This window comes from Caulobacter sp. GW821-FHT12D05 (genome assembly GCF_058807295.1).
On the sequence record NZ_JBXAQO010000003.1, the window covers coordinates 1005794 to 1059319 of the forward strand.

Here is a 53526-nt window from a genome sequence, read left to right on the forward strand (position 1 = left end):
CTGGCCGAGGGGCCGGGCGAGTACAACGGCATGGGACCGGGGCTGCGTGTGGCGCTGGTGCTGCCACGGGTGGAGTAGAAGCCTGGCGTTTTTGCCAGCGATCAAGGCCTGGATCTGGCCATAGGCGCCGCCGATACCGGCTTCCGACCTATTGCGGACGTTACACCGGGCGGCAAGTATGCCGGTCATGAAGCCAGCCAAAACGTCTATAGAGCTCATCGTGGCAGCGGACGAGCCGGCGCTGCTTTTCTCCTCCGTGGCTGCGGCTGAACAGTATCTCGAAGCGATTGATGTCCGGGACGGCGTTTATACGGCGGCCTATGGACCAGCGGGTGAGCCCTTCAGCATCAACGCTGTGGGTGACAGCGTCGTGATCCGACGGAGCGCCGACGAACTGCTCCCCAACCACCTCGTGCAACTGCTTCAGAAGCTTCTGCCATCTGAAGAACTGTCGGACGACCTTGCCGTCTTACTGGAACGGCTTTCCTCGCAGGTGTCGGCTTAGGCTCTACTCCGCATGGCGGACGGCCGCTCCGGTCTCTAGTCAGGCCTGCGCAGAAGTACTCGAAAGGCCGACTACTGCCCCTGCACCCAGGTGATCGCGCCCGTATAGGGGTCCATCTGGGCGGCCATGCCGGGACGCAGGTCGCCGGCGTCGGGGCCGCGCGGCGAGACGCTCCAGACGATGACCATGGCCATCACCGCCAGGAAGGTCATGGTCAGGAACCCGGCGATGTCGCGGTGCAGGCTGGGCTCGCGCCGGTTCAGCAGCGACACGCGCAGGATCAGCGGATGGGTGGCCCAGCCGCAGGCCAGGGGCGAGGTGGCGACGCTCATCTGCGCCTTCATCAGGGTCTTGGCGTAGTCGGCGCGGATGTCGCTGCGCAGGGCGACGACGGTGGCGTCGCAGGCCAGCTCCTGGTCGATGCGCACCAGCCGCGTGGCCAGGGCGATCATCGGGTTGCACCAGCCCAGCACGCCGGCGCCGGCGATCACCAGGTTGGCGATCGGGTCGCCGCGATGGATGTGCGTGCGCTCGTGCAGGGTGATCATCTCGCGCTCGCGGGCGTCGAAGCGCTGGTTGAAGTCGGACGGCAGCACCACGCGCGGCCACAGGGCGCCCATGACGGCCGGACCGGCCAGGCCCTGGTCGACCTTGCGGCGGAACAGGCGCTCGCGCAGGACCAGGACGCCGGTGGCGACGGCGCAGCCGGCCAGCCACAGCAGGATCAACTTGGAGGCCCATTCGCCCAGCGGTCGGGCGGGCGAGCCGAAGTCCATGGTCTCGGCCAGGCTGGGTAGGAAGGCGGCGGCCGCAGCGGCCGGCACGATGGCCCACAGGCCATAGGCCCGGCGCGGTCCGAACAGCTGGCGCGCGGACGGCCGCAGGATGATGACCAGCAGCACCGCGGCGGCGGCGGCGATCTGGGCCCGGATTAGGGCGAGGGCGAAGAGCTCGGTCATTCTTGAGCAGTTCCTGGCCGTTTCCTCAAACGCGATGGTTACAACTGTAAATTCCCACGTCAACCGGAGTCTTGTCCGTGAACGCGACGCGGGTCACGTTGCCCGCATGACAAAGCTCGCTACTCGCCTCGTCCCCTGCGGCCCGATCCTCGACGCCAAGGCCGCCGAACGGGCGCATGAGGCGATCGCCAAGCGAGCGGGCGAGGCCATGGCCGGCGTCGACGCCGCCTGGGCCGCCCTGGCCCCGGTCTTCGCCGCCTCGCCGTACCTGGCCAGCCTCGCCCGCAAGGACGGCCAGCGCTTGCCCAGGATCCTGGGCGGCGATCCCGGCGAAAACTTGACCATGATCCTGGCCGCCGCCGAGGCCGTCGCCGCCGAGCCGGACTTCGAGACCGCCCGACGGGTGTTGCGCGAGCTGAAGGCCGACCTGCATCTGCTCACCGCCCTGTGCGACCTGGGCGGCGTCTGGGACCTGGACCAGGTGACCGGCGCCCTGACCCGCTTCGCCGACGCCACCCTGCGCGCCGCTCTGGTTCAGGCCGTGCGGCAGGAGGTCGATCGCGGCGCGCTCACGCACGTGGGGGCGGGCGAGGACGGTCCCGCGCCGGGCCTGTTCTGCATCGCCATGGGCAAGCACGGCGCGTTCGAGCTGAACTATTCCAGCGACATCGATTTCTCGATCTTCTACGCGCCCGAGAAGTTGCAGGTCGCCGAGGGCGTCGAGCCCCAGGCCGTGGCGGTGCGCATCGCCAACCATCTGGGCCGGGTGCTGCAGGAGCGCACCGCCGACGGCTATGTCTTCCGCATCGACCTGCGCCTGCGTCCTGACCCGTCCTCGACGCCACCGGCCATGCCGGTCGATGCGGCCATGGACTACTATGAGAGCGTTGGCCAGAACTGGGAGCGCGCGGCGCACATCAAGGCCCGGATCGCGGCCGGCGACCTTGCCCAGGGCCAGGCGTTCCTGGCCGAGCTGCAGCCCTTCATCTGGCGCAAGAACCTGGATTTCGCGGCCATCGCCGACATCCACTCGATCAAGCGCCAGATCCACACCTACAAGGTCGACGACCGCCTGACCGCCAAGGGCGCGGACCTGAAACTGGGCCGGGGCGGGATCCGCGAGATCGAGTTCTTCGTCCAGACCCAACAGCTGATCCTGGGCGGCCGCCAGCCCGACCTGCGCAGCCCGCGCACCCTGGACGCCATGAAGGCCCTGGCCGCCGCCGGCCACGTGACCGAGGAAGACGCCGCCTGGCTGACCGACGCCTATCGTGACCTGCGGGCGCTGGAGCACCGCGCCCAGATGATCGCCGACGACCAGACCCACAAGCTTCCGGAGTCCGACGCCGACCGCAAGAAGGTCGCCGCCCTGTGGGGCCAGGACAATCTGCGCAGCTTCGACGCGGCCGTCGGCAAGATCCTGAAAGGCGTCAACGCCCGCTACGGTCGCCTGTTCGCGGGCGAGGAGGAGCTGTCCTCCCGCTTCGGCAGCCTGGTCTTCACCGGCGTCGAGGACGATCCCGAGACCCTGGCGACCCTCAAGCGGATGGGCTTCTCGTCGCCCGAGCGCGTGGCCGCCACGATCCGCGGCTGGCACCACGGCCACATCGCCGCCACCCGCACCGAGCGGGGCCGCGAGCTCTTCACCCGCCTGGCGCCGCGCCTGTTGGACGCGGCCAACGCCACCGGCGCGCCGGACCAGGCCTTCAACCGCTTCGCCGACTTCTTCGCCAGCTTGAGCTCGGGCGTGCAGATCCAGTCGCTGTTCCTGGCCCAGCCGCGCCTGTTCGAGCTGATCGTCGAGGTCATGGCCTTCGCCCCGCGCCTGGCCGCGACCATGGCCAAGCGGCCCACGGCCCTGGACGCCCTGCTGGACCCCAGCTTCTTCGGTCCGATCGAGACGCCGGCCGTCGCGCCGTGGGATCCGGCCGACTTCGAGGGCGCGATGGACGCCGCCCGGCGGCTGTTCCGCGATCAGAGCTTCCGCATCGGCGTGCGGGTCATGAGCGGCAGCGCCGACGCCCGCGACATCGGCCGCGCCTTCGCCGAGTTGGGCGACCTGATCATCAGCGGCCTGGCCCCGGCGGCCCTGGCCGAGACCGAACGCCTGGGCGGCGCCTTCCCCGGCGAGGTCGCGGTGGTGGCTTTGGGAAAAGCCGGCTCGCGCGAGATGACCGCCAAGTCGGATCTCGACCTGATGACGCTATACGCGTCCGACGACCCGGCCGGCATGTCCGAGATCAAGGCCTGGGGCGCGGAGACCTTTTACGCCCGCTTCACCCAGCGGATGACCTCGGCCCTGTCGGCGCCGACGGCGGAGGGGACGCTGTACGAGGTCGATCTCAAGCTCCGCCCCTCGGGCACCAAGGGACCGGTGGCGGTCAGCTTCGGGGCCTTCGGGGACTATTACGAGCGCGAGGCCGAGACCTGGGAGCTGCTGGCCCTGACCCGCGCGCGGGTGGTGTGGGCCAGCAGCCCTGAGTTCAAGGTCCGCGCCGAGGGGGCGATCGAGGCGGCCCTGCGCCGGCCGCGTGAGTGGAAGAAGACCGCCGCCGACGTCATCGACATGCGCGAGCTGATGGAGCGGGAGCGCCCCGGCAAGGGCGACTGGGACCTGAAGCTGGAGCCCGGCGGCCTGGTCGACATCGAGTTCGCCGCCCAGTTCCTGCAACTGGCCCACGCGGCCAAGGGTGGCCCCCTGCGCCAGAACACCGGCGAGGCCTTGGCGGCCCTGCGCGAGGCGGGTCTGGCTGATGAGGGGGCGCTGTCGCGGCTGGAGACGGCGTGGCGGCTGGAGCAGGACCTGTCCCAGCTGATCAAGGTCGCCCTCGAGGACGGCCTGGACGTCGAAGCCGAGCCCAAGGCATTCAAGGCGCTGCTGGCCAAGGCAGGGCACGTGAGCCAGTTCAAGTCGCTGAAACCCAAGCTGGCCAAGGCGAAGACCGAGGCGCGGGCGGCCTATGAGGCGATCGTGAAAGCGGCGGGATAAATCTCGCGACGGAATCCGCCGACCTGCGCGTTCATCACTCCATGGGACGGCTTCCACCCTCGGAGACCTGAAGACCGATGATCGTACGCACCCTGATCGCCGCCGCCGTGCTCGCCGTCGCGGCGCCGGCTTTGGCGCAAACCGCTGCTCCCCAGGGCATGACCCTGCAGCAGTTCCAGGCCTCGAACGGCGACAAGCTGTTCGCGCGGCTGGACACCAACAAGGACGGCAAGATCTCGCCCGACGAGTTCGCCGCCTTCCGCAAGGACAACCCCGAGGTCGACGCCAAGGCTGCGAAGGCCGGCAAGCGTGGCCAGCGGGTGTTCGCCCGTTTCGACAAGGACAAGGACGGCTTCCTGTCGCGGGCCGAGGCCGACGACGTGCTGGCCTGGCGCTTCAAGCGGATGGATACCAACAACGACGGCATCCTGACGCTGGAAGAGTTGCAGGCCAAGAAGGGCAAGGCCAAGGTCGGGGTCTGATGACGACGTGCGCGGCGGGTTGAAGCTTGGCGTCCGACGGGAACGATCCCGACGAAACCTTGCTGTCGGGGGTGGGACGGGGCGACCCGACCGCCGTGCGACAGCTATTGGACCGACGCCTGCCGCGCATTCTGGCTCTGGCCCGGCGCATGCTGAACGACGCCGGCGAGGCCGAGGACGTGGCCCAGGAGACCTTCCTGCGGGCCTGGAAGCAGGCGCGGTCGTGGACGCCGGGTCAGGCCAAGTTCGACACCTGGCTGCACCGCGTGGCCCTGAACCTCTGCTACGACCGCCTGCGCCGCCGGCGCGAGGTGGTCACCGATACGCCGCCCGAGCAGGTCGACACCGGACCGGCGCCGGACGCCGGCCTGATCCGGGCCGACCTCTCCAAGCGCGTCGAGGCGGCCCTGGCGGCTCTACCGGCGCGCCAGCGCGAGGCGATCGTGCTTTGCCATCACCAGGGCTTGGGCAATATCGAAGCGGCGCAGTTGATGGAGATCAGCGTCGAGGCGCTGGAGAGCCTGCTGGGCCGGGGGCGTCGCGCGCTCAAGGCGTCGCTGGCGGATCTGCAGGGGGCGGGCGGATGAAGGAGACGGGCTCATGATGTCGCTCGAACGGTTCGAAGACCTGGCCGAGATCTATGGCGGCGAGATCGCCCGCTGGCCGGAAGGCGAGCGTGAGGCCGCGCGCGCCCTGCTGGCCGCCAACCCTGAACGCCTGTCGCCGGTGCTTGCCGGCGCCGCGCAGCTGGACCGCCTGCTGGACTTGGCGCCGGCCCAGAGCGTCGACGCCGCTCTGCTGGGCCGCCTGATCGCAGCCGCGCCGCAAGCGCCCAATACCGCACGCCGCTGGATCGCCGGTCTGGGCGCGGCGCTTGGCCTGTCGGCCGCCGCCTTCGCCGGGGTGCTGGTCGGGGTGTCGCTGGCCGGTCAGGCCCAGCCGCAGGCCGTCGCTCCGGTGATCACCGCCCGCGCCGACAGTCCCATCACCGCCGTCGATGTCTCCACCGACCTGCAGGACGCCCTCGAGGAGGCTTCCGAGCTATGAGCCTGTCGCGCCCGCTGCTGATCGGCCTGATCGCCTCGGCGGCCCTCAATGTGTTCCTGATCGGCGGCGTGGCCGGGGCGGTCTATGTGCGGATGTCCGCTCCGCCGCCCGCACCACAACCGGCGCCGCAGCCGATCTACATTCCGCCGTCCGTCGCCCAAGTCCCGCAGCCGAGTGATCCGGTCGCGCCAACCCGTCCCGCCAAGCCTGCGACCACCACCCCGCCGCCAATCGCGCCCGTGGCGCAGGACGCCGAGCGCCAGGCCCGCCCGCCGCTATGGACCGCCGGCGACCGTCTCTCGCCCGAGAGCCGCCGCGCCCTGCGCCAGGCCCTGCACGCCGCCAACCTGAAGAACAAGCCGATCACCCGTCAGGCCCGCGCCGAGCGGCAGGCGGCCCTGGACGCCCTGGCCTCGCCGGGCTTCGACGCGGGCGAGGTCTCGCGCCGCCTGACCACGGCCCGCACCCTGGACGTCCAGGCGCGCGGCAATGTCGAGGCCGCGTTGGCCGCCTATGCCGCCACCCTGTCGCCGCAGGAGCGGACGGTGCTGGCCCAGGGCCTGTCGCGCATCTACGCCCCGCGCCGGGCTTTGCGTCAGGGCCAGGAATAATCGTCGGCGGACGTAACCAAACGCCGCGCCCCGTCGTATCAGTCAGCGTAGCCCCGGAGCGTCCCATGCTGATCCGCCAAGCGCCTGACCTGACCGACAACGACGTCACCGACCACGGCCTCTATCTCAAGCGCCGCACGCTGATGGCCGGGCTCGCGGGCGCGGGGCTGTTCGCTGCGGCCGGCGAGGCCCAGGCGGGCCTGACCTTCACCAAGGGCTTCTCGACCTCGGAAAAGGCGACCTCGAAAGAGGACATCACCACCTACAACAACTTCTATGAGTTCGGCGTCGACAAGGGCGATCCGGCCGAGAACTCGGGCAAGTTCAAGCCGCGCCCCTGGACGGTGCGCATCGACGGCGCCTGCGAGGCCCCACGAACGGTCGGCATCGAGGACCTGATCGGCAAGAACAAGCTGGAAGAGCGCATCTATCGCATGCGCTGCGTCGAGGGCTGGTCGATGATCATCCCGTGGGTGGGCTTTCCGCTCAAGGACCTGATCGCCTCGGTCAAGCCGACCTCCAACGCCAAGTACGTGGCCTTCGAGACGGTGATGCGGCCCTCGGAAATGCCGGGCCAGGGCTGGAACACGCTGGACTGGCCCTATCGCGAAGGCCTGCGCATGGATGAGGCCATGCACCCGCTGACCCTGATGGCCGTGGGCCTGTATGGCGACGTGCTGCCCAACCAGAACGGTGCGCCGATGCGGCTGGTCGTGCCGTGGAAATATGGCTTCAAGGGGATCAAGTCGATCGTCCGGATCAGCCTGGTGGAGAAGCAGCCGGTCACCTCGTGGAACAAGCTGGCGGCCCGCGAGTACGGCTTCTTCGCCAACGTCAATCCGGCCGTCGACCACCCCCGCTGGTCGCAGGCCAGCGAACGCCGCATCGGCGAGTTCCGCCGCCGCGAGACCCTGCCGTTCAACGGCTATGGCGAGTGGGTCGGCGACCTCTATCGCGGCATGGACCTGAAGCGGTTCTACTGATGGCCTCTGCGAAGAAGCGCCCCTCCAAGACGCGCGACAACATCGTCTACGCCCTGGTCTGGGCGGCCTGTTTCGCGCCGATCGTCTGGCTGGCCTGGAAGGGCTTCAACGGCGACCTGGGCGCCAACCCGATCGAGAAGTTGATCCGCCAGCTGGGCGTTTGGGGCCTGCGGCTGCTGCTGGTGGGCCTGGCCATCACGCCGGCGGCGCGGATCCTGAAGATGCCGAGGCTGGTGCGCTTCCGGCGGACCATCGGCCTGTTCGCCTTCAGCTACATCCTGCTGCACCTGGCCAGCTATATCGGCGTCGACCTGTTCTTCGACTGGGGCCAGCTGTGGAAGGACATCCTCAAGCGGCCCTTCATCACGCTGGGCATGCTGGGCTTTGTCCTGCTGATCCCGCTGGCGGTGACCTCGACCAACGGCTGGGTGATCCGCATGGGTCGCGCGGCCTGGAGCCGGCTGCACAAGCTGATCTACCTGATCGTGCCGCTGGGGGTCGTGCACTACTACCTGCTGGTCAAGGCCGACCACCGGCCGCCGCTGGTGTATGGCGCGGTGTTCGTGCTGCTGATGGGCTGGCGGGTCTGGGAGGCCAGGAGATCCAGATCCTCCCCCTAGCGGGGGAGGTGGCGCGAAGCGCCGGAGGGGGAAGTGCTGCTGAGCCTGCCTCTTCCCCCTCCGTCGCCTCTTCGAGTCGACACCTCCCCCGCTAGGGGGAGGATCTACGTAAGCGGCCTCTAGACAACCATGAGGCGATAACGCCTACTGCTCGCCTAAGGTCGAGGGCGGCATGGTCAGCGTCAAATCCCTGGGTGTCTCCGACGCCGAGCTGTTTCCGACGGCTCCGGCCGAGGTCAAGAAGCGCTCGGCCCACGCCCATCATGCCGGCCACCGCGACCGCCTGCGCCAGCGGGCCAAGGTCGGGGGCTTCGTGGCCCTGCCGGACTATGAGCTGCTGGAACTCTATCTCTTCCGCACCTTCCCGCGCGGCGACGTCAAGCCGATCGCCAAGGCGCTGCTGACCCGCTTCGGCTCGCTGGGCGCGGTGCTGGGGGCGACGATCGAGGAGCTGGCCACGGTGCCGGGCGTCGGCGAGACGGCGGCCATGGACATCAAGCTGCTGCACGAGGCCACCTTGCGGGCCGGCCGCGACAAGATCGTCAAGCGGCCGGTGATCAGCTCGTGGAGCGCCTTGCTGGGCTATGTCCGGGTGGCCCTGGCCAACGAGTCGCGCGAGCAGTTCCGGGTGCTGTTCCTGGACAAGAAGAACCAGCTGATCGCCGACGAGGTGATGAACCGCGGCACGGTCGACCACGCGCCCGTCTATCCGCGCGAGGTGATGCGGCGGGCGCTGGAGCTGTCGTCCAGCAACATCATCATCCTGCACAACCACCCGTCGGGCGACCCCACGCCGTCGCGCCCGGATATCGAGATGACCAAGCAGATCGTCGAGGCCGGCAAGGCGCTGAAGATCGCCGTCCACGACCACCTGGTGGTCGGCCGCGAGGGCGTGGCCAGCTTCAAGGCGCTGGGTCTGATGTAGATCGGATCAGGACGAGAATTTTCTTATCAGGACGCCCGACGTCGGCTTGACGCCCCGCATTGAAACCTTGAGCGTCGCGGCCTTGGTTTCGTCCGGAGTCTGCTCATGCGTCGCCTGCTTACCGTTTTGCTCGGATCGGCCGCCCTGCTGGCGGGCACGGCCCACGCCGCTGAAAAGAAGCCCCCCGAGAAGCCCGGTGAAGTCACCAAGGCGATCAAGGCGCTGCACGACAGCTTCCTGGTCCTGGACACCCACCTGGACACGCCCGAGCACTTCTCGCGCCACGGCTGGTCGATGCTGGACGAGCACGGCGTGGCCAAGGACGGCAGCCAGGTCGACTTGCCACGCATGAAGGCCGGCGGCCTGGATGGCGGCTTCTACGTGATCTACACCGGCCAGGGCGACCTGACCGCCGAGGGTTATCGCAAGGCCCGCGACTTCGCCCTGAACCGCGCGACCGAGATCCGCGAGATGGTCGCCGCCCACCCCGACCAGTTCGAGCTGGCCTATACCGCCGAGGACGCCGCGCGGATCAACAAGGCCGGCAAGAGCTTCGTCTTCCAGAGCATCGAGAACTCCTGGCCGATCGGCGAGGACCTGACCCTGCTCCAGACCTTCTACGCCACCGGCGTGCGCATGGCCGGGCCGGTCCACTTCCGCAACAACCAGTTCGCCGACAGCTCGACCGACCCCAAGGGCAAGATCTGGAACGGCTATTCGCCGCTGGGCCTGCGCTGGCTGGCCGAGGCCAACCGTCTGGGCATCCTGGTCGATGTCAGCCACGCCAGCGACGATATCGTCGACCAGTCGGTGGCCCTGTCCAAGGCGCCGATCATCGCCTCGCACTCGGGCGCCAAGGCGATCTTCGACCACCCGCGCAATCTGGACGACGGCCGCATCAAGAAGATCGCCGACAGCGGCGGCGCGATCTGCATCAACTCGGTCTATCTGCGCGCCAGCGCCGACAGCCCCGAGCGCAAGGCGGCCCTGGAAGCTATCGGCCGCCCGCCGCGCGACGAGGCCAGCCAGGCCGACGTCGTGGCGTGGATGGCCAAGAAGGTGGCGGTCGACAAGCAGTACCCGCCGGTGCGAGCCAACTTCGAGACCTTCATGGCCAGCATGCTGCACACCCTGAAGATCGCCGGCCCCAAGGGCGTCTGCGTCGGCGCCGACTGGGACGGCGGCGGCGGTGTGGAAGGCTTCGAGGACGTGGCCGACCTGCCGAAGATCACCGCGCGGCTCAAGGCCGAGGGTTATTCGGACGCCGACATCCAGGCGATCTGGAGCGGCAACGTGCTGCGCCTGATCGCCGGCGCGCAGGCCTACGCCAAGAGCGTGGCGGGGAAGTAGAGGGGGCGGAGGTCCCAGATCCTCCCCCTAGCGGGGGAGGTGTCGGCGAAGCCGACGGAGGGGGAAGAAGCCGGATAGCCCGCTGTTCCCCCTCCGGCCTTCGGCCGCCTCCCCCACGGGGGGAGGGTTCACTCGTCCAGATCAGCCGCCCAGGATCGCCGGTTGGAACAGCCCGGTCGGCGAGGCGGTGAAGACCTCGTAGCCGTCTTCCGTCACCCCGATCGAGTGCTCGCACTGGGCCGACAGCGACTTGTCGCGGGTCACGGCGGTCCAGCCGTCGTTCAGCACCTTCACCGCCGGCTTGCCCAGGTTCACCATCGGCTCGACGGTGAAGAACATGCCGGCCTTGAGCACCGCGCCCTGGCCCGGACGGCCAAAGTGCAGGATGTTCGGGGCGTCGTGGAACACGCGGCCCAGACCGTGGCCGCAGAAGTCGCGGACGACGCTGCAGCGCTGGGCCTCGACATAGCTCTGGATGGCGTGGCCGATGTCACCCAGCGTGGCGCCCGGCTTCACGGCCTCGAGGCCGCGCTTCATGCCTTCATAGGTGATCTCGACCAGGCGACGGGCGCGCGGGCCGACTTCGCCGACGCCGTACATGCGCGAGGTGTCGCCGTGCCAGCCGTCAACGATGGCGGTGACGTCGATATTGACGATGTCGCCTTCCTTCAGGTTCCAGTCGCCGGGAATGCCGTGGCAGACGACGTGGTTGCGCGAGATGCAGACCGTCTTGGGATAGCCGCGATAGTACAGGCAGGCGGGCAGGGCGCCGTGGTCCAGGATGAACTCGCGGGCCAGGGTGTCCAGGTGGTCGGACGAGACGCCCGGCTGCACGTGCGGGATCAGCATGTCCAGGCATTCGGCGGCCAGCTTGCCGGCCTTGCGCATGCCTTCGAAGTCCTCGGCCTTGTGGATCTTGATCTGACCCGTGCGGGTCTCGGCTTCGATCTCGAGGGTGTTGTCCAAGGTCATGCTCTACTCGGGCGGTCGCCGCCGCGACGGGCGGCGATCAATCTGGAAGGGGCGTATCTGCTGATCCTAGCACGGATTTCAAGCCCTTGCCCGTTCTGAACGCTTACTGGGTGGGGTTGATGCGTCGCACCGTGTCGGTCGCCGGACGGATTTCCTTGATGAAGCTGGCGTCCAGGCTGGTGGGCTTGTCGCGGCGCACATGGCAGACGCCCTTGTAGCGCGTGACCCGACCGGTCTCCTTCTCGGTCACGTCGGCGGTGAAGCTGACGTCCCATTCGCCCGGCTTGCCGGCCGGGGAGGGCTTCATGTCGTTGGAGGTGACGCTGCCGATCTCCTTGAGCCCGAAGCGGTCCTCCAGCTTGCCGGTGCAGGCCTTGAACGCGAACACGGCCCGCAGGCCGGTCATGAAGCCGTTCTCGGGCTTGCCGGGATCGGTCCGGCCGCAGCCGGACAGGGCGAGCGCCAGAACGGTGAGCGCCAAAGCGGTCTTCCTCATGCGATCCCCTCAGTTCGCGTGCGGGCGAATGGGTAACCGAAGCCGCGACGATTGCAGCTTAAATCGCTGTTAGGTGGAAGGCCCGCCCGTTGCCGGGCGGGCCAGGGATTATTGCAGCCGCGTGTGCCCGGGTGGGACACGCTTGACCTTGATTGGTTTCCAAGTTCGAAGGTTGGCTCGCGTAACTTGGTGGAACCGGTCAATTGCGTATTCGGGGCTGAGCGCCTCAATGTAGCGAATGACTTTTTGCGGATGGTTTCGCTTATGGTTGGGGAATACCCCCGTGACTTTGTACGTATCTTTCATTTTAGTTTACCAAAAAAAATCTCGAATAGCGCGAGATGTTCGCGAATGAAGTGAGATCTATTCCTCAATCATCTATTCTAGTGATATCAATTCGGTGTTCAATTTACAAAAATAAATCTCAACGCGCCCAGCTGATCCGCCGCGCGATCCGCACAGTCTCTGTGCTCATCGCGCACGCATAGACGAGCACCTCAACACCAGCGTCCGCCGCCGCGTCCAAACCCGCCGCGAACTTCGGGTCCAGGTCGGCGCAGGCCTGGAAGGTCTCGCAGTCCTCGCGCTGGACGACGAACAGCGCCACGGCGCGGTCGCCTTGCGCGACCTGGGCGGCGAGGTCGCTGAGGTGGCGGGTCGAGCGGTCGGCCTTGCAGTCGGGGAACTCGGCCAGGCCCGGCGTGCGGGAAAAGTGCACGTTCTTGACCTCGAGCCAGCAGGGCGGGCGATCCGGATGGGTCAGCAGGAAGTCGACGCGGCTGGCCTCGGCGTATTTCACCTCGGGCTTGATGGTCGCGTAGCCGGCGAGTTCGGGGATCAGGTCCTGCGCCAGGGCCTCGGCGACCAGCTTGTTGGGCAGCAGGGTGTTGATGCCGACCAGGGCGTTGCCCTGTTCCACGCATTGCAGGGTCCAGGCCAGCTTGCGCTTGGGATCGTCCGACCACGACACCCAGGCGCCCTGGCCGGCATCCTTGACGCCCAGCATCGCGCCGGGATTGGGGCAGTGGGCGGTGATCGCCCGGCCGTCGTCCAGGATCAGGTCGGCGAAGAACCGCTTGTAGCGGCTGACCAGGCGGCCATGAACGAGCGGTTGCGGGAGCAGCATGCGGAGCCTAAGTCGGAGGCGTAAGACGCAAGCGACATAAGGGATCGAAGCGATGACGACCAGCGAGCGCGTGACGGCTGCGGTGATGATCATCGGCGACGAGATCCTGTCGGGCCGGACCCAGGACGTGAACCTGTCGGCCATCGCCAAGTACCTGGCGACCTATGGCGTCGACCTGTGCGAGGCGCGCGTGGTGCCCGACATCGAGGAAGAGATCGTCGACGCGGTCAACGCCCTGCGCACGCGCTACGACTACGTCATCACCACGGGGGGCATCGGCCCGACCCACGACGACATCACCGCCGACTCGATCGCCAAGGCCTTTGGCGTGACGGCCCCCGAGCATCCCGAGATCATGGCCATGCTGCGCGAGCGCTGGGGTGAGCCCAACGCCGCCCGCCGTCGCATGGCGCACGTGCCCGAAGGCGGCAGCCTGGTGAAGAATCCGGTGCAGGGGCCGCCCGGCTTCCAGAAGGACAATGTCTTCGTCCTGGCGGGCGTGCCGGCGATCATGCGCGGCATGCTGGAGGACGTGGGTCCGCGCCTGCGCACCGGCGCGGTGGTGCTGAGCAAGACGGTGCGGGTCACCGGCACGGGCGAGGGCACGATCGCCGCGCCGCTGGAAGCGGTGGCCAAGGCCCATCCGGACATGTCGTTGGGCAGCTATCCGTTCTTCAGCCCGCCGGACGTCTATGGCGCCAACCTGGTGCTGCGCGGCCGCGACGCCGCCGAGCTGGACGCGGCGGCAGCCGAGCTGATTACCGCCCTGACCGAGGCGGGCGCCAGCAACATCGAGCTGCTGGCGGACCCGACCTAGATCCTACTCTTCGCCGGCCACAGCCCGGGCCAGGTCGACCAGATGCTTGCGCATGCCGCCCGACTTGATGGCGGTGAAGGCGCGGGCCAGCTCAGGGGCGCCGGGCAGCGACCAGAAGTCGGCCATTTCGTTGGCCAGGTCGGCGGCGGTGGTGTCGGCGCCTTCCGGATCGTCCAGGCCCTCGAAGAAGAAGCCGATTGGCGTCTTCAGGAACATGGCGGTGGCCTGCAGCTTGCTGGCGCTGATGCGGTTGGAGCCGCCTTCGTACTTCTGCACCTGCTGGAAGGTCAGGCCCAGCGCATCAGCCAGGGCCTGCTGGGAGTAACCCAGATCCTTGCGTCGCATGCGCAGGCGACGGCCCACGTGGATGTCGACGGGATCGGGGGTCTTGTCTTCAGCCATGATCACTTACTCGAACGCGACGGAGGGGGAGGTAGCTCATCGAGCCGTCGCGCGCGAACGATCGTCCTGCGTGACGCGGGCGCGATCCTGGCGGGAGTCGAGGTCTGGAGAAACGTTTATTCCTGGACGGAATGTTTATTCCCGAATGGCGGGAATCGTGGCCGCGCTTGCGCCCAAGGGTAGATCGTCGGGTTCCGGGCCTTGGTAGGGACGGTGGGACTCGAACCCACACGGATTGCTCCAACGGATTTTAAGTCCGGCGCGTCTACCGATTCCGCCACGTCCCCGTCACCTCGACCCCATAAGCCATCGATCGGCCGGGGTCGAGGCGGGTGTGGCGGCGCAAGCCGCGCGCTAGCGGCCGGTGCGGGCCTGGCGGTCCAGGGCGCGGGCCTGTTCGTCGGTGACTTCGGCGTCGCCGTTGCCGCCGATCGTGGCCGAAACGTTGGTCGCCGCCTCGCCGGCCGCGACCGCGCCCGAGCGACGCGCAGCGCCGTTCTGCAGCCAGTCGATATAGAGCAGGCGGTCGGCCGAGGTCATGGCGACGTCGAAGTTGCGGCTGCGCCAACCTTGCTCCATCCCGACGCCTTCACCTTCGACAGCCAGGGTCTGGTAGTAGCCCTTGGCCGTTTCGAGGCGGCCGGTGCGTTGATAGCCGGTGGCCAGGTTGAAGCGGTTCGGAATGGTCGGGGCCGCGGCCACGACGCGCTTCTGCAGGTTGGTGGCGATCCAGTTGTTGTCCGCCGCGAACTCGTACTGAGCCTGGTCGGACAAGGCTTGGGGGCTAGATTGCGCCAGGGCGGAAGAAGCGGCGCCAATCGAGAGCGTGCCGATTGCGGCCGAAATGAGAACAGCTTTGCTATTCGTCATGGCTAAGTCTCCGTAGATTGATGTTTCGGGGAGGTGAAACGGTCAAGTTGTTCAAGCGGAACTGGAGAGTTAGCGAAGTTCTTCTGTGTCGGTTCCTCGACGATTTTACAATTTATGCGGCAAAGCTTGTATTGATCGCTTTATCGCCAGCTTGGCTGGGCGGGTCGCGGTAGGTCCGCACTAGGCCTCGACGCCTTCCACTGCCGTGATAGCGTCGCCGTGCTCAAATTTGGACGGGGACGGAACGCTTATGGGTAAGGGGATGAAAGCCGCCGTGGCGGCCGCGGTGTTGCTGGCGGCCGGCGCGGCGCATGCCGCAGACGTGGAGGCGGTCAGCGCCGCCCGCCTGCTGGACGTGGCGACCGGCAAATATGTCGACAATCCGCTGGTGATCGTCACCGACGGCCGCATCACCAGCATCGGCAAGAAGGGCGACGCCACGCCGGCCGGGGCCAAGCTCGTCGACCTGCCGGGCGCGACCTTGCTGCCGGGCCTGATCGACATGCACACCCACATCGACGGCCTGGCCGAGATCGGCGGCTACAACAGTCTGGAATACAGCGACCGCTTCTGGAGCGTGGTCCAGGTGGCCAATGCCAAGAAGACGCTAGAGGCGGGCTTCACCACCATCCGCAATGTCGGCTCGGCCGACTTCGACGACGTGGGCCTGCGCGAGGCGATCGACGCCGGCTACGTGATCGGGCCCCGCATCGTCACGGCGACCTTCGCGATCGGCGCGACCGGCGGCCACTGCGACTCGACCTTCTTCCCGCCGTCGATGGACGAGAAGAGCCCCTACAACATCGACAGCCCCGATGAGGCGCGGAAGGTCGTCCGGACGTTGAAGAAGTACGGCGCCCAGGTGATCAAGATCTGCGCGACGGGCGGCGTCTTCTCGCGCGGCGACGAGCCGGGCCAGCAGCAGCTGACGCAGGAAGAGATGCACGCCGTGGCCGACGAGGCCCACATGGCCGGCCTGAAGGTCGCCGCCCACGCCCACGGGGCCAGCGGCATAAAGGAGGCCATCAAGGCCGGCATCGACACCATCGAGCACGTCAGCCTGGTCGACGACGAGGGCATCAAGCTGGCGATCCAGCACGGGACCTACTTCTCGATGGACATCTACAACACCGACTACACCCAGGCCGAGGGCAAGAAGAACGGCGTGCTGGAGGACAACCTGCGCAAGGACCGCGACATCGGCGAGATCCAGCGCCAGAACTTCAAGAAGGCGCTGAAGGCCGGGGTGAAGATGATCTACGGCACCGACGCCGGGGTCTATCCGCACGGCGACAACGCCAAGCAGTTCGCGGTGATGGTGCGCTACGGCGCGACGCCCTTGCAGGCGATCCAGGCCGCGACGCTCACCGCCGCCGAGGCCCTGGGCCAGACCAAGGATGTCGGCCAGGTCGCCGTCGGGCGCTTTGGCGACATCATCGCGGTGTCGGGCGATCCGCTGGCCGACGTGACGGTGCTGGAAAAGCCGGTGTTCGTGATGAAGGGCGGGGCCGTTATCAAACAGCCCTAGCCTCGACTATCGGAGCGCGAGCGCCTAAGTGCAGCGCTCCGAAAATCACAGGACCTTCGACGTGATCGCCTTCGAGGCTGTTTCCAAGACCTATTCCGCCGGCGGTCGCCCGGCGTTGAGCGAGGTCTCGCTGTCGGTGAAGGCCGGCGAGGTGTTCGGCGTGATCGGCGCCTCGGGCGCGGGCAAGTCGACCCTGATCCGGCTGATCAACGGCCTGGAGACGCCGAGCGGCGGCAAGGTGATCGTCGACGGCGATGACGTGGCGGCCCTGGGCGTCGAGGGGCTGCGGGCCCTGCGTCGCCGGGTCGGGATGATCTTCCAGCACTTCAACCTGCTGTCGGGCAAGACCGTCGCCCAGAACGTCGCCTTCCCGCTGAAGCTGGCCGGGCGTCCGGCCGCCGAGGTCAGGATGCGCACGGCCGAGCTGCTGGAGCGCGTGGGCCTGACCGAACATGCCAACAAGTTCCCCGCCCAGCTGTCGGGCGGCCAGAAGCAGCGGGTCGGCATCGCTCGCGCCCTGGCGACCAATCCCAAGGTCCTGCTGTGCGACGAGGCCACCAGCGCTCTCGACCCCGAGACCACCGAGCAGATCCTGGACCTGATCTCGGGCCTGAACCGCGAGCTGGGCCTGACCATCGTCTTGATCACCCACGAGATGGACGTGGTCCGCCGCGTCTGCGACCGCGTCGCCGTGCTGGAAGCCGGCCGCGTGGTGGAAGAGGGCGCGGTCGAGGACGTCTTCCTGCATCCGGCCAGCGACACCGCCCGCCGCTTCGTGCGTGAGGCGGATGGCGAGGTCTCGGCCGCCGGCATCGACGGACGCCTGGTGCGCCTGACCTTCCGGGGCGAGGCCACCTACAAGCCGGTGCTGGGCGAGGTGGCTCGCACCACCGGCGTCGACTATTCGATCCTGGGCGGCCGCATCCACCGCCTGCGAGAGACGCCCTACGGCCAGCTGACCCTGGCGCTGACGGGCGGCGACGTGAAGGCCGCGATCGCGCAGTTCGAGGCGGCTGGTGTCCGGGTCGAGGATCTCAGCGGGGGAGTCGCCTGATGGAAAACGTTGATTGGGCCGAGATCGGCCAGGCTACCCTTGATACGCTCGCCATGCTGGGCGGCTCGATGATCCTGACGGTCATCCTGGGCCTGCCGCTGGGCGTGATCCTGTTCCTGACCGGCAAGGGCCAGATGCTGGAGAACCGCGTCGCCAACGGCGTGCTGTCGCTGCTGGTCAACATCCTGCGCTCGGTGCCGTTCGTGATCCTGCTGATCGTGATGATCCCGCTGACCGTGGTGCTGGTCGGCACCTCGCTGGGCGTGGCCGGGGCCATCCCGCCGCTGGTCGCCGGCGCGGCGCCGTTCTTCGCCCGCCTGGTCGAGACCGCCCTGCGCGAAGTCGACAAGGGCGTGATCGAGGCCAGCTTCGCCATGGGGGCCAAGCGGCGGCAGGTGGTGCTGGGCGCGCTGCTGCCCGAGGCGCTGCCGGGCCTGGTCGCCGCCGCGACGGTGACCGGCGTGGCCCTGGTGTCCTATACCGCCATGGCCGGCGTGGTCGGCGCGGGCGGCCTGGGGGATCTGGCCATCCGCTTCGGCTACCAGCGCTTCCAGACCGACGTCATGGTCGTGACCGTGGTGCTGATGCTGGTGCTGGTGCAGGTTCTGCAGATGATCGGCGATGCGGTGGTGCGCCGCGTCTCCCACAAATAGAGCTAGAGATGACTGACGATATCGATCAAGGCGACCAGCACTGGGACGCCGCCTTCGCCGAGACCCTGATCGGCAAGACCCTGCTGATGAACCTGTCCTTCCTGGACGACGACGGGGAAGTGGCCGAGCGCCAGCAGTTCTTCGGCGTGGTCATCGACGCCACCGAGGCCGAGGGCATCGTGCTGGACCTGATGGGCGAGCACGACGGCGACACCTACACCCTGCCGCCCCAGACCTCGGCCATCCAGGCGGCCGAAGCGGGCGTCACGACGCTGTCCGGCGAAAAGCCGGACTTCATCGCCAACTGGGCCATCCATGGTGATCCGGATGTCCCGGAAGCGGCGAACGACGAAGACTGAGGCCGCGGGGCCGTCCTCGCCCTTCGACAGGCTCAGGGTGAGGACTAGTGCTGGCGTCCAAGTAGAAACCTCATCCTGAGCTTGTCGAAGGACGAGGTTTCGGGCCCTCAAGCCTGGTCGAACGGGTGCGGCAGCCGGCCGGCCTTGAACAGGATGTCCGGGTTTTCGTCATAGTCGCCCAGCTCGACGTCGGCGCTGATCGTGAAGGCCACCACGCCCTCGCGCAGCGGGGCCAGGCGCTCGGCCTTGCGGCGCGCCTCTTCGGCCGTCTTGCAACCGACCTGCTGCTCGGCTTTCAGGCCCTTGCCGCGTCCGGCGATGTAGGACTGCACGATGTGGACGGTTTCTTTGGCCATCTCCATCCAAGCCGCCTGTTCGCAGGGGCGGTCAAGTGATCGCTCGACGGCCCCTCAGGAAATCTGATTTCCTCTGGCGCGCCTGAGCGGGCAAAACCCTACCCGTCAGATCGCCTTATGGAGCCGTTCATGGTCGCCCGCCGCGCTATTCTCGTTCTCGGCCTCGCCGCCATGACTCTCGCTGCCTGCGGTCCGAAAGCGCCCAAGGCCGGCGCCGCCAACACCCTGATCGTGGCCGCCACCGCCGTGCCGCACGCCGAGGTGCTGGAGTTCATCAAGCCGAAGCTGGCCGCCGAGGGGCTGAACATCGAGATCAAGGTGTTCAACGACTACGTCCAGCCCAACACCCAGGTCGCCGAGAAGCGCATCGACGTGAACTACTTCCAGACCCTGCCGTATCTGGAAGACTTCAACCGCGACCACGGCACCGAGCTGGTGACGATTACCGGCGTCCATGTCGAGCCGATCGGCGCCTATTCGACCAAGTGGAAGTCGATCGCCGAGGTGCCGAACGGCGCCACCGTGGCCATCCCGAACGACGCCAGCACCGAGGCGCGCAGCCTGCTGCTGCTGGCCAAGAACGGCGTCATCACCCTGAAGAACGCCAGCGACCTGTCGACCCTGAAGGACATCACCAGCAACCCCAAGAACCTGAAGTTCAAGGAGCTGGAAGCGCCGGCCCTGCCGCGTATTCTCAAGCAGGTCGACCTGGCGGTGATCAACACCAACTACGCCCTGGACGCCAAGCTGAACCCGTCCAAGGACGCCCTGATCGCCGAGGACAAGACCAGCCCCTATGTGAACTACCTGGTCGGCCGTCCGGACAACAAGGACGACCCACGCGTCCAGAAGCTGGCCGCGGCCCTGACCTCGCCGGACGTGAAGGCGTTCCTGGAGAAGAAGTACGCCGGGGCGGTGGTGCCGGCGTTCTGAGGCGCTAGCGTCTTCTGAAATTTCACACTACCTATCAGCGACCGCTTCTCACGGATCGCTCATGGTCTCGCCTTCGCTGAACCGCACCCTGGTGCTGGACGTCGCCAACTCGTCGGGGCTCGAGGACTGGTCGCCCGACCTGCAGAAGACCAAGGTCTATGAGCGGATCCTGCTGGACCTGATCCTGGGCGCGCTGCCGGCCGGGGCGCGGCTGGACGAGCAGTCGCTGGCCGCCCACTACGACACCGGCCTGGCCGGGGTGCGCGACGCCCTGGGCCGGCTGGCGCTGGAGGGTCTGGTCATCCGCCGCGCCCGCTCGGGCACCATGGTCGCGCCGCTGGACCTGGTGGAGCTGCGTCAGGGCTACGACGCCCGCGTGCTGATCGAGCCGCACTGCGCCCAGCTGGCCGCCCGCAATGCCAGCAAGGCCGAGTCCCAGGCGATGTACGAGGTCTTTGCCGAGGGCGAGGAAGCGGCCCGCACCTGCGACCTGCCGGCCCTGGTGGCCATGGACCTGCGCTTTCACGCCCTGGTGGCGCGGGCCTCGGGCAACCTGGCCCTGGCCCGGATCCTGATCCCCCTGCAGCACAAGGCCGCCCGCTTCTGGGTGTTCTCGTTCAACGGCGCCACCGAGCAGGAGCTGATGGACGAGATCGAGGAGCACCGCCAGGTCGCCCGCGTCATCGCCGGCGGCGACGCCGAGGCCTCGCGCCAGGCGATGCTGCGCATCCTGAACGTCCAGCCCGAGGCCCAGACTCGCCCGCACGTCGGGGCGGCCTAGCGGCCGCTACGGAAGCTGAGGCATTGGCGCCACAGCGTCTTCGCAATCTAAGCTGAAATGTCAGAAGGCATTTTGACGAACGTCATGGCGTTCCCAGATATCGGGGCGTGAACCGCCGGGACCCGGCGGCGTGAAGGCCATGCTCCCGATGTTCAAGACCGCGCTTCTGTCCGCTTCCGCTCTGCTTTTGGCGTCGCCTGCGATGGCTGAAACCCAGGTCGCCGACCAGGTCGACGCGGTGGTGATCGTGGCGCGCGACAAGGCGGGCCTGCTGGAGAAGCAGCCCAGCCAGACGGTGTTCGGCATCGCCAAGCCGCTGATCGAGACGCCGCGCTCGGCCAGCTTGGTCAGCGACCTGACCCTGGAGCGCTACGGCGTCCTGACCCTGGACGGCGCGACCAAGGTTTCGCCGGGGACCCACACGGCCAGCTTCTACGGCGTGCCCGGCGCGCTCAACATCCGCGGCACCCTGGCCGAGAACTACTTCCGCGGCTTCAAGAGGGTGGAGAACCGCGGCACCTATTCGACCCCGATCGGCGGGGCCTCGCGCATCGAGATCCTGCGCGGCCCGCCGACCCCGATCTATGGCGCGGGCAAGGTCGGGGGGCTGGTCAACTTCATCCCCAAGTCGGCCCGTGACGAAGGCCGTTTCCTGGCCGGGCCGGAAGGGGAGGTGACCGCCACCTTCGGCAGCTACAACAAGAAGCTGGTCACCGGCCAGTTCGGCGTGCCGGTGTCGCTGGGCAAGGCTGACGGCGGGGTCTGGGTCTATGGCGAGGTCGAGGACAGCCACAGCTACTATCGTGGCGTCTATCCGCGTCACCAGACGCTGGAGGTCTCGTCCGACTTCGACCTAGGAAACGGCTGGAGCACGGCCTTTGGCGGCATGGTGTTCCACTCGGAAGGCGACGTGCAGACGCCCGGCTGGAACCGCCTGACCCAGGACCTGATCGACAACCGCACCTACATCACCGGCCGCGACACGACGCTGAAGGACATCGACGGCAACGGCAAGCTGACCCCCAACGAGATCGGGTCGTACCCCTACGCCAGCGCCCTGTACCTGCCGTACTACGGTTTCCCGACGACGGACGCGGCCCACACCCTGGATGTCGGCGTCGGCACGACCAAGCTGGATCGCCGCACGGTCTATATCAGCCCGGCCGACTTCTCGAAGACCAACACCCAGACCCTCTATTTCGACCTGGCCAAGGACCTGGGCGGTGACCGCGCGATCAAGCTGCAGCTGTTCCACGACCGCCAGGACAACAAGCGCTTCGTCAGTTACGGCTACCCCTCGGCGGTCGACGCCAAGGTCAGCGAGATCCGCCTGACCTACGCCTTCCCGACGCAGGTCGGCGCGGTCAGCGCCAAGACCCTGGTCGGCGGATCGCACCGCTGGTTCGAGGGCCGCCGGCGCGAGAGCTACAACAGCGGCCTGATCGCCCTGGACCGCCGCGACATCAGCTATGGCGTCACCGCCACCGACACCATCGACAGCCCGTTCGACACCGAGCCGGGCGGGGTCGGCGTGCAGTGGGAGAACGACAACCGCTCCCAGTGGAAGCAGACCGGCGTCTTCGTCACCTCCGACATCGACGTCGGCCGGCTGAACCTGGTGCTGGGCGGTCGCTGGGACCACTACAGCGTCGAGAGCCAGGACACCGGCATCCTGTCCTACGTGCCCGCCGGCCTGCAGAAGGGCGACCGCGACAAGGCCACCTACAGCGCCAGCCTGACCTACAAGCTGCCGCTCGGCCTGATGCCCTATGTCAGCTACGCCAAGGCCGCCGCCCTGGAGATGAGCCAGGCCGGCGACGTCGCGCCCAACCTGGTGGCCGACGGGTCATGGCTGTCGAGCTCGGACCTGACCGAGGCCGGCGTGAAGTTCCAGCTGCTGCGCGGGACCCTGATCGGCTCGCTGGCCGCCTATGAGCAGAACCGCACCCAGATCGCCGGAGCCATCTCGCCGCCGACCGTGCAGGGCACGCGGGCCAAGGGCGTCGAGCTGGAAGTCCGTTGGCTGGCGTCCGAGCGCCTGTCCTTCACCTTCGCCGGCAACAGCCAGCGCACGACGGTGAAGGGGCCGGATACGTCGTTCCAATACATCCCGGCCTATGCCGCCGGCGTGCCGGGCGCGCAGGGCTATGGTGGCTCGTACGTGGTGTGGGCCTTCAACAGCCTGCCGGACCGGAGCGGCGACTACGCCTACACCCTGACGCCCAAGTCGGTGGTCAGCCTGTACGGGACCTACACCAGCAAGGGCTACGACTGGGGCCAGGCTGGCGCCACGCTTGGCGTCAGCCATGTCAGCCGCACGGCGGGCACGGTGCAGAACGCGGTGCGCTATCCGGCCTACAGCCTGGTCAATGCTTCAGCTTTCGTGAACCGTGGGCCGTACACCCTGTCGGTCAACGTCGATAACCTCTTCGACAAGTTCTATTTCACTCCCGACGCCGACACCTACGCCAACCTCGGCGCCTTGCCGGGCAAGGGGCGGGAATGGCGGGCCACCCTGAAGCGGACGTTCTGATCGTGACGAAGACCGAAGAAGACCGCTTCCGTCCCTGGCTGCTGCTGGCGGGGTTCAGTCTGCTGCTGTTCCTGATCACCGCCTCGACCTACGGCTCGCTGGGCGTCGTCCTGCCGGCCATGATCGGCGAGCTGAAGTGGAGCTTCGAGAAGGCGTTCCTGGGGTTCTCCGTGCTGGGCGTCTTCACCGGCGCCTCGTCGTGGCTGCCGGCGATCCTGATCCGCAAGATCGGCGTGCGCGGGACGTTGCTGGCCGGCGCGGCCGTGCTGGCGGGCGGCTTCCTGGGCCTGGCCAATTCCGAGAGCCTGCTCAGCTACTATGCCGGCGCGGCCGCGTGCGGCGTCGGTTTCCAGATGGCGGCGCTGATCCCCGGCACGCACGTGCTGTCGTCGCTGTTTCGCAAGCGCGCCCTGCCGTTCGGGATCTACTTCACCTTCGGCTCGCTGGGCGGCGCGGCTGGGCCGTGGATGGCCCTGACCCTGATGGGCGGCAGCGGCAATGATTGGCGGCTGTACTGGATCGTCCAGGCGGCGCTGGCCGCGATCGTCGGCTTGATCTGCGCGATGATGGTCGGCGGGACCAAGTGGCTGGCGGAAGCCGCGCACGAAGTCGATCTCGAGGTCGAGCAGGAGGCCCGCCAGGCCCCCGCCGACGCCCGCGTCTATCGCACGTCGCACGAGTGGACGGTGCAGCAGGCCCTGCGCACGCCGCAGTTCTACACTCTCGTGGCCGCCTACTTCTCGCATCTGCTGGTCGGCGTGACGGTGGCCAGCGTCTCCGTCAGCCACCTGACCGAGCTGGGCGTGGCCGCCGGCGTCGCGGCCGTCGCGGCCGGCGCCCTGGCCGCCAAGATGCTGAGCCTGGAATCGCTGATGCAGACCCTGGCGCGCCTGGCCGGCGGCGCCCTGGGCGACCGCGTCGACCCGCGCTGGCTGTTGGTCTTCGCGCAGGGGATGCTGGTCGTCGGCCTGCTGGCCTTGGCCCATGCGGCGAGCCCGGTCCTGATGCTGGTCTACGCCATCGGCACGGGCGTGGGTTTCGGCCTGACCGTGCTGGCCGTGACCGTGCTGCTGCTGAACTACTACGGCCGTCAGAGCAATCTGGAGCTCTTCTCGCTGACTTGCCTGGTCGGCGCGGTCTCGGCGGGGGGGCCGTTCATCGCCGGGGCCATGCGCGACCGGCTGGGGAGCTTTGGTCCGACCTTCCAGCTGTTCGCGGCCGTTACCGCCGTGGTGTTCGTCGCCGTGCTGGCCATGCGGCCGCCGAAAGCGCCGGCGTAGGCAAAGAAAAAGCCGCCCCGGCGAACCGGGGCGGCTTCGTCTTGGAGCCTAAACCGTAAGGCTTAGAACGCGGCCTTCAGGCCGACAGCCACGCGGCTGCCGTAGATCTTGCCGTAGCCATGCTCGTCGGTGTCCGAGTAGCGCAGGTCCAGGCCCAGCTTTTCGGTGACGGCGTAGGTGACGCCGATGTTCCAGGTGGCGTAGTCGCCGGCCTTGTCGATTTCCTGGTGGCCCAGAGCGCCGCTCAGGGTCAGCTTGTCCATCAGCGGCACGGCGCCGTTGACTTCGTAGTACACGGCGTCGCCGGTCTTGCCCGGGAATTCCGGCGACCAGTAGACGGCCAGGCCGACGGTTGCCGGGCCCAGCGGACGCGAGGCGGCGGCCTTGAACTCGGTGTAGCCGTACGAACCGGGGGTCAAGCCCTTGTCCTTGACGTAGCCGTAGTACAACACGCCCAGGTCGATCGAGGTGTCGCCGATGGTCGGACGGATGCCGGCGTAGAAGTCGACCTCGGCGGTCGGGTCATCGGCGCCGAAATCGACGTTCGAGGCCCAGACGCCCGCGTAGACGATGCCCGAGGTCAGGTCGACGCCGCCTTGGATGGCCGGGTCTTCCTGGGTTTGGCTGACGCCGCGGAAAACGTAGTCGCTGGTCACGCCGAGGTTGTACGAGAGCTTCAGCTCCTCGGCCATCGCGGCGCCCGACAGGGCGACGGTGGCGGCGGCGGCGGCCAGCGCGATCTTCATGGCTTTCATAATTCTATCCCCTTTTCTGTGTCGTCTCCCGGGTTGGTTCCCGAGCCCCGACTGCGCCTGCAAGCGCATTGCGTCCCTGACTGATGTGTCGGGGGCGCGCCTTTAGTTGCAATCAGGGGAATCCGAACGCCAGCAAGAAGGGCAGCCGCCGCTTAAAGTTTAGGCGCTGTGTGACGATTTTGCTTCAGAATAGGCGCAGCTAAGTCACAGCTGACGGAAAACCGAATGCGGCTTGTCTGTGCTTTTTACCTCATAGAAAGACTCGCTCCGCCCAGGTGAAGCCCTGCGTCAACCAGCAGAGTCTCTCCGGTGACGTGCCGTGAGGCGGGCGAGGCCAGAAACACGGCCGCGCCGGCGATGTCATCGGCGGTCGAGGCGACCTTCAGCGGCGTGGCCGCCGCGGCGCCGGCCCGCAGACGCTCCAGCGACTCCTCGGGCATGTTCTTGAACCACGGCGTGTCGATGAAGCCCGGATTGACGGCGTTGACGCGGATGCGCGGACCGAGAGCCCGGGCCAGCGACAGGGTCATGGTCGTCATCGCGCCCTTGGACGCGGCATAGGGCACCGAAGAGCCGTTGCCGACCACGCCGGCGATCGAGGCGGTGTTGACCACGGCGCCGGGCGCAGGCGCGGCCTCCAGCAGGGCGCGGGCGGCGCGGACCATCTGGAAGGCCCCGACCACATTGACCGAATAGAGCTTGAGGAAGTCCTCGGCGTTCACCGCGTCCAGGTCGGCGTGGTTGGGCGCGAACTTGGTCATGCCGGCATTGTTGAACAGGGCGTCGATGCGGCCCGTCGGTTCGGCGGCGGCGACGATCTTCTTGCAGTCTTCGTCGTTGGCGACGTCGCCCTGGACCAGGACGGCCTTGCTGCCCTCGGCCTCGACCAGGCGGGCCGTCTCGGCGGCCTCGTCGGCGCTGCGGGCGTAGTTGACCACCACCAGGCCCGCGCCGCGCCGAGCCACCTCGACCGCGATCGCGCGGCCCAGGCCCGTGGACGCGCCCGTGATCACCACCGTGAAATCGTCGAAGTCCTTCATGCCGTCCTCCCAAACAAGTGTTTGCGACGTTGTAGCGAGCCCAGTGCGGCTTGTCTCGCGGCTGTCGGAGGCCTAAATCGCGGCGATGACCGATCTCAACGTCACCCAGCTGGGCCGCGTCGTCGACGCCCCCGAAAGCCCCGAGGCCGCCGTCCTCGAGCGCGTGCCCAATCCGCAGAGCGATACGCTGTACCTGGCCCGCTTCGTCGCGCCGGAGTTCACCTCGCTGTGCCCCGTCACCGGGCAGCCCGACTTCGCCCACCTCGTGATCGACTACGCGCCGGGCGACTGGCTGATCGAGAGCAAGTCGCTGAAGCTGTACCTGACCAGCTTCCGCAATCACGGCTCGTTCCACGAGGACTGCACGGTCAAGATCGGTCGCAAGATCGTCGAGATCGCCGAGCCGCGCTGGCTGCGCATCGGCGGCTACTGGTACCCGCGCGGCGGCATCCCGATCGACGTGTTCTGGCAGACCGGCGCGCCGCCGGAAGGCCTGTGGCTGCCCGACCAGGGCGTGCCGGCCTATCGCGGCCGCGGCTGATCTTGGAAAATCAAAGGCGCGCCTGAGCCGGGCGCGCCTTCTTTTTAGTTCGGGAGCGTCCTCCCAGGCGGGAGCAGGGCGTACTGAGGGTCGACGTCTCGCTCGCCCGGAAGGACCGCCTAGTGGTCGCGCCATCTGTGAAGGGTGTCAGTCCGCTTGCGACCAGGCCACATGACGCGGCGCTGGAGCGACGAAACCGGACAGCGGTGCGTCGGACGAGGGCTGCGAAAAGCGCGGCTTTCGCTAGACTGCGCCCATGAAAGATATCGACGTCGGGCTGAAGTCGGAGCTTTTCAGACACGCGCTGTTCCTGACCCTGGCCGTCTGGGGTCTGGACACGCTGCTGTTTGCCCTGCCGTACATCGCCACCGGCAAGCCGCCCCTGCCGGGCGTGCTGGCCAGCCACTTCCTGTTCATGGGCCTGGGGGCGCTGCTCTCGGGCCTGGTCTATGTCCGCGCCGCGCGCACGGCGCGCGACGACGACCGGCCGGTGCGTTTCGCGGCCCTGGTCCCGGCCGTGGTCGGCCTGGGCCTGGTGATGGCCGCGTCGGACCTCGTGATCGGCGGGCACATGCGGGCGCTGCTGGACGGAACACATCCCACGGTGCGCGTGATCGCGGCCCGCAGCGTCAGCCAGTTCATGGTCGGCGCCTGGATGTTCGCTCTGTTGGGCGCGCTTTATCTGATGATGATCGCCGTGCGGGTGACGCGCGAGCGCGACCAGCAGCTGGCCGACGCCCGCGCCCAGGCCCTGGCCGCCGAGAGCCAGGCCAGCGCCGCGCGGCTGGCGGCCCTGCGCTACCAGCTCAATCCGCACTTCCTGTTCAACACCCTGAACGCCGTCAGCGCCTCGGTGATCACCGGCCGCAACGAGGAGGCCGAGTCGATGCTGGCCCGCCTGGCCGAGTTCCTGCGCCTGACCCTGGCGGCCGATCCCCAGGCGATGATCACGCTGGACGACGAGCTGGCCACCTTGCAGGCCTATCTCGAGATCGAGAGCGTCCGTTTCCGCGACCGGCTGGGGCTGGAGTTCTCGTGTCCGCCCGAGCTGCGTGGGGCGGTGGTCCCCAGCTTCATCCTGCAGCCGTTGATCGAGAACGCGGTCAAGCACGGCGTCGCCCCGACCAGCCGGCCGGTGACCATCCGCCTGGAGGCCTCGCGCGACGGCGACGACCTGGTGGTGATCGTCGAGGATGACGGGGAGGCCGCCGCCCATCCTTCGACGGGCATGGGCGTCGGTCTTACGAACGTGCGCCAGCGGCTGGAGGTGCTGTACGGCGCGCGGGGCGTCCTGCAGGCGGCGCCCCGTGAGCGCGGCTACCTGGTGCTGATCCGCATCCCCCTGAAACTGGAAACCCTGTCGCGGGCGAGGGCGGCGTGATGGAGCTGAAGGTCCTTCTGGTCGACGACGAGCCGGCGGCGCTGGAACGGCTGTCGGCCCTGTTCGCCCAGATCCCCGACACCCGGCTGGTCGGCGTGGCGCGCAACGGCCGCGAGGCCGGGCAGGCGATCGCCGAGCTGGCGCCCGACCTGGTCATGCTGGACATCCAGATGCCCGAGCTCTCCGGCCTGGCCCTGGCGTCCGAACTGCCGCCCGAGGCGCGGCCCGAGATCGTCTTCGTCACCGCCTTCGAGGTCTATGCCGCCGACGCCTTCGCCGTCGAGGCCGCCGACTATCTCTTGAAGCCCGTGCGCTTCGACCGCCTGCGCCAGGCCGTCGAGCGGGCCCGCCGCCGTCGCACCTTGCAGCGCGCCTACGAACAACAGGTCGAGGCCACGACGCCGGCCCGCGAGGGGGATCTGGACGGCATCTGGGTGACGACCCGCCAGGGCCATATCCGCGTGGCGGTCAGCGAGATCGACTGGATCGAGGCGGCCAAGGACTATGTCCTGCTGCACACCGCCACCCGCAGCCACATCCACCGCATCACCATGAGCGCCCTGGAGCAGGGCCTGGACCCTGCCCGGATGATCCGCGTCCACCGCTCGGCCTTTGTCAGCCCCGATCGGGTCGAGGCGATCAACCGCCTGGGCAAGGGCCTGATCGCTCTCGTCCTGCGCGACGGCGTCGCCGTGCCAGTGGGGCCGACCTATGTGAAGGCGGTGCAGGGACGGTTGGGGCTGGTGGTGGAAGAGGTCTAGCCCTTCGCCAACCGTCGGCGGTTGGCCCGCACCTTCTTGCGCAGATGGGCCAGCGAGCCCGAGGCGATGGCGGGGCCGGAGGCCCCCAGCTGGCCGGTCATGGCCAGCATCGGCAGGGTCAGGCCCGCGGCGACCTTTTCGCCGACCATCAGCTGGGCCTCGGCCTGGGCGGCCGCGCCGCCGGCGGCCAGTTTCATCATGCGCAGGCCGATGACGCTGGAGGCCTCCAGCCCCAGCGCCCAGCTGTCGAAGGCCAGGGTCGTCCAGGGATCTTTCCGCCGCGCCATCGTCACTCTCCTGCTGAGTTCAGAAGAAACGCCCCGCTCTAGGCCGGGCTCCATTCCGTGGTGATCGCCGCCACGTCCGGACGCACCCGCTCCTGCGGTTGCTCGGTGGACGTGCCCAGATAGAGGTAGCCCGCCACCTGTTCGCCCTCGGCCAGGCCCAGGATCGCCGTGGCGCGCGGGTCGTAGCTGTACCAGTCGGTAATCCAATTGGCGCCCCAGCCCAGAGCGGCGGCGGCCAATAGCATTTGATGGCAGACCGCCGAGGCGCTCTGGCGCTGCTCCCACTCGGGGATCTCGCCCGGGATGAAGCGGGAGATCACGGCCACGGCCACCGGCGGGCGGGTCAGCTTGCGCAGGGCGGCGTTGGCCTTCACCGGATTGGCCTGGCTGTCGGCCAGCTTGGTGATCTGTTCAGCGAAGGCGTCCTTGGCCGCGCCTTGCAGGATCACGAACCGCCACGGAGCCAGCTTGCCGTGGTCGGGCACGCGGGCGGCCAGGCGCAGGATGTCGGCCAACTGGGCCTTGTCGGGCCCCGGCGCGGCCAGGGTCATGGCCGAGGCCGACCGACGCTTGGCCAGGAAGGCGACGACCTCGGGCGACGCCTCGATCGGCAGCGTTTCGGCGAATTCGGGAGCAGGGGGTACGGCGCCAGCCAAGACGTTATCTCCGAAGCATTGTAAGCCGCACACCTATGGCCGCCCGGCGGCCGCCACAAGTCGCGAGCCCTCGCATGTCCGAAAAGCCCGCCTGGCTGAAGCCGCACGGAAAGCCCTGGGGCGTCTCGTCCAGTCAAGTCGTATACGACAACCCCTGGATCACCTTGACCGAGTACCAGGCCATCGCTCCGACGGGTCGGCCGGCGCTGTACGGCAAGGTCGGCTTCAAGAACCAGGCGATCGGCGTCGTGCCCCTGCACGCGGACGGCACGGTGACCCTGGTCGGCCAGAACCGTTTCAGCCTCGCCAACTACAGCTGGGAACTGCCCGAGGGCGGCGCGCCGCACGGCGAAGACCCGCTGGACGGCGCCAAGCGCGAACTGGCCGAGGAGGTGGGGCTGCAAGCCGCCGACTGGCGCCAGATCCTGCGGATGGAGCTGTCGAACTCCGTCACCGACGAGATCTGTCACGGCTTCCTGGCCATGGACCTATCGCCTGTACAGGGTGAGCCGGACGAGACCGAGGACCTCGCCGTCGCCCGCGTGCCGTTCCGCGAGGCGCTGGAGGCGGCGACCGCTGGCCATATGCCCGACGCAATCACGGTGGCGCTATTGCTCCGGACGCACCATATGGCCGTTCGAGGGGAGCTGCCGGCCGCTTTGGCCGCTTTGATCCTCTGAGTTTGAGAGTAGGAGCATCTTTATTGAAGATGCTCTATGAGTACGCCTGCAGGGAAGGGAGAGCCCCGATGGCCAAGCCTTTGGAAGTGGTGACATCCGAGACGGAAATCTCTGTCTGGGCGGCGCTGCGCAACCAAGCCGAACATGCGGCCAAGGACGAACCGGCCCTGGCCTCGCTGCTGAATGCGGTGATCCTGAGCCACGACAACCTGGCCGACGCCCTGACCTTCCAGCTTGCCCGCAAGCTGGGCGACCAGGAGATGCGGGCGATGACGGCGCGCGAGTTCGCCGCCGACGCCTTCGAGAGCGATCCGTCCCTGGTCGAGGCCGCCGAGGCCGACCTGAAGGCGGTGTTCGAGCGTGACCCGGCCTGCAAGGGCTATGTCCAGCCGTTCCTGTTCTTCAAGGGTTTCCTGGCGCTGCAGACCCACCGCGTGTCGCACTGGCTGTGGAACCAGGGCCGCGAGACCCTGGCCTTCTACCTGCAAAGCCGCGCCAGCGAGATCTTCCAGGTCGACATCAATCCCGCCGCCAAGATCGGCAAGGGCGTGTTTATCGACCACGGCACCGGCATCGTCATCGGCGAGACCGCGGTGGTCGGCGACGACGTCTCGATGCTGCACGGCGTGACGCTGGGCGGCACCGGCGCCGACCGCGGCGACCGTCACCCCAAGATCGGCAAGGGCGTCCTGCTGGGCGCCGGCGCCAAGGTGCTGGGCAACATCACCATCGGCGACTACGCCAAGATCGCCTCGGGCTCGGTGGTGCTGCGTCCCGTGCCGCCGCATTGCACGGCCGCCGGCGTTCCGGCCCGCCTGGTCAACTGCCCGACCTGCGAGGAACCGGCCCGGACCATGGACCATACCCTGGCCGAGACCGTCTACTCGTACGAGATCTGATGCGCTCCATCCTGCGTAGTCTGAGCGGCGTTCTGCTGGCGGTCGCCCTGACCGCCTGCGCGCCTGCATCTCGCGCCGCCACCGCGCCGGTCGGCGGCTATACGGTCGTGAAGGCCTATCCGCACGACACCAACGCCTTCACCGAAGGGCTGTTCTACCGCGACGGCTTCATCTTCGAGAGCACGGGCCTGAAGGGCCGGTCGTTCATCCGCAAGTGGAACCTCGAGACCGGCGTCTCCGAACAGGAGCGCATCGTCGACAGCCGTTATTTCGGCGAGGGCATCGTCGACTGGAAGAACCGGCTGTACGAGCTGACCTGGACCGACGAGACCGGGATCATCTACGACATCGACACGTTCGAGCGGATCGGCGAGTTCAGCTATCCGGGCGAGGGCTGGGCCCTGACCCGCGACGACAAGCGGCTGATCATGAGCGACGGCACCTCGTTCATTCGCTTCCTGGACCCCGACACCCTGAAGGAAACCGGCCGCATCGAGGTCACCGACCACGGCGTGCCGGTGCGCAATCTCAACGAGCTGGAATGGGTGAAGGGCGAGCTGCTGGCCAATGTCTGGCAGACTACCCGCATCGCCCGCATCGATCTGGCGACCGGCAATGTCACGGGCTGGATCGAGCTGGCGGGCCTCTTGAAGGAAGCCGGGGTCACCGGGACCCAGGACGACGTGCTGAACGGCATCGCCTATGACGCGGCCAAGGACCGGCTGTTCGTCACCGGCAAGCTGTGGCCCAAGCTGTTCGAAATAAAACTCACGCCGGCGAAGTGAGGCGCGGAACCGCGTTCGGGGAGTGGCGTTTATCTCATGTCCGCCCCTCTACGCCCCCCCGACCTAGTGGGCGGACCTGGGCCCCAGCCGCGAGACGCGCTGGGGCCCAACCCTTATCTGGGGGTATTCTTCTGGAGCCTAGCTGTCCTTCTGGGCGCAGGCCGGGGCCTTTCCCTTCAGTGAGATTTGCTCGACATCCGGCGGCGGCTTGACCGTCAGGCCGTAGATCACGGCGGTCCAGATCGCCATCAGGGCCAGGACCTGGGGGAGGGTGATGCGGTTGGGCATGCGCGCGACTATCCATCGGTTGCACCGCTCGGGATAACGACTTATCGGTCGGCCTTCTGTGAGGTTTCTTCACATGGCCCGCCGTCAGCTGCCGTCCCTGAACGCCCTGCGCGCCTTCGAGGCGTTCGGCCGGCATGGGCGCATGACCCTGGCCGCCGACGAGCTGTGCGTGACCCACGGCGCGGTCAGCCGCCAGATCCGCCAGCTGGAAGAGCATCTGGGCGTACCCCTGACCGAGGGGCCGCGCTCGCGCCTGCGGATGACGGAAGCGGGCCTCAAGCTGGCCCAGGCCCTGTCGCCGGCCTTCGACCAGATCGAGGCGGCCGTGCCGCGTCCGGTCGAGGCGGGGCCAAGATCGCTGGTCGTCTCGTGCCTGCCGACCTTCGCCATGAAATGGCTGATCCCGCGCCTGCCCAGCTTCCAGGCCGCCTATCCGGACATCCCGGTGCGGGTGGCCGAGTCCAACGGGCCGTTCGACTTCAAGGCCGACGGTATCGACCTGGCGGTGCGCATGCGTCGGGCGGACGATCGCGACTACGCGGACTCGGCGGCCTACCCGTTCCTCCGTCACTTCCATGGACCCGTGATGGCCCCGGAGCTGGCCGCCGCGGGGCCGGCCACGTTCGCGCGGATCTGCGGACTGCCGCGCCTCTTGACCCGTACCTATCTGCAGAGCTGGCCCGACTGGATCCACGACCTGGGCGCGGCGGGCCTGCCGCCGGCGCCCAGCGAGCAGGAGTTCGACCACTATTTCTACATGCTGGAAGCCGCCGCCGCCGGCCTGGGCGTCGCGGTCGCCCCTTGGGCCTTCGTGCAGCGCGACCTGGCCAGCGGACGCCTGGTGGCGCCCTTAGGCTTCGCACGGGGCGAGACCCGGATCGTGGCTCTGACGCCTCGCGAGGAGGCCACGCCGGGGGCCATCCTGTTCCGCGATTGGCTGCTGGCGGAAGGAGCGTCCACACCTGATCCGCCGGAAGCGCTTGCGCCGTCCGCGTCGGACGCTAGTTTCGCCCCGATAACGCGCTCCCGGGCGCTCAGCTAGAAACGAGAGGCCCCCCGTGGACGCCAACGACATCGCCAAGCTCGAAAAGCACCTGAAGCGCACCTTCGGCAACCCGCACATCGCCGTGAAGGCGCGCCCGAAGCAGAAGGACTCGGCCGAGGTCGAAGTCGCCGGCGAATTCATCGGCGTGGTCTTCCAGGACGAGGACGAGGACGGCTCGTTCATGTTCGAAATGGCCATCCTGGGCGAAGACCTGGACTAACGGTCCCTGACCGCCGCGCGCCTCAGGCCATGACTGGCTTGGGGATCGCGCGGCGGATCATCAGCGACGCGACGCCGGCGATCAGGCCCGCCGAGCCGGCGATGATGAAGGCCTCGACATATTGGCCTTGGCTGGCGCGAATGACGCCCGCCCCGATGGCCGCCGTGGCCGCGCCCAGTTGGTGGCCGGCCGCGATCCAGCCGAACACGATAGGGCCGTCGCGCTCGCCGAAGGCCTCGGTGGACAGGCGCACGGTCGGCGGCACGGTCGCCAGCCAGTCCAGCCCGTAGAACACAGCGAACGCCGACAGGCTGACCACCGAGAAGTCCGAGAAGGGCAGGTAGATCAGCGAGAGCCCGCGCAGCACGTAGTAGACGAAGAGCAGCTTGCGCGCGTCGTAGCGGTCGGTCAGCCAGCCCGAGGCGGTGGTGCCGAACAGATCGAACAGCCCCATCAGCGCCAGCAGGCCGGCGGCCTTGACCTCGGGCATGCCCCGGTCGCCGCAGAAGGCGATCATGTGCACGCCGACCAGGCCGTTGGTAGTCAGGCCACAGATGAAGAAGCCCAGGAACAAGAGCCAGAAGGTCCGGGTCTTGGCCGCGCGGCCCAGGGCGCCGAACGCATAGGCCAGGGCGTTGCCGGCGTTGACGCGCTCGGGCTCCTGGTAGTCGTCGCCCGCGCCGTAGGGCTTGAGGCCCACGTCCGAGGGGCGCTCGGGGATCAGCAGCCACATCAGCGGCGCCAGCACCAGGGTGACCAGCGAGACGGTCAGCACCACCGGCTTCCAGCCGCCGTGGTCGGCGATCAGGGCCATGCCGGGCAGGAAGATCAGCGAGCCGGTCGCGGTCGAGGCCGCCAAGAGGCCCATCATCACCCCGCGCCGCGCGACGAACCAGCGGTTCACCACCGTCGCCCCCAGCACCATGGCCACCGCGCCGCTGCCGACCCCGGCCATCACGCCCCAGGTCGCCACATATTGCCAGGAGGTCGTCATGAAGGCCGAGAGGCCGGTCGAGACCGACATCAGCACCAGGGCCAGGGTCACCGTCCGGCGCAGGCCGAACGAATTCATCAGCGCCGCCGCGAAAGGCCCCGTGAGGCCGTACAGGAAGATGCCGATGCCCGCGGCCACCGAGATCGAGGCGCGGTCCCAGCCGAACGCCTTCTCCAGCGGCAGGATCAGCACGCCCGGCGCGGCGCGCAGGCCGGCGGCCGACAGGAGGGCGAGGAAGATCGCCCCGGCGACCACGAAGGCGTAGTTCTGCCCGAAGGGGCGGCGGCTTGCGGTTGGCATGTCGTCTCTCGATGTAACCGATCGGTACGGGCTTGAAGTGCTACATACGTACCGGTAAGTAACATCGTCAAGAGCCATGTCAGACCGAACGCCAGAAGAACGACTGAACGGGCCGTACGCGGCCACGCCGCGCGCCGCCGAACGCATCTTCGACACGGCGCGCGAGCTGTTCTATCGCGAGGGTATCCGCGCGGTCGGGGTCGACGAGATCGTCACCAAGGCGGGCGTGACCAAGCCCAGCCTGTACCGCAGCTACAAGTCCAAGGACGAACTGGTCGCCGCCGTGCTGCGCGAGGTCGAGGCCGGCTTCTGGGACCGCTTCGAGGCGGCCGAGGCCCTGTATCCGAACGACGCCAAGGCCCAGATGATCGCCTATTTCCAGGTGCTGGCCGACCGCTCGGGCGGCGACGACTATCGCGGCTGCAACCTGTCCAACGCGGTGGTCGAGTATCCGGACCGCCAGCATGCCGGCCGGCAGGTCTCGCAGGTCCACAAGCAGGACCTGCGCGAGCGCCTGCACGCCAAGGCCGCCGAGATGGGCGCGAGCGATCCCAGGGCGATGGGCGATGCTTTGATGCTGCTGATCGAGGGGGTCTTCACCTCCAGCCAGATGTTCGACGGCGACGACAAGCCGGCCAAGGCGGTGGTCGGCGCGGTGAAGGCGTTGATCGCGGCCTACTGTCCCGCTTGAATGGCGTCATGACCGCTCACATCCTCGACCGTCCCGTCTTCGCAACCCTGAACGGCCGCCAGGGCCATCTGGCCGTGCGCCGGGACGGCGCGGTGCGGATGGATCCCGACTACGGCCTGTTCGCCGCCACGGTCGACCGCAGCCCCGAGAGCCTGGCCGCGCTGGGCGAGTTGGTGCGCGAGATGGGGACTGTGGGTCTGGTCGAGCTCGACACCCCGCCGGCGCCGCCAGGAACCGAGATTGTCTCCAACGCCCTGTGCCTGCAGATGGTCGCCGAGACCGTCGCGCCGGCCTGGGACGTGGCCTTCGACATGCTGGCGCTGGGCGATGCTGACGCCGCCGAGATGCTGGCCCTGGCCACCCTGACCAAGCCCGGCCCGTTCTTCACCCGCACCCACCAGCTGGGCGACTTCATCGGCGTGCGGGTCGACGGCCAGCTGGTCGCCATGGCCGGCCAGCGCATGCGCCCCGACGGCTTCACCGAGGCCAGCGGCGTCTGCGTCCACCCCGACCATCGCGGCAAGGGCTACGCAGCGAGGCTGCTGCGCGAGGTCACGGCGCGGATTCTGGCGACGGGCGAGAAGGCCTTCCTGCACAGCTATGCGGACAACGCCACGGCGATCGGGCTGTACGAGTCGCTGGGCTATCGCGGGCGCGCCGAGGTGCGCTTCACGATCCTGAAGGCGGCGGAGTAGGGGTTTAGCGCCCCCTCCGTCTCGCTGCGTATCCGCAGCGATCCACCTCCCCCGTTTCACGGGTGAGGAGGCTGCCGCTTCTTTCCTGCCCCGCTTGCGGGGGAGGTGGCGCGGCGCCGATAGGCGACGTGACGGAGGGGGCGCTAGCTCTGCGCTCAACGAAAAACCCCGGAAGGCGAGGCCCTCCGGGGTTTCTTGTTTCGACCAGGCTTGAAAGCCCTAAGCCTCCAGCGCCTTCGCGCCGGCCTTGCGGGCCCAGCGGTACAGGCCGATGACCACGAACGCCGCCGCGATCAGCGACAGGATCATGCCGACGTGTTCGGGCGGGGCGAAGGGCAGGGCCAAGGGCTCGCCCTTGTTGGTGGTGACGATCAGCAGGGCCAGGGCCACGTTGAACAGGCTCTCGCCGACGATGAAGCCCGAGGCGATCAGCACGCCCAGGCGCTTGGCCGGCTCGGCCGCGCGGTCCTTGGCGACGATCTTCTCGAACAGCCAGCCGGCCACGGCGCCGACCACGACCGGGGCGGTGACCGACGATGGCAGGTAGATGGCCAGGCCCACGCCCAGGGGCGGCAGGCTGTAGCGGTCCTTGCTGGTCTTGCGCAGGATGGTGTCGACGGCCACCAGGGCAAGGCCGATCAGGGCGCCGACGCCCAGCAGGGTCCAGTTCAGGTCGCCGCCCAGCACGCCCTTGGCCAGGGTCGAGATCAGGGTGGCTTGCGGCGCGGCCAGGGGCTCGTCCGAGATGGCCTGCAGGTTCGGCGCGCCGGCGAAGCCGTTCGAGCGGTTCAGCAGTTCCAGCACGAACGGGATGACCACGGCGCCCGAGATGACGCCGATGATCAGGCCGACCTGCTGCTTCCACGGGGTGGCGTCGACCAGCTGGCCGGTCTTGAGGTCCTGCAGGTTGTCGTTGGCGACGACGGCCACGGCCAGGACGCAGGTGGTGGCGTAGAGGGCGAAGGCGACCAGGGCCTTGGTGACGTCGGGACCGACCACGCCGCGGCCGACCATGCCGACCATCAGCGAGGCGCCCAGCACGGTCAGGATGGCGATGCCCGAGACGGGGCTGTTGGACGAGCCGATCAGGCCGGCCATGTAGCCGCAGACGGCGGCGGCCAGCAGGCCGGCGACGATCAGGTAGCCGATGCCGATGGCGACCAGCGGCACGGTCAGGCTGGCGATCGGGCCGCCGACCAGGAAGTGGGCCAGGAACCAGCCGGCCGGCGCCATCAGGATCAGCGAGACGACGCCGACGATGCCGATCGGGATGTCCTGCTCGACGCGGGGGATGTCGCCATCGCCGCTCTTGCGGGCCTTGGCGGCTTCCAGGGCCGACTTCAGGCCGGCGGTGATCGGACCGACCAGCTTGCCCAGGGTCCAGATGGCGGCGGCGCCGATGACGCCCGCGCCCAGGAAGCGCACCTGGGTCTTCCAGACGGTCAGGGCGTGGGTGGCGGCGTCCGCGCCCGGCATCGGGGTGGCGACGGTCAGGATCGGCACCAGGATCGCCCAGGCGATGAACAGGCCGGCGAACATGGCGACGCCGACGGTGATGCCCATCAGGTGGCCCGCGCCCATCAGGGCCAGCGAGCTGGAGGCGCCCAGGCCCGACGCGCCCGCGCCGGCCTTGAACTTGAAGTAGCCCGCGACCTCGGCGGCGAACAGCTTGGCGGCGGCCAGGGCGCCGAACAGGGCCGAAGCGATCGCGCCCATGCTGACGGCGGCCAGGCCCGCCTTGCCCTCGGCCTGACCTTCACGCGACCCGGTGCCGACTTTCAGCACCTCGGCGGCGGCGACGCCTTCGGGGTAGGGGAGGTTGGAGTTGGTCACCAGGGCCCGGCGCAGGGGGATGGTGTACATGACGCCCAGGATGCCGCCGACGGCGCAGGCGCCGAAGGTGGGCAGGAACGGCACGTTCGACCACCAGCCGATCATCAGCAGGCCCGGCAGGACGAAGATCACCGACGACAGCGTGCCCGCAGCCGAGGCGATCGTCTGGACGATGTTGTTTTCCTGGATGGTCGAGGTCTTGAACGCCCGCAGCAGGGCCATCGAGATGACGGCGGCGGGGATCGAAGTGGCGAAGGTCAGGCCGACCTTGAGGCCCAGATAGACCTGGGCCGCCGTGAAGACGAGGGTGATCAGGACGCCGAGGAGGACCCCTCTGAGGGTCAATTCCGTGCGCGGCGCGGGTAGGTCGGCCATGAACATGTCCAAAAAAGTATTAAGGCGGCCGGACCTTGCACGTCCGACCGCCTCAAACTCAAGTGCTCAGTTCAAACCAGTGTTACAAATTTACAGGACGCCCAGCATCTCCGCGACCAGCGGGTGGCGGACGATGTCGCGGTCGGCCAGGCGAACCACGGCGATGTTGGCGACCTCGTCGAACCGGGCGGCGACGTCGGCCAGGCCCGAAATGCCCGGCAGCAGGTCCGACTGGTTCGGGTCGCCCGTGACGACCATGGTCGAGTGCCAGCCCAGGCGGGTCAGCAGCATCTTCAGCTGCATGTAGGTGCAGTTCTGGGCCTCGTCGATCACCACGAAGGCGTTGTTCAGGGTGCGGCCGCGCATGAAGCCGACCGGAGCGATCTCGATCGCGCCCTCGGCCATCAGGGCCCGCATGCGCTTCACGGAGAGACGATCCGTCAGGGCGTCGTAGAGCGGGCGCAGATACGGGGCCAGCTTGTCTTCCATGTCGCCCGGCAGGTAGCCGATCGACTCGCCGGCCTCGACGGCGGGGCGCGACAGCACGATGCGGCTGACCTTGCCGGCTTCCAGCGCTTCGACGGCCTTGGAGATGGCGATGTAGGTCTTGCCGGTGCCGGCCGGACCCAGGGCCATGACCAGGTTCTTCTCGTCGATGGCTTCCATCAACTGGGCCTGGCCTGGCGATTTGGGTTTTATGGTTTTTAGGTAGCTCTGATCGCGCTCTGGATTGTTCGGCGCGCCGTCATGCCCAAGCGGATTCCACGCGTTCCCACGCTCGCGAACATCGATCGGCAGGCGACGCACCTTGGCGTCATCACCGTAGTGGCCGGTCTCATACGCGCCTTCGCGCGCCATCCGCTTCAGGGCTCGCTTGGTCATCAAAGCCTCCATGAGGGCAATAAAAAAGGACGAGGCCAAAAGGCGTCGTCCTTGTCGGTGAGCTGGAAGATGGAGACGAAGTCGCGTGCGCGGCGAGGCGGCCCGGAGGGGCTTCCGATAGGCGGTGCTGTACGCCGGAACGCCAAGAGCGACACCTTCTTCGTCAGCGGGTGGGCCGATGGCGGTGGTCGCCCCCGACCCGTTACGAGAGAAGAATCATCCCGCTGGAGGAATGTTCCCTCTCGAATCGCACGACTACAATGGGGCATCGTGGTTTCCGAGTGGTTAACCGAGAAATCGCGCCCAAGAAAACGAGGCATACGGATGACTGTCTATTCCCTGGGCGCCCTTGTGCCCACGCTTCCGGCACAGGACGAATACTGGATCGCGCCGACCGCCAGCGTGATGGGCAATGTGATTCTCAAGAAGAACGCCAGTATTTGGTGGGGCAGTGTCGTGCGCGGGGACAACGATCCGATCACCATCGGCGAGAACAGCAACGTCCAGGACGGCTCGGTTCTCCATACTGATCTTGGCGTTCCCCTGACCATTGGCGCGAACGTGACCATCGGTCACATGGTGATGCTTCACGGCTGCACGATCGGCGACGGCTCGCTGATCGGCATTGGGTCGGTGGTCTTGAATGGCGCGAAGATCGGGAAGAACTGCCTGATCGGCGCCGGCGCCCTGATCACCGAAGGCAAGGAGATCCCCGACAACTCGATGGTCATGGGCGCGCCGGGCAAGGTGGTCCGCGAGGTCAGCGAGCACCACACCATGATCCTGCAAGGCTCGGCCCTGCACTATGTCGAGAACTGGAAGCGCTACGTTCGGGATCTGAAGATCGTGGAGGGGTAGCCCAATATTGTCATCCCGGCCGCAGCGCAGCGAAGAGCCGGGACCGCAACAAGCTCAGAGCTTCCGGCGGTCCCGGCTCGGCGTGCTGCGCACTTGGCCGGGATGACAGTTTTCAACGAAGCTAGGGAGCGCCACCCGCTGCTTGGGGGGATGCGAGGCGGCGCTCCCGCTTCCCGCGCGGGCACGTGCGCGAGAAGGGCCCGCCGCGAGGAGGCGTCCAGACGCGGCGAGACGATGCGGCCATCGCCGCGTTCCATACGTCTATAGGTAGTATTAGCGCTAATCGAGTTGAGTTGAAATCTAGAACACGCGTTTCCCGACAGGATTCCTCGGGGAACCTTGCGCGCCGCCCAAAGCCGGATCACTGTCTGCCTTAACAATGATAACCTTCGAGGGAGGGCGTCGGGGCCATGGCCAGCGAACGCTATGATTACGTCGTCATCGGCGCGGGTTCGGCCGGCTGCGTGCTGGCCGCGCGGCTGACGGAAGATCCCAATATCAAGGTCCTGCTGCTGGAGGCCGGCGGCAAGAACAGCTCGATCCTGGTGCGGATGCCGGCGGGCGTGGGCCAGCTGATCAAGGACAAGGGCGAGCAGAACTGGGGCTTCTGGACCGAGGCCGAGCCGCACCTGAACGATCGCAAGCTGTGGTGGCCGCGCGGCAAGGGCCTGGGCGGGTCCTCGGCGATCAACGGCATGATCTATATCCGCGGCCATGCGCGCGACTACGACCAGTGGCGGCAGATGGGCCTCTCCGGCTGGTCCTATGCCGAGGTGCTGCCGTACTTCAAACGCTCGGAGCACCACCACGCGGGCGGCGACGCCTATCACGGCGGAAGCGGTCCGCTGCGGGTGTCGAAGGGCGAGAGCGACAGCCCGTTCTACGGCGCGCTGGTCGAGGCCGGCCGCCAGGCGGGCTACAAGACCACCAAGGACTTCAATGGCTTCCAGCAGGAGGGCTTCGGCCCCTACGACCTGACCATCCACGACGGCAAGCGCTGGAGCGCGGCCATGGCCTACCTCACCCAGGCCCTGGCGCGTCCGAACCTGACCGTCGCGACCGAGGCCCGCACGACCCGGATCATCGTCGAGAAGGGCCGCGCGGTCGGCGTCGACTACGTGGTCGGCAAGGCCGCCGAGAAGCAGACCGCCTATGCCGACGCCGAAGTTCTGCTGAGCGCCGGCGCGGTGCAGTCGCCGCACATCCTGCAACTGTCGGGGATCGGCGCGCCGGAGGACCTGAAGGCCCATGGCATCGCCGTGGTCCACGAGTCCAAGGGCGTCGGCGCCAACCTGCAGGACCACCTGGACGTCTGCGTTTCGTGGACGGCCAAGAACCTCAAGACCGCCTATTCGGCCAACAAGGGTCTGAACAAGCTGGGCGTGGGCCTGTCCTACATGCTGATGGGCAAGGGCCTGGGCCGGCAGCAGTTCCTGGAGAGCGGCGCGTTCCTGAAGTCGCGGCCCGACCTCGATAGGCCCGACCTGCAGATCCACGGCGTGCTGGCCATCATGCAGGACCACGGCAAGACGGTGGTCGAGAAGGACGGCTTCACTCTGCACGTCTGCCAGCTGCGGCCCGAAAGCCGGGGCAAGGTCGGCCTGCGCTCGGCCGATCCGTTCGCGGACCCGACCATCCTGGCCAACTATCTGGCCACGGACGAGGATCGTCGCGCCATCCGCGAAGGCGTGCGCATCGCCCGCGAGACGGTGGCCCAGGCCGCCTTCGATCCCTATCGCGACGCGGAATACGCGCCGGGGGCGGACGTGCGCACCGACGCCGACCTGGACGCCTGGATCCGCGCCAAGGCCGAGACGATCTACCACCCGGTCGGCACCTGCCGCATGGGTGTGGCCGGCGATCCCCTGGCGGTGGTCGACGACCAGCTGCGGGTTCAGGGGCTGCAAGGCCTGCGGGTGATCGACGCTTCGGTCATGCCGAACCTGATCGGCGGCAACACCAATGCGCCGACCCTGATGATCGCGGAGAAGGCGGCCGACCTCCTCCTTGGTAAGGCTGCGCTCTCCGCGCTAGACGTTCCGGTGTTCGAGGACGGCCGCGCCGTGGCGGCCGAATAGGGAGTTCGCATGCGTCACCGTCCCCTCGGCCGTTCCGGCCTTTCGACCGCGCCGCTGGTGTTCGGCGGCAACGTGTTCGGCTGGACGGCGGACGAGGCGACCTCGCACCGCCTGCTGGACGCCTTCGTCGACGGCGGCTTCAACGCCGTCGACACGGCCGACGTCTATTCGGCCTGGGTTCCGGGCCACGAGGGCGGCGAGTCCGAGGGGGTGATCGGGCGTTGGCTCAAGGCGGGTGGCAAGCGCGACAAGGTGCTGATCCTGACCAAGGTGGCGATGTGGCCCAAGCAGCCGGGCCTGTCGGCCGCCAATATCGAAGCGGCGGTCGAAGGGTCTCTGAAGCGGCTGCATACCGACTACATCGACCTCTACCAGTCGCACCAGGACGACGCCGACACGCCCATCGACGAGACGCTGGAAGCTTTCGACCGCCTGGTGAAGGCCGGCAAGGTGCGGGCCATCGGGGCCTCGAACTTCTCGCCCGAGCGGCTGAAGGCCAGCCTCGACACGTCCAAGGCCAAGGGGCTGGCGCGCTACGAGACGATCCAGCCGAAGTTCAACCTCTTCGATCGCGATCAGGTCGAAGGGCCGCTGGCGGATCTGACGCAGGCCGAGGGGCTGGGGATCATCCCGTTCTACGGCCTGGCCGCCGGCTTCCTGTCGGGCAAGTACCGCACCGAGGCCGACTTCGAAGGCAAGGCGCGGGCGCGGACGATCCTGCGCGACTACTGGAACGACAAGGGCCGGGCGGTGCTGGCCGCCCTGGATGAGGCGGCGGCGGAAGTCGGCGCGTCACCGGCCCAGGTGGCCCTGGCCTGGATCATGGCCCATCCGGCCGTCACCGCGCCGCTCGCCAGCGCGACCTCGGTCGAGCAGCTGGACGAACTGATGGGCGCGGCCCGGCTGGAATTGCCGAGTGACGTGTGGGCGAAACTCGACGCGGCTGGTCGCTAGGCGATCGCTCGCCCGTCCAAAGTCGCCAGGCGCAGGCGCGGCATGTCCGTATTGCCTTCGCCCAGCGGCTTGATCTCGCGGATGCCCAGCTCATAGGCCGGCCGGCCCATCAGGCGGGCCATCATGGCGATCGGGGTGTAGAGGCCCAGGAAGCGGTCGGTCTCGCCCGACGCGCCTTGCAGCGGCGCGAACAGCACCTCCATGCCCACCGAAGGAACGCCGTGCGCGCGAATATCGGCGGTGACCACCATCGGCGTGCGGCGTTTGCGCGCGACGTCCAGGGCGCTCTTCAGCTCCAGGCGATGGGCCAGGGCCCATAGCGAGAGGGCGTCCTGGCCGCGCAGGTCGCGGGCGTGCAGGTCGGAAACAAAGCCGCCGGCCAGGCGGAACGGCAGCTTGCCGCCGTCACGGCCCAGGATGAACACCTGCGGCAAGAGCTCCAGGAAATCCCCCGGATTGACGTCCGTGCGGCGGGGCAGGGCGGCGTCGCCCTTTTTGTCTCGCCAATAGTCTATCAACCGTTCCGTGCTTGGATGGAACATCGTCGTCCCCTGGCGGGTCACTCGCGGCTGGTTTTCGACCGCACGAGCCTTGCTAGGAGAACCGGGCCAAGCCCCTGACCGTCCCATTCTGGCGCAATCCAGCGGGACGGCGAGTTTCGGCCCGTTTCTTGCTTAACCATAAGCGGACCGACCCGATGCGAAGGGAACCGCCGATGAAGGCGCCGAAACTGAACACGCGAAGCTGGGTGATCGCCCTGGGCGCGCTCCTGGGCGGGCTGCTGATCGGCGGCGCGGCCTGGGCGCAGTGCAACAGCGGCTGCCCGCCGACGCCCCCTGCGTGCTGCAAGCCGCCCCCGGCGCCGCCGAAACCGCCCGCGCCGCCGACCGGCTGCTGCGGCGGTGGTGGCCACAACGTCAACATTCCCGGCGTCAATGTGAACATCGGCGCGACTGTGATCGTGAACGCAAACGCCAGCGCCACGGCCAATGCCGGCGCCAGCTCGGGCGCATCGTCCGGCGCGGGCTCGCTGGCCGGCTCGGCCGCGGGCGTCACCAACTATTACGGCGGCGGCGGTCACGGCGGCTACTATTCTGGCCCCATGGCCAGCGGCTACATCCAGGGCCTGAACGTCGAGGGCGGCGAAGCCCGCCGTCGCCAGGCCTATGAAGCCACCCGCACCCGCACGCGCCGCGTGATCATCCGCGCCGTCTGCCTAGACGACCGCGACGTGCCGCACCCGGCCTCGCAGGTCACGCCTGACCGCGAGATCGACGACCTGTACGACGGCGAGCTCTATCGCTGCATCGCCGGCTCGCGCATGCAGTACGTGATCGCCGACTATTCAGGGCAGATCGACATCTCGACCGGCGGCGGCGGCCAGACCTACATCTGCCAGAAGAACGAGGCGCTGTACCACGTGCCTGGCGCTGGCCAGGGCCAGGGCACGCTGACCTGCCGTCCGCAGCGTCCGGCCCGTGACTGCAACGAGCGCTCGCTGCTGCGCCGCTTCGGCGCCGGCGTGAAGATCCTGACGATCATCACCACCGAGAAGTACACCGCCTATCGCGAGGAGACGGTGCAGGAACGTCAGAGCCTGACCACCAGCTTCAGCCTGGACGGCGGCGTGGGCGGGGTCGTCTACTAGGACGCCGACACCCGACGGACAAAGAGAAAGGCCCCGGTTTCCACCGGGGCCTTTTTTGTTACTTCGCGGCTTCCGGCTTCACCAGCAGCAGCCACGACTTGTCGTCGCCCAGGTAGGTCTTGGCCGCCTTCTGGACGTCGGCCGGGGTGACGCGGGTCAGGCCGGCGATCACCGAGCGGGTGGCGTCCAGCAGGCGCGGGTCGTCCTGGGCGCCCGACAGCGTGCCCAGCCAGTATTCGTTGGTCACGCGGGCCTTCTCGATCGAGTCGATGCGCGGCTTCTTGGCCCGCTCCAGCTCGTCCTCGGTGATAGGCTTGTCGCGCAGGTCGGCGGCGATCTTGCGGATCGAGGCCACGACGCCGTCCAGCTTCTCGGGCGGCACCTCCATGCTGACGCCCAGATAGCCCCAATTCTTGAAGGTGACGCTGGCCGTCGACGAGGCGTTGGGCGAATAGGTCGCGCCCTGCTTCTCGCGCAGCTCGTCGATCAGCCGCAGCTGCACCACCTGGCCCAGGATCGAGACGTCGCGCGAGCGTTGCAGGTTCGAGAACAGATCGTCGGTACGCCAGGCCATGAACAGCGCGGCCTGGTCGGGACGACCCTTGTGCGTGCGCAGCACCGGCTCGGTCGCCGGGGCGGGGAACGGCGCCTTGTCGGCACCGGCCAGGGCCGGATCGCCCGGACGCTTGGGCAGGGCGCCGAAGGTGTCGGCCACGGCGGTGATGGCCTTGTCGACCGTGGTGTCGCCGACGATGACGATCTCCAGGTCGCCCTTGGTCAGCGGATTGTCGACCACGGTGCGCAGCTCGCCCAGCGAGGCGCCGGCGATCTGTTCGCGCGAGGGGAAGGTCCAGCGCTGGTCGCCATTGTGCATCAGCCCGCCCAGGTCGCGGCTGATGACGCCGCCGGTCGTGCTCTGCAGCTGGTCGTGCGCCGTGCCGTAGGCGGTCTTGACGCGGCTGAAGGCTTCCGGACGCCAGCCGGGCTCGGTGGCGAACGCGGCCAGCACCTGCAGCTCGGTCGACAGGTCTTCGGGACGTGTGCGGCCGCTCAGCACGAAGGCGTCGTCCTCGACGCCGAGGTTGGCGTTCCAGATCTTGCCGGTCAGCACGCGTTCCATGTCCTGGGACGAGATCTGCTTCAGGCCGCCCTCGATGAAGGCCGAGGCCGACCACAGGGCGCTCTGCTTGTCGGACGGCATGTCCAGCAGGCCGTGGCCGCTGCGGACCTTCACCAGCACCTGGTCGTCGCGGAACTTGGTCGGCTTGATCGTCAGCTTCACGCCGTTCTCGAAACGGACGAAGACGGTGTCCAGGTCGGTGACGTCCTTCTGCTCGGCGACCTTGCCGGTCGGGCCGAAGCTGGAATAGGGCCACACGGTCACGCCCGGCGCGGCCGGCGGGGTCACCGGCTGGCTCTTCAGGTCGTCATAGGCCTTGAGCACCGCCTGGTCGCCACCCTCGATGGCGGTGGGCGAGGCGATGGTGATCAGCGGGCCCGAGCCGGCGAAGGACGACTTCAGCACGGCCGAAACCCGCTCGGCGGTCAGGCCCTTCACCAGTTCGTCGAAGAACGCCAGGTTCTGGCTGGGCGAGGTGATCACCTCGCCGTCGCCCAGGGTGCCGACCAGCTGGTTGGCCAGGGCGGGCGTGCGCTGGGTAGCCTCGCCGGCGGCGGCGGCGACCAGGGCCGCGCGCAGGGACGCGACCTCGCGATCCAGTTCGTCCTGGCGCACACCGTACTGCACGGCGCGACGCTGTTCGGCGTCCAGCGAAGTCATGGCCTCGCGCCAGTTGCCCGGCTGGGCCGTGGCCCCGAAGGTGGTCACCCGCACCGCGCCGTACTGGTCGCCCTTGAAGGCGCCGCCGGCGATGAACGGCGGCTCGGCCGAACGACCGATGGCCTGCAGGCGGCGGTTCAGCACCGCGAAGGCCAGGTTCTCGATCATGTCGCGCTCGTCGACGGCCTTGGTCTCGAGCAGGCCGTCGGGCTTGCGCATCCAGGTCATCTGCACCGACCACGGCGCGCCGGCCTCGACCAGCAGCTTGGCGGTCGGGCCGCGCTTGGCCACGGGGCCCAGGTCAGGGTTCTTGCCGTTGGCCCCCTTGCCGGCCCAGTCGCCGAACTTGGTCTTGATCTTGGCTTCCATGGCGTCGACGTCGAAGTCGCCGACGGCCACCAGCACCGCGCGCTCGGGGCGATAGTAGGCCTCGTAGAAGTCGCGGATGCGCTGGGCGGGGGCGGACTTGAGGATCTCGGTCTTGCCGATCGGGATGCGCTTGGGCGGCAGCTGGCCTTCCATCTGCGCCGACAGGGTGCCGATGGCGACGCGGTAGCCGGGGGTGTCGCGGGTGCGCTGCTCGGACATCACGACGCCGCGCTCGCGATCGACGGCGTCGGGGGCGATGGTCAGCTCGCCGGCGGCTTCCCGCAGCAGCATCAGCGAGGTGTCGACCGTGGCGTCGTCCGACTTCGGCAGGTCCAGCTGGTAGGTGGTCTCGTCGAAGCTGGTCGAGGCGTTGGTGTCGGCCCCGAACGCCAGGCCGTGGCGCTCCAGGATCTTGATCATCTCGCCTTCAGGCACGTTCTTGGAGCCGTTGAAGGCCATGTGCTCCAGGAAGTGGGCCAGGCCCTGCTGGTCGTCGGCTTCCATCAGCGAGCCGGCGTCGAACCACATCCGCAAGCTGGCCTGGCCGGGCGGGGTGGCGTTCTTGCGGATGGCGTAACGCATGCCGTTGGACAGCGTGCCGAAGCGCCAGGACGGATCAACCGCGACGTCGGACAGTTCCTGCGCCCACTGGCCGGTCTTCAGGTCGGTGATCTTCGGACCCGACAGGGCGGGCGCTTCCGGGATCTTGGGCGCCGGCGCCGAGGCCTCGCCCTTCTTCATGAACGGCAGCGAGGGTTTGGGAACATGCGAGCAGGCGGCGACGGAAAGACCGGCGGCGGCGACGAGCGCCAAGCGCGAAGCGCTGATCATCGAGAATCCAGGGGAGAGCGATTTAAGAGGCGCGCACCTTGGCTGTCCCACATGGCGCACGCAAGGCGCGAGAGCGGCGGGTTTGCGCCTTATTCCCTCGGAACGAGAGGTGTTTAGGCCGCCGCCACGTCGCCGGTCTGGCGGCGCAGGCGCCAGAAGCGGATCGTGCGCAGGGCCGACTCTCGGGGCAGGGCGGCGTAGAGCTCGCCATAGGTCTTGGCCTTGAGCATGACGTCGTCGGTCGGCTCGAGGATCAGCAGGGCGAAGGTCAGGAACAGCGAGCGGTCGAAATCGGCCGCCTTGCAGATCACCGACAGGGCGTCCATCTCGCGCCGGTCGAGGATGCGGCGGGCGGTGTGGAAGTCGACATCAGCCATATCGGCCAGGGCGACCAGGAACAGGGTGGTCCGCTTGCCGCGCAGCATGTTGGCCAGCATCTGCGGCGAGATCTGCGCCTTGGCGCGGATGGTGCGGAACTCGGCCTCGGCCTCGGCGTGGTCGGCGGGCAGGGCGCCGTCCTCGACCGCGATACGCTTGCGGCCGGCCGACAGGGCCGCCTCCAGCGTGGCGGGATCGACGCCGGCGTTCTTCTCCATGATCCGGTCGCGCAGGCGCGCCTCGACCACGAAATACATCTCGTTCAGCAGGTCGACCGGCAGGCTGTGGCGGTCGACGACGGCGTCGTGCAGGGCCGGGTTGGCGGCGGCGCGATCGACGACGGTCTCGTGGGCGGCACGCGAGAGCACCGCGCCCTCGTTGCGCAGCAGGACGCCCAGGGTGTCGTCGTCACCACGCTCGACGATGGCGTCCGACACGGCGCTGGACACGCTGGAGCGCTGCGAGATGGCCCGCAGATGGTCCTGGCCTTGGGTGCGGGCCACGTGCAGCAGGTCTTCGTCGGTCAGCGCGGTCGAGCTGCGGAGGATCGGCTCGGCCACGGCGATCGAGCCCGAGGCCAGGGTGCGCGACACGCCGCGCGGCGCGGCCGGAGCCTCGCCCAGGCGCTCGGCCAGCTCGATCTGCACGGCTTCTTCCATTTCGCCGGCCAGCTGGCCCAGCACCTGGTCGAACAGGGCCATCTCGACGCCGTTCGCGCCGTCGGCGGCGAACAGCATGTCGGTGACGCCGCGCAGCAGCTCGCGGCGCTTGGCGCTGGAAGGCTCGTTGGCGAGCGCGATCAGGTCTTGAAGCGACTGGCTCACTGGCCGTCCTTGTCGGGTTTTGCCGACCATTCACCGTCTTCGCGCGGCTTGTCCTCGTCGTCCGGCGCACTGGCGGGCGGGGCGATCAGGACCATGCGCGGCGGACCGGCGGCGGGGATGGAATCGGGGGTCATGCCGAACTGGCGGCCGACCGAGTACGAGCGCGCGCCGACCTGGCCGTTCGGCAGGCTGGCCTGCTGCTGGGGCTGGTACAGCGGCGCCTGGGCCACGGGCGCGACCGGGGCCGGCGGGGCGTCATAGATGCTCTGCGGCAGCTCGCGGGCCTGGGGCGCCTGGGGCGCGTAGACCGGGGCCTGCGGCTGGAAGGCCTGTCGGGCTTGCGGAGCCTGCGGCGCCTGCGGGGCGGTGCGCGCCCACCAGGGCTGGGTCTGGGCGGCGGCTTGGGCGGTCGGCGCGACCATCTCGCGCTTGCCGCTCCAGCCTAGGCTGCGGCCGGTATAGGCCTGACCGCTATAGCCGGGGGCGCGGCCGCTGATCGGCTTGGCGGCCCGTTCCGGCGCGGGGCCGTAGCGGCTCTCGCGCGAGCCTTCGGCGTGCGCGGCAGTGGCGCAGGCAAGGACGGCGATGAGGACGGCGGCGCGCATGGGCGGAGTCCGGACGGAAGCTTCGAGCTTCCGTCCTAGGCCGCGCCGCTTAATCTTGCGCTAACGACCGCGCCAAACGGCGAGAAGTCGACGTTCCAACAGTTCCATCAAGGTGTGCAGCACCACGCCCAGAACCGCCAGGGTCACCAGGGCCGCGAACACCTTGGCCGTCTGCAAGCGGTTGTAAGCTTCCAGGATTCTCCAAGCCAGGCCTTGGGCGCCGCCCGAGCCGGCCACGAACTCGGCGACCACGGCGCCGATGACGGCCAGGCCCGCTGCGACCTTATGTCCCTCCAGCAGGGCGGGAACGGCCGAGGGCAGGCGCAGGCGGACCAGGCGCTGCCAGGGGCTGGCGCCATAGAGGTCGAACAGCCGGGCCAGGTCCGGGTCGACGGACTTCAGTCCGGTCAGGGCGCCCGAGAAGATCGGGAAGAAGGCCACGACCGCGGCCAGGCCGATCACCGCCCGTTCGGGATGGTCGATGCCGGCCCAGATGGTGACCAGCGGCGCGATGGCCACCAGCGGGGTGACCTGCAGGGTCACGGCGATTGGCCGGACGGCGTCTTCCAGCAGGCCGTTCAGGCTGACGGCGAGCGCGAGGGCGCAGGCCACCAGGCTGGAGATCATCAGGGCCAGCAGGGCCGTCGACAGCGTCGCCCAGGCCGAGCCCAGCAGCAGCGGCCAGCTGCCCAGGAACGCGGTCCAGATCCCGCTCGGCGCCGGCAGCAGATAGGCCGGGACCGCCAGGACGCGGCAGGCGATCTCCCAGCCGCCCAGCAGGGCGGTGATCAGGATCAGCGGGGCCAGGATGCGCTTCACGCCGCCCGCTCCGTGGCTTGCGCCAGCAGGGTCGACACCGCCTCGGCGGCGGCGCGGAAGGGCTCGGTGCGGAAGCCCAGGGGGCGGACGAGCGGGCCGTCGATGGCCACTTCGCCGGCGATGCGGCCGGGGCCGGGGGTCATGACCACCACGCGGCGGGCCATGTAGACGGCCTCCTCGACATTGTGGGTCACGAAGACGACAGCGGGCTTCAGCTCATTCGCCAAGGCCAGGACGTCGTCGGCCAGGGCGCGACGGGTGATCTCGTCCAGGGCCGCGAAGGGCTCGTCCAGCAGCAGCAGGCGCGGGCGGGTAACGAGCGCGCGGGCCAGCGACGCGCGCATGGCCATGCCGCCCGACAGCTGGGCGGGGCGGGCGGCCAGCGCGGCGGCCAGGCCGACCTTGCGCAGGGCTTCGTCGGCGGCGGCCTGCGCGTCGTGCTTGGACGTCCCAGCCAACTCCAGCGGCAGGGCGACATTGTCCCGCGCCGACAGCCACGGGGCCAGGGTGTGCGACTGGAAGACGACCGAGGTCTCGCCCTTGCCGGCGGCGCGGGTCACGGTCCCGCGTGTGGGCTGCTCCAGGCCCGCCAGCAGCCGCAGTGCCGTGGACTTGCCGCAGCCCGACGGTCCGACCAGGGCGACGATCTCGCCCGAGGCCAGCGACAGGTCGACCGGCCCCAGGGCGCGGCCCCGGGCGTAGTCGACCTCGACGCCATTGAGGCTCGCGATGGCGGTCATTGGCCCTTGGGCAGGAACTGCAGCGTGTAGGCCTTCTTGAAGTCCATGTCCTTGGGGTACACGCCCTGTTCCGAGGCGACCTTGAAGAACTCGGCCCAGCGCGCGTCGCTCATCTGGCCGATCTCGCCATCCTTGCCGACGATGCCGTACGACCGCATCTTCTCGCGGGCCTGGTCCAGGACGTCCTGGGTCATCTCCGGATTGTCCTTGAGGATCGCCGCGTCGCCCGGCTTGGCGTCGCCGTACAGGTAGGACGTCCAGCCCGCCGCCGTGGCCTCGACGAAGGCCTGCACGGCTGCCGGGTTCTTGGCGATCAGGCTGTCGGGGACCAGGGCCATCGAGGCGTAGGCGGGATAGCCGCTGTCCGCTAGCAGGAAGACCGCCGGCTTGATCTTGCCTTCCTTCTCGATGAGGTACGGCTCGCTGGTGGCGTAGCCCTGCTGGATCACCCGCTTGTCGGCCAGGAACGGCGCGGACGAGTAGTTGTACTTGCGCACCTGGGCGTCGGTGAACTGGTACTTGGCTTTCAGCCAGATCCAGAAGGCGGTGATCGAGGCGTCCGACAGCAGGATCGGCCGGTCCTTCATGTCGGCGATGCCGTTGATGCCTTGGTCGGGGTGGGCGATCAGGACCTGCGGGTCCTTCTGCATGAAGGCCGCCACGGCTTTGACCGGCGTGCCTTCCTTGGCCAGGTTCATGACGATGAAACTGTTGGAGCCGACGCCGACATCGACCGCGTTGGTGGCCAGGAGCTGCGGCACGTTCACGGCCGGGCCGCCCTGGATCAGGGTCACGTCCAGGCCGCGCTTCTTGTACTCGCCGGTCGCCAGCGCCTGGTAGTAACCGCCCAGTTCGGCCTCGGCCCGCCAGTCGGTGGCCAGCTTCAGCTTGGTCACGCCGGCGGGGGCGGCGGCCTCTTTCTTGGCCGGAGAACAGGCGGCGAGCAGGGCCATCAGGCTTAAGGCGGCAAAGGCGCGACGCTGCATTGGAAATGGCTCCCCTCGATCTGAGGCCAAGTTAGGGGTGTCGGGAGCCAGTTCCAAGCCATCTCGGCGCGCCAGGTGACAGGAAGCGTCTCCCGTCACCCGGCCGGCCGGCTCAGGCCCCGGACGCCCGCGCGGCCATGGTCGCCTTGGCCCACCAGGCCAGCTCGTCCAAGGCGGCGGTCGCCGACGGGAGCAGATGGCTCTCGATGTCCTCGATGGTCTGCGTGCCGCCGACCGGAGGATAGATGGTCATGAAGTCGGCGCCGCCGATGTGGACGGCGCTGCGCGTCGAGACCATCTGCAGCTCGACGCCGATGCCCCGCAGGTGCTCGACGGCCCGCGCGGCCCCGACGCCGCCGTAGCCGATCGCCGTGAACGGCTTGTGCTCCCACTCCTTGTAGGCCTGATCCAGCGCGTTCTTGAGCACGCCGGTGATCGAATGGTTGTACTCGGCGACCACGAAGATGAAGCCGTCGAAGCGCGCCAGGGTCTCTTGCCAGCGCACCGCCTCGGGGCTCTGGCTGGGCATCCAGCGGTTGGAGGCCATCTCGTCGAACAGCGGCAGCGGATGGTCGCGCAGGTCGACCAGCTCCACGTCCATGTCGCCGCGGGCCTGCGCCTGCTTGAGGATCCACTGGGACGGGGCGTCGGCGAAGCGCGTCGGGCGGGTGGAACCGACGATCACGGCGATGCGGGGTTTGGCGGTCATGATAACTCTGGGTATGCTGGTTTCCGATGGAAACCTGATTACGAAAGTTATCCGCCATCGCGTAAGGAGGCACTTTGTCGGCACTAGATAACCGCGAGGAAACCGCCTGCCACGGTGACCCCGCCCATTGCGAGCACATCAGTCGCCTGCTGGCGCGGATCAGCGACAAGTGGACCCTGCTGGTGGTGCGGACGCTGGGCCCTGGCCC

At 68.3% G+C, this 53526-nt stretch carries 57 protein-coding genes, 1 tRNA gene and 2 pseudogenes (2 of these 60 only partly in view); 36 read left to right on the top strand and 24 right to left on the bottom strand.

Annotated elements, in window-relative coordinates; genetic code table 11:
- Positions 1 to 78, top strand: partial view of a two-component system sensor histidine kinase UczS gene (uczS, locus tag AC1RRR_RS17620; protein WP_492815107.1) — the end only. It extends 1329 nt beyond the left edge of the window; 78 of the gene's 1407 nt are visible here — the last part of the coding sequence; its start codon lies beyond the left edge, outside the window; it ends in the stop codon at positions 76 to 78.
- Between the two features lie 100 nt (positions 79 to 178).
- Positions 179 to 505, top strand: a complete 327-nt coding sequence (locus AC1RRR_RS17625; protein WP_492815109.1) for a hypothetical protein — start codon at positions 179 to 181, stop codon at positions 503 to 505.
- Between the two features lie 71 nt (positions 506 to 576).
- Here the strand turns inward: AC1RRR_RS17625 and AC1RRR_RS17630 are convergent, their stop codons facing one another.
- Positions 577 to 1464: a M56 family metallopeptidase gene (locus AC1RRR_RS17630; RefSeq protein WP_492815111.1), complete on the bottom strand. Its 888-nt coding sequence runs from the start codon at positions 1462 to 1464 to the stop codon at positions 577 to 579.
- Between the two features lie 106 nt (positions 1465 to 1570).
- On the opposite strand from AC1RRR_RS17630, the gene AC1RRR_RS17635 reads away from it, so the two are divergent.
- The 9 genes from AC1RRR_RS17635 to AC1RRR_RS17675 all read left to right on the top strand — a co-directional run bounded on the left by AC1RRR_RS17635 (position 1571) and on the right by AC1RRR_RS17675 (position 10471).
- Positions 1571 to 4453 (top strand): bifunctional [glutamine synthetase] adenylyltransferase/[glutamine synthetase]-adenylyl-L-tyrosine phosphorylase, encoded by a 2883-nt coding sequence (locus AC1RRR_RS17635; RefSeq protein WP_492815113.1) that lies wholly within the window; start codon positions 1571 to 1573, stop codon positions 4451 to 4453.
- A 77-nt stretch (positions 4454 to 4530) separates the two neighbouring features.
- Positions 4531 to 4935, top strand: a complete 405-nt coding sequence (locus AC1RRR_RS17640) for an EF-hand domain-containing protein (protein ID WP_492815115.1) — start codon at positions 4531 to 4533, stop codon at positions 4933 to 4935.
- 26 nt (positions 4936 to 4961) lie between these two features.
- Positions 4962 to 5522: an RNA polymerase sigma factor gene (locus AC1RRR_RS17645; RefSeq protein ID WP_492815117.1), complete on the top strand. Its 561-nt coding sequence runs from the start codon at positions 4962 to 4964 to the stop codon at positions 5520 to 5522.
- 13 nt (positions 5523 to 5535) lie between these two features.
- Positions 5536 to 5982 carry a hypothetical protein gene (locus tag AC1RRR_RS17650; protein ID WP_492815119.1) on the top strand — a complete coding sequence of 149 codons (447 nt, stop codon included), beginning with the start codon at positions 5536 to 5538 and terminating at the stop codon, positions 5980 to 5982.
- Positions 5979 to 6593, top strand: a complete 615-nt coding sequence (locus AC1RRR_RS17655; RefSeq protein WP_492815121.1) for a periplasmic heavy metal sensor — start codon at positions 5979 to 5981, stop codon at positions 6591 to 6593. The genes AC1RRR_RS17650 and AC1RRR_RS17655 overlap by 4 nt, the downstream gene beginning before the upstream one ends.
- Positions 6594 to 6658: 65 nt before the next feature.
- Positions 6659 to 7576, top strand: a complete 918-nt coding sequence (gene msrP / locus AC1RRR_RS17660) for a protein-methionine-sulfoxide reductase catalytic subunit MsrP (protein WP_492815123.1) — start codon at positions 6659 to 6661, stop codon at positions 7574 to 7576.
- Positions 7576 to 8196 (top strand): protein-methionine-sulfoxide reductase heme-binding subunit MsrQ, encoded by a 621-nt coding sequence (msrQ, locus tag AC1RRR_RS17665; RefSeq protein ID WP_492815125.1) that lies wholly within the window; start codon positions 7576 to 7578, stop codon positions 8194 to 8196. Before msrP ends, msrQ begins: the two co-directional genes overlap by 1 nt.
- A 172-nt stretch (positions 8197 to 8368) precedes the next feature.
- Positions 8369 to 9121, top strand: a complete 753-nt coding sequence (radC, locus tag AC1RRR_RS17670; RefSeq protein WP_492815127.1) for a RadC family protein — start codon at positions 8369 to 8371, stop codon at positions 9119 to 9121.
- 105 nt (positions 9122 to 9226) lie between these two features.
- Complete coding sequence (locus tag AC1RRR_RS17675) at positions 9227 to 10471, top strand: dipeptidase (RefSeq protein WP_492815129.1); 1245 nt, start codon at positions 9227 to 9229, stop codon at positions 10469 to 10471.
- 141 nt (positions 10472 to 10612) lie between these two features.
- Here the strand turns inward: AC1RRR_RS17675 and map are convergent, their stop codons facing one another.
- The 3 genes from map to sfsA form a co-directional block, all read right to left on the bottom strand.
- A complete protein-coding gene (gene map / locus AC1RRR_RS17680; protein WP_492815130.1) occupies positions 10613 to 11443 on the bottom strand; it encodes a type I methionyl aminopeptidase in 831 nt (276 codons plus the stop codon).
- A 103-nt stretch (positions 11444 to 11546) separates the two neighbouring features.
- Entirely contained in the window at positions 11547 to 11939 is a 393-nt protein-coding gene (locus AC1RRR_RS17685) for a hypothetical protein (RefSeq protein ID WP_492815132.1), read from the bottom strand.
- Positions 11940 to 12363: 424 nt separating this feature from the next.
- Positions 12364 to 13065 carry a DNA/RNA nuclease SfsA gene (gene sfsA, locus AC1RRR_RS17690; RefSeq protein WP_492815134.1) on the bottom strand — a complete coding sequence of 234 codons (702 nt, stop codon included), beginning with the start codon at positions 13063 to 13065 and terminating at the stop codon, positions 12364 to 12366.
- Positions 13066 to 13117: 52 nt separating this feature from the next.
- Between sfsA and AC1RRR_RS17695 the strand changes: the two genes are divergently transcribed.
- On the top strand, positions 13118 to 13882 hold the full coding sequence (locus AC1RRR_RS17695; protein ID WP_492815135.1) for a competence/damage-inducible protein A: 765 nt from the start codon (positions 13118 to 13120) through the stop codon (positions 13880 to 13882).
- Positions 13883 to 13885: 3 nt separating this feature from the next.
- Here the strand turns inward: AC1RRR_RS17695 and AC1RRR_RS17700 are convergent, their stop codons facing one another.
- From AC1RRR_RS17700 to AC1RRR_RS17710, 3 genes are all read right to left on the bottom strand, one after another.
- Positions 13886 to 14284: a helix-turn-helix domain-containing protein gene (locus tag AC1RRR_RS17700; protein WP_492815137.1), complete on the bottom strand. Its 399-nt coding sequence runs from the start codon at positions 14282 to 14284 to the stop codon at positions 13886 to 13888.
- 202 nt (positions 14285 to 14486) lie between these two features.
- Positions 14487 to 14571 (bottom strand) — tRNA-Leu (locus AC1RRR_RS17705).
- Between the two features lie 67 nt (positions 14572 to 14638).
- On the bottom strand, positions 14639 to 15058 hold the full coding sequence (locus AC1RRR_RS17710; RefSeq protein WP_492815139.1) for a hypothetical protein: 420 nt from the start codon (positions 15056 to 15058) through the stop codon (positions 14639 to 14641).
- Positions 15059 to 15404: 346 nt separating this feature from the next.
- Here AC1RRR_RS17710 and AC1RRR_RS17715 point away from each other — a divergent pair, with 346 nt between their 5' ends.
- The 5 genes and pseudogenes from AC1RRR_RS17715 to AC1RRR_RS17735 form a co-directional block, all read left to right on the top strand.
- The gene (locus AC1RRR_RS17715; protein ID WP_492815140.1) at positions 15405 to 16682 is read left to right on the top strand and encodes a Xaa-Pro dipeptidase; all 1278 of its coding nucleotides are present in this window, start codon (positions 15405 to 15407) and stop codon (positions 16680 to 16682) included.
- 61 nt (positions 16683 to 16743) lie between these two features.
- A complete protein-coding gene (locus AC1RRR_RS17720; RefSeq protein ID WP_492815286.1) occupies positions 16744 to 17736 on the top strand; it encodes a methionine ABC transporter ATP-binding protein in 993 nt (330 codons plus the stop codon).
- Positions 17736 to 18389, top strand: coding sequence for a methionine ABC transporter permease (locus tag AC1RRR_RS17725; protein WP_492815142.1), 654 nt, complete (start codon positions 17736 to 17738; stop codon positions 18387 to 18389). Before AC1RRR_RS17720 ends, AC1RRR_RS17725 begins: the two co-directional genes overlap by 1 nt.
- An 8-nt stretch (positions 18390 to 18397) precedes the next feature.
- Positions 18398 to 18748, top strand: coding sequence for a hypothetical protein (locus AC1RRR_RS17730; protein ID WP_492815144.1), 351 nt, complete (start codon positions 18398 to 18400; stop codon positions 18746 to 18748).
- A 6-nt stretch (positions 18749 to 18754) separates the two neighbouring features.
- Positions 18755 to 18849, top strand: a pseudogene (locus AC1RRR_RS17735) (hypothetical protein); the annotation flags it as partial.
- Positions 18850 to 18855: 6 nt separating this feature from the next.
- Here the strand turns inward: AC1RRR_RS17735 and AC1RRR_RS17740 are convergent.
- The gene (locus AC1RRR_RS17740) at positions 18856 to 19104 is read right to left on the bottom strand and encodes a hypothetical protein (protein ID WP_492815288.1); all 249 of its coding nucleotides are present in this window, start codon (positions 19102 to 19104) and stop codon (positions 18856 to 18858) included.
- Positions 19105 to 19221: 117 nt separating this feature from the next.
- Here AC1RRR_RS17740 and AC1RRR_RS17745 point away from each other — a divergent pair, with 117 nt between their 5' ends.
- The 4 genes from AC1RRR_RS17745 (at position 19222) to AC1RRR_RS17760 (ending at position 24631) form a co-directional block, all read left to right on the top strand.
- Positions 19222 to 20037, top strand: coding sequence for a MetQ/NlpA family ABC transporter substrate-binding protein (locus AC1RRR_RS17745; RefSeq protein ID WP_492815146.1), 816 nt, complete (start codon positions 19222 to 19224; stop codon positions 20035 to 20037).
- 61 nt (positions 20038 to 20098) lie between these two features.
- Positions 20099 to 20818 carry a GntR family transcriptional regulator gene (locus AC1RRR_RS17750; protein WP_492815148.1) on the top strand — a complete coding sequence of 240 codons (720 nt, stop codon included), beginning with the start codon at positions 20099 to 20101 and terminating at the stop codon, positions 20816 to 20818.
- Positions 20819 to 20957: 139 nt separating this feature from the next.
- Positions 20958 to 23351 carry a TonB-dependent siderophore receptor gene (locus tag AC1RRR_RS17755; RefSeq protein ID WP_492815290.1) on the top strand — a complete coding sequence of 798 codons (2394 nt, stop codon included), beginning with the start codon at positions 20958 to 20960 and terminating at the stop codon, positions 23349 to 23351.
- Positions 23321 to 24631 carry an MFS transporter gene (locus tag AC1RRR_RS17760; protein WP_492815150.1) on the top strand — a complete coding sequence of 437 codons (1311 nt, stop codon included), beginning with the start codon at positions 23321 to 23323 and terminating at the stop codon, positions 24629 to 24631. The genes AC1RRR_RS17755 and AC1RRR_RS17760 overlap by 31 nt, the downstream gene beginning before the upstream one ends.
- Before the next feature lie 62 nt (positions 24632 to 24693).
- Here AC1RRR_RS17760 and AC1RRR_RS17765 read toward each other — a convergent pair whose 3' ends face one another.
- Both AC1RRR_RS17765 and AC1RRR_RS17770 read right to left on the bottom strand, forming a co-directional pair.
- Positions 24694 to 25386 (bottom strand): TorF family putative porin, encoded by a 693-nt coding sequence (locus tag AC1RRR_RS17765; protein WP_492815152.1) that lies wholly within the window; start codon positions 25384 to 25386, stop codon positions 24694 to 24696.
- Between the two features lie 245 nt (positions 25387 to 25631).
- Positions 25632 to 26426, bottom strand: a complete 795-nt coding sequence (locus tag AC1RRR_RS17770; protein WP_492815154.1) for an SDR family NAD(P)-dependent oxidoreductase — start codon at positions 26424 to 26426, stop codon at positions 25632 to 25634.
- A gap of 85 nt (positions 26427 to 26511) precedes the next feature.
- Here AC1RRR_RS17770 and queF point away from each other — a divergent pair, with 85 nt between their 5' ends.
- The 3 genes from queF to AC1RRR_RS17785 all read left to right on the top strand — a co-directional run bounded on the left by queF (position 26512) and on the right by AC1RRR_RS17785 (position 29109).
- Positions 26512 to 26967 carry a preQ(1) synthase gene (gene queF / locus AC1RRR_RS17775; RefSeq protein WP_492815155.1) on the top strand — a complete coding sequence of 152 codons (456 nt, stop codon included), beginning with the start codon at positions 26512 to 26514 and terminating at the stop codon, positions 26965 to 26967.
- 256 nt (positions 26968 to 27223) lie between these two features.
- Positions 27224 to 28348: a sensor histidine kinase gene (locus AC1RRR_RS17780; protein ID WP_492815157.1), complete on the top strand. Its 1125-nt coding sequence runs from the start codon at positions 27224 to 27226 to the stop codon at positions 28346 to 28348.
- Positions 28348 to 29109 (top strand): LytR/AlgR family response regulator transcription factor, encoded by a 762-nt coding sequence (locus tag AC1RRR_RS17785; protein WP_492815292.1) that lies wholly within the window; start codon positions 28348 to 28350, stop codon positions 29107 to 29109. Before AC1RRR_RS17780 ends, AC1RRR_RS17785 begins: the two co-directional genes overlap by 1 nt.
- Here the strand turns inward: AC1RRR_RS17785 and AC1RRR_RS17790 are convergent.
- Together AC1RRR_RS17790 and AC1RRR_RS17795 are read right to left on the bottom strand one after the other, a co-directional pair.
- Positions 29106 to 29396, bottom strand: coding sequence for a hypothetical protein (locus AC1RRR_RS17790; RefSeq protein ID WP_492815159.1), 291 nt, complete (start codon positions 29394 to 29396; stop codon positions 29106 to 29108). The genes AC1RRR_RS17785 and AC1RRR_RS17790 overlap by 4 nt on opposite strands.
- Before the next feature lie 38 nt (positions 29397 to 29434).
- A complete protein-coding gene (locus AC1RRR_RS17795; protein WP_492815161.1) occupies positions 29435 to 30052 on the bottom strand; it encodes a nitroreductase family protein in 618 nt (205 codons plus the stop codon).
- Here AC1RRR_RS17795 and AC1RRR_RS17800 point away from each other — a divergent pair.
- The 3 genes and pseudogenes from AC1RRR_RS17800 (at position 30003) to AC1RRR_RS17810 (ending at position 32416) form a co-directional block, all read left to right on the top strand.
- Positions 30003 to 30732: pseudogene (locus tag AC1RRR_RS17800) on the top strand (NUDIX domain-containing protein). The gene AC1RRR_RS17795 and the pseudogene AC1RRR_RS17800 overlap by 50 nt on opposite strands.
- 68 nt (positions 30733 to 30800) lie before the next feature.
- On the top strand, positions 30801 to 31631 hold the full coding sequence (gene cysE, locus AC1RRR_RS17805; protein WP_492815163.1) for a serine O-acetyltransferase: 831 nt from the start codon (positions 30801 to 30803) through the stop codon (positions 31629 to 31631).
- Positions 31631 to 32416 (top strand): glutaminyl-peptide cyclotransferase, encoded by a 786-nt coding sequence (locus tag AC1RRR_RS17810; RefSeq protein WP_492815165.1) that lies wholly within the window; start codon positions 31631 to 31633, stop codon positions 32414 to 32416. The genes cysE and AC1RRR_RS17810 overlap by 1 nt, the downstream gene beginning before the upstream one ends.
- Before the next feature lie 138 nt (positions 32417 to 32554).
- Here AC1RRR_RS17810 and AC1RRR_RS17815 read toward each other — a convergent pair whose 3' ends face one another.
- Positions 32555 to 32704, bottom strand: a complete 150-nt coding sequence (locus tag AC1RRR_RS17815) for a hypothetical protein (protein ID WP_492815167.1) — start codon at positions 32702 to 32704, stop codon at positions 32555 to 32557.
- Between the two features lie 73 nt (positions 32705 to 32777).
- Between AC1RRR_RS17815 and AC1RRR_RS17820 the strand changes: the two genes are divergently transcribed.
- Both AC1RRR_RS17820 and AC1RRR_RS17825 read left to right on the top strand, forming a co-directional pair.
- Positions 32778 to 33746 carry a LysR substrate-binding domain-containing protein gene (locus AC1RRR_RS17820; protein WP_492815169.1) on the top strand — a complete coding sequence of 323 codons (969 nt, stop codon included), beginning with the start codon at positions 32778 to 32780 and terminating at the stop codon, positions 33744 to 33746.
- Positions 33747 to 33762: 16 nt separating this feature from the next.
- Positions 33763 to 33969 (top strand): DUF3126 family protein, encoded by a 207-nt coding sequence (locus AC1RRR_RS17825; protein ID WP_454714615.1) that lies wholly within the window; start codon positions 33763 to 33765, stop codon positions 33967 to 33969.
- Between the two features lie 22 nt (positions 33970 to 33991).
- On the opposite strand, the gene AC1RRR_RS17830 is transcribed toward AC1RRR_RS17825, so the two are convergent.
- Positions 33992 to 35263, bottom strand: coding sequence for an MFS transporter (locus AC1RRR_RS17830; protein ID WP_492815171.1), 1272 nt, complete (start codon positions 35261 to 35263; stop codon positions 33992 to 33994).
- Between the two features lie 76 nt (positions 35264 to 35339).
- Here AC1RRR_RS17830 and AC1RRR_RS17835 point away from each other — a divergent pair, with 76 nt between their 5' ends.
- Positions 35340 to 35954: a TetR/AcrR family transcriptional regulator gene (locus AC1RRR_RS17835; RefSeq protein WP_492815173.1), complete on the top strand. Its 615-nt coding sequence runs from the start codon at positions 35340 to 35342 to the stop codon at positions 35952 to 35954.
- Between the two features lie 8 nt (positions 35955 to 35962).
- The gene (locus AC1RRR_RS17840; RefSeq protein ID WP_492815175.1) at positions 35963 to 36649 is read left to right on the top strand and encodes a GNAT family N-acetyltransferase; all 687 of its coding nucleotides are present in this window, start codon (positions 35963 to 35965) and stop codon (positions 36647 to 36649) included.
- A 219-nt stretch (positions 36650 to 36868) separates the two neighbouring features.
- Here the strand turns inward: AC1RRR_RS17840 and AC1RRR_RS17845 are convergent, their stop codons facing one another.
- On the bottom strand, positions 36869 to 38863 hold the full coding sequence (locus AC1RRR_RS17845; RefSeq protein WP_492815177.1) for an OPT family oligopeptide transporter: 1995 nt from the start codon (positions 38861 to 38863) through the stop codon (positions 36869 to 36871).
- An 84-nt stretch (positions 38864 to 38947) separates the two neighbouring features.
- Positions 38948 to 39751, bottom strand: a complete 804-nt coding sequence (locus tag AC1RRR_RS17850) for a PhoH family protein (RefSeq protein ID WP_492815179.1) — start codon at positions 39749 to 39751, stop codon at positions 38948 to 38950.
- A gap of 312 nt (positions 39752 to 40063) precedes the next feature.
- On the opposite strand from AC1RRR_RS17850, the gene AC1RRR_RS17855 reads away from it, so the two are divergent.
- From AC1RRR_RS17855 to AC1RRR_RS17865, 3 genes are all read left to right on the top strand, one after another.
- Positions 40064 to 40597, top strand: a complete 534-nt coding sequence (locus AC1RRR_RS17855; RefSeq protein WP_492815181.1) for a gamma carbonic anhydrase family protein — start codon at positions 40064 to 40066, stop codon at positions 40595 to 40597.
- 410 nt (positions 40598 to 41007) lie between these two features.
- The gene (locus tag AC1RRR_RS17860) at positions 41008 to 42675 is read left to right on the top strand and encodes a choline dehydrogenase (RefSeq protein WP_492815183.1); all 1668 of its coding nucleotides are present in this window, start codon (positions 41008 to 41010) and stop codon (positions 42673 to 42675) included.
- 9 nt (positions 42676 to 42684) lie between these two features.
- The gene (locus AC1RRR_RS17865; protein ID WP_492815185.1) at positions 42685 to 43629 is read left to right on the top strand and encodes an aldo/keto reductase; all 945 of its coding nucleotides are present in this window, start codon (positions 42685 to 42687) and stop codon (positions 43627 to 43629) included.
- Here the strand turns inward: AC1RRR_RS17865 and AC1RRR_RS17870 are convergent.
- Entirely contained in the window at positions 43626 to 44171 is a 546-nt protein-coding gene (locus tag AC1RRR_RS17870) for a PAS domain-containing protein (protein WP_492815187.1), read from the bottom strand. The two genes, AC1RRR_RS17865 and AC1RRR_RS17870, sit on opposite strands and share 4 nt — an antisense overlap.
- A gap of 173 nt (positions 44172 to 44344) precedes the next feature.
- On the opposite strand from AC1RRR_RS17870, the gene AC1RRR_RS17875 reads away from it, so the two are divergent.
- A complete protein-coding gene (locus AC1RRR_RS17875) occupies positions 44345 to 45277 on the top strand; it encodes a hypothetical protein (protein ID WP_492815189.1) in 933 nt (310 codons plus the stop codon).
- A gap of 58 nt (positions 45278 to 45335) precedes the next feature.
- On the opposite strand, the gene AC1RRR_RS17880 is transcribed toward AC1RRR_RS17875, so the two are convergent.
- From AC1RRR_RS17880 to AC1RRR_RS17910, 7 genes are all read right to left on the bottom strand, one after another.
- Complete coding sequence (locus AC1RRR_RS17880) at positions 45336 to 48257, bottom strand: M16 family metallopeptidase (protein WP_492815191.1); 2922 nt, start codon at positions 48255 to 48257, stop codon at positions 45336 to 45338.
- 113 nt (positions 48258 to 48370) lie between these two features.
- Positions 48371 to 49489 (bottom strand): DUF2336 domain-containing protein, encoded by a 1119-nt coding sequence (locus AC1RRR_RS17885; RefSeq protein WP_492815193.1) that lies wholly within the window; start codon positions 49487 to 49489, stop codon positions 48371 to 48373.
- On the bottom strand, positions 49456 to 50064 hold the full coding sequence (locus AC1RRR_RS17890) for a hypothetical protein (RefSeq protein WP_492815195.1): 609 nt from the start codon (positions 50062 to 50064) through the stop codon (positions 49456 to 49458). Before AC1RRR_RS17890 ends, AC1RRR_RS17885 begins: the two co-directional genes overlap by 34 nt.
- Before the next feature lie 60 nt (positions 50065 to 50124).
- On the bottom strand, positions 50125 to 50883 hold the full coding sequence (locus tag AC1RRR_RS17895) for an ABC transporter permease (RefSeq protein WP_492815197.1): 759 nt from the start codon (positions 50881 to 50883) through the stop codon (positions 50125 to 50127).
- Complete coding sequence (locus AC1RRR_RS17900) at positions 50880 to 51623, bottom strand: ABC transporter ATP-binding protein (protein ID WP_492815199.1); 744 nt, start codon at positions 51621 to 51623, stop codon at positions 50880 to 50882. The genes AC1RRR_RS17895 and AC1RRR_RS17900 overlap by 4 nt, the downstream gene beginning before the upstream one ends.
- Positions 51620 to 52609: an ABC transporter substrate-binding protein gene (locus tag AC1RRR_RS17905; protein ID WP_492815201.1), complete on the bottom strand. Its 990-nt coding sequence runs from the start codon at positions 52607 to 52609 to the stop codon at positions 51620 to 51622. The genes AC1RRR_RS17900 and AC1RRR_RS17905 overlap by 4 nt, the downstream gene beginning before the upstream one ends.
- Before the next feature lie 112 nt (positions 52610 to 52721).
- Entirely contained in the window at positions 52722 to 53318 is a 597-nt protein-coding gene (locus AC1RRR_RS17910) for an NADPH-dependent FMN reductase (RefSeq protein WP_492815203.1), read from the bottom strand.
- A 74-nt stretch (positions 53319 to 53392) separates the two neighbouring features.
- On the opposite strand from AC1RRR_RS17910, the gene AC1RRR_RS17915 reads away from it, so the two are divergent.
- Positions 53393 to 53526, top strand: partial view of a winged helix-turn-helix transcriptional regulator gene (locus tag AC1RRR_RS17915; protein WP_492815205.1) — the beginning only. Its footprint extends 262 nt past the window's final position; 134 of the gene's 396 nt are visible here — the first part of the coding sequence; it begins with the start codon at positions 53393 to 53395; the stop codon falls past the right edge of the window.

Excerpts from the sequence above, each read along its gene's own strand:
- AC1RRR_RS17765 (WP_492815152.1), bottom strand. The coding sequence starts at position 25,386 with ATGAAAGCCATGAAGATCGCGCTGGCCGCCGCCGCCGCCACCGTCGCC.
- AC1RRR_RS17785 (WP_492815292.1), top strand. The coding sequence starts at position 28,348 with ATGGAGCTGAAGGTCCTTCTGGTCGACGACGAGCCGGCGGCGCTGGAA.
- AC1RRR_RS17885 (WP_492815193.1), bottom strand. The coding sequence starts at position 49,489 with ATGGTCGGCAAAACCCGACAAGGACGGCCAGTGAGCCAGTCGCTTCAA.
- AC1RRR_RS17840 (WP_492815175.1), top strand. The coding sequence starts at position 35,963 with ATGACCGCTCACATCCTCGACCGTCCCGTCTTCGCAACCCTGAACGGC.
- AC1RRR_RS17815 (WP_492815167.1), bottom strand. The coding sequence starts at position 32,704 with ATGCCCAACCGCATCACCCTCCCCCAGGTCCTGGCCCTGATGGCGATC.
- AC1RRR_RS17630 (WP_492815111.1), bottom strand. The coding sequence starts at position 1,464 with ATGACCGAGCTCTTCGCCCTCGCCCTAATCCGGGCCCAGATCGCCGCC.
- AC1RRR_RS17715 (WP_492815140.1), top strand. The coding sequence starts at position 15,405 with ATGGGTAAGGGGATGAAAGCCGCCGTGGCGGCCGCGGTGTTGCTGGCG.
- AC1RRR_RS17875 (WP_492815189.1), top strand. The coding sequence starts at position 44,345 with ATGAAGGCGCCGAAACTGAACACGCGAAGCTGGGTGATCGCCCTGGGC.
- AC1RRR_RS17760 (WP_492815150.1), top strand. The coding sequence starts at position 23,321 with ATGGCGGGCCACCCTGAAGCGGACGTTCTGATCGTGACGAAGACCGAA.
- AC1RRR_RS17730 (WP_492815144.1), top strand. The coding sequence starts at position 18,398 with ATGACTGACGATATCGATCAAGGCGACCAGCACTGGGACGCCGCCTTC.
- AC1RRR_RS17770 (WP_492815154.1), bottom strand. The coding sequence starts at position 26,426 with ATGAAGGACTTCGACGATTTCACGGTGGTGATCACGGGCGCGTCCACG.
- msrQ (WP_492815125.1), top strand. The coding sequence starts at position 7,576 with ATGGCCTCTGCGAAGAAGCGCCCCTCCAAGACGCGCGACAACATCGTC.
- AC1RRR_RS17845 (WP_492815177.1), bottom strand. The coding sequence starts at position 38,863 with ATGTTCATGGCCGACCTACCCGCGCCGCGCACGGAATTGACCCTCAGA.
- AC1RRR_RS17725 (WP_492815142.1), top strand. The coding sequence starts at position 17,736 with ATGGAAAACGTTGATTGGGCCGAGATCGGCCAGGCTACCCTTGATACG.
- AC1RRR_RS17745 (WP_492815146.1), top strand. The coding sequence starts at position 19,222 with ATGGAGCCGTTCATGGTCGCCCGCCGCGCTATTCTCGTTCTCGGCCTC.
- AC1RRR_RS17900 (WP_492815199.1), bottom strand. The coding sequence starts at position 51,623 with ATGACCGCCATCGCGAGCCTCAATGGCGTCGAGGTCGACTACGCCCGG.
- AC1RRR_RS17850 (WP_492815179.1), bottom strand. The coding sequence starts at position 39,751 with ATGGAGGCTTTGATGACCAAGCGAGCCCTGAAGCGGATGGCGCGCGAA.
- AC1RRR_RS17655 (WP_492815121.1), top strand. The coding sequence starts at position 5,979 with ATGAGCCTGTCGCGCCCGCTGCTGATCGGCCTGATCGCCTCGGCGGCC.
- AC1RRR_RS17740 (WP_492815288.1), bottom strand. The coding sequence starts at position 19,104 with ATGGCCAAAGAAACCGTCCACATCGTGCAGTCCTACATCGCCGGACGC.
- AC1RRR_RS17625 (WP_492815109.1), top strand. The coding sequence starts at position 179 with ATGCCGGTCATGAAGCCAGCCAAAACGTCTATAGAGCTCATCGTGGCA.
- AC1RRR_RS17820 (WP_492815169.1), top strand. The coding sequence starts at position 32,778 with ATGGCCCGCCGTCAGCTGCCGTCCCTGAACGCCCTGCGCGCCTTCGAG.
- map (WP_492815130.1), bottom strand. The coding sequence starts at position 11,443 with ATGACCTTGGACAACACCCTCGAGATCGAAGCCGAGACCCGCACGGGT.
- AC1RRR_RS17755 (WP_492815290.1), top strand. The coding sequence starts at position 20,958 with ATGCTCCCGATGTTCAAGACCGCGCTTCTGTCCGCTTCCGCTCTGCTT.
- AC1RRR_RS17640 (WP_492815115.1), top strand. The coding sequence starts at position 4,531 with ATGATCGTACGCACCCTGATCGCCGCCGCCGTGCTCGCCGTCGCGGCG.
- msrP (WP_492815123.1), top strand. The coding sequence starts at position 6,659 with ATGCTGATCCGCCAAGCGCCTGACCTGACCGACAACGACGTCACCGAC.
- AC1RRR_RS17685 (WP_492815132.1), bottom strand. The coding sequence starts at position 11,939 with ATGAGGAAGACCGCTTTGGCGCTCACCGTTCTGGCGCTCGCCCTGTCC.
- AC1RRR_RS17910 (WP_492815203.1), bottom strand. The coding sequence starts at position 53,318 with ATGACCGCCAAACCCCGCATCGCCGTGATCGTCGGTTCCACCCGCCCG.
- AC1RRR_RS17650 (WP_492815119.1), top strand. The coding sequence starts at position 5,536 with ATGATGTCGCTCGAACGGTTCGAAGACCTGGCCGAGATCTATGGCGGC.
- AC1RRR_RS17860 (WP_492815183.1), top strand. The coding sequence starts at position 41,008 with ATGGCCAGCGAACGCTATGATTACGTCGTCATCGGCGCGGGTTCGGCC.
- AC1RRR_RS17695 (WP_492815135.1), top strand. The coding sequence starts at position 13,118 with ATGACGACCAGCGAGCGCGTGACGGCTGCGGTGATGATCATCGGCGAC.
- sfsA (WP_492815134.1), bottom strand. The coding sequence starts at position 13,065 with ATGCTGCTCCCGCAACCGCTCGTTCATGGCCGCCTGGTCAGCCGCTAC.
- queF (WP_492815155.1), top strand. The coding sequence starts at position 26,512 with ATGACCGATCTCAACGTCACCCAGCTGGGCCGCGTCGTCGACGCCCCC.
- cysE (WP_492815163.1), top strand. The coding sequence starts at position 30,801 with ATGGCCAAGCCTTTGGAAGTGGTGACATCCGAGACGGAAATCTCTGTC.
- AC1RRR_RS17870 (WP_492815187.1), bottom strand. The coding sequence starts at position 44,171 with ATGTTCCATCCAAGCACGGAACGGTTGATAGACTATTGGCGAGACAAA.
- AC1RRR_RS17905 (WP_492815201.1), bottom strand. The coding sequence starts at position 52,609 with ATGCAGCGTCGCGCCTTTGCCGCCTTAAGCCTGATGGCCCTGCTCGCC.
- AC1RRR_RS17780 (WP_492815157.1), top strand. The coding sequence starts at position 27,224 with ATGAAAGATATCGACGTCGGGCTGAAGTCGGAGCTTTTCAGACACGCG.
- AC1RRR_RS17750 (WP_492815148.1), top strand. The coding sequence starts at position 20,099 with ATGGTCTCGCCTTCGCTGAACCGCACCCTGGTGCTGGACGTCGCCAAC.
- AC1RRR_RS17830 (WP_492815171.1), bottom strand. The coding sequence starts at position 35,263 with ATGCCAACCGCAAGCCGCCGCCCCTTCGGGCAGAACTACGCCTTCGTG.
- AC1RRR_RS17675 (WP_492815129.1), top strand. The coding sequence starts at position 9,227 with ATGCGTCGCCTGCTTACCGTTTTGCTCGGATCGGCCGCCCTGCTGGCG.
- AC1RRR_RS17835 (WP_492815173.1), top strand. The coding sequence starts at position 35,340 with ATGTCAGACCGAACGCCAGAAGAACGACTGAACGGGCCGTACGCGGCC.
- AC1RRR_RS17700 (WP_492815137.1), bottom strand. The coding sequence starts at position 14,284 with ATGGCTGAAGACAAGACCCCCGATCCCGTCGACATCCACGTGGGCCGT.
- AC1RRR_RS17865 (WP_492815185.1), top strand. The coding sequence starts at position 42,685 with ATGCGTCACCGTCCCCTCGGCCGTTCCGGCCTTTCGACCGCGCCGCTG.
- AC1RRR_RS17890 (WP_492815195.1), bottom strand. The coding sequence starts at position 50,064 with ATGCGCGCCGCCGTCCTCATCGCCGTCCTTGCCTGCGCCACTGCCGCG.
- radC (WP_492815127.1), top strand. The coding sequence starts at position 8,369 with ATGGTCAGCGTCAAATCCCTGGGTGTCTCCGACGCCGAGCTGTTTCCG.
- AC1RRR_RS17790 (WP_492815159.1), bottom strand. The coding sequence starts at position 29,396 with ATGGCGCGGCGGAAAGATCCCTGGACGACCCTGGCCTTCGACAGCTGG.
- AC1RRR_RS17855 (WP_492815181.1), top strand. The coding sequence starts at position 40,064 with ATGACTGTCTATTCCCTGGGCGCCCTTGTGCCCACGCTTCCGGCACAG.
- AC1RRR_RS17635 (WP_492815113.1), top strand. The coding sequence starts at position 1,571 with ATGACAAAGCTCGCTACTCGCCTCGTCCCCTGCGGCCCGATCCTCGAC.
- AC1RRR_RS17810 (WP_492815165.1), top strand. The coding sequence starts at position 31,631 with ATGCGCTCCATCCTGCGTAGTCTGAGCGGCGTTCTGCTGGCGGTCGCC.
- AC1RRR_RS17880 (WP_492815191.1), bottom strand. The coding sequence starts at position 48,257 with ATGATCAGCGCTTCGCGCTTGGCGCTCGTCGCCGCCGCCGGTCTTTCC.